Genomic DNA, 44,513 nt, shown 5'->3' with positions numbered 1-44,513 from the left:
GCGACTGCGGCTTTTCGCGCGCTGAGCGCGCAGTTCCCCGCGCCCCTTACGGGGCCACCGCGGGCACCGCGGCCGTGGAGCCGGAGTCGTCCGTGTTGATCCGCTCGATGAGTGCGTCCCGCTCAGGCGTGTCCTCGGGCTTCACGTAGCCGATGAGGACGTAGAGGACGAGCGAGACGGCGAGCGGGATCGACACCTGGTACTGGAGGGCGACGCCGCCCTCGATCGCGTCGTTGATCGGGTAGTTGACCAGGTAGAAGGCGAGCAGCCCGGCCGCCCAGCTGGTGAGCGCCGCGGTCGGCCCGGACCTGCGGAACGTACGCAGCAGGCCCAGCATCATCGGGATGGCGATCGGCCCCATCAGGCCCGCGACCCACTTGATGACGACGGTGATGATGTCCTTGAACGTCGGGGAGTTCACCTGGGTGGCGACGGCCATGGACAGGCCGAGGAAGACCACCGTCGTCAGGCGCGCGGCGATCAGGCCCTTCCGTTCGGTCCAGGCCCGGGCCCGTGCGGAGAACGCGGGCGCCACGTCCCGGGTGAAGACCGCCGCGATCGCGTTGGCGTCGGAGGAGCACATGGCCATGGTGTGCGAGAAGAACCCGACGATGACGAGCCCCAACAGGCCGTGCGGCAGGAGCTGTTCGGTCATCAGGGCGTAGGCGTCCGAGCCGTCGGGCTTCTTCGCGTCGACGAGCAGCGGCGACATCCACATGGGGAAGAACAGGACGAGGGGCCAGACCAGCCACAGGGCCGCCGAGAGCTTCGCGGAGCGCGCGGCCTCCTTGGCGTTGGCGGTCGCCATGTAGCGCTGCGCCTGGTTGAGCATGCCGCCGTTGTATTCGAAGAGCTTGATGAAGAGGAACGCGAGCAGGAACACCGTGCCGTACGGGCCGACCAGTGGCTTTCCGTGTCCGGCGAGTTCGGGCTCGTCCCATACGCCGAAGAAGCCGCCGTGCGGTCCGAGTTTGGCCACCACCGCGACGAACATCGCGATGCCCGCGAAGAGTTGGATGACGAACTGGCCGAGCTCGGTCAGCGCGTCGGCCCACAGTCCGCCGATGGTGCAGTAGACGGCCGTGATCGCGCCGGTGATGAGGATGCCCTGGTTGAGCGAGACGCCGGTGAACACCGACAACAGGGTTGCGATGGCGGCCCACTTGGCGCCGACATCCACGATCTTCAGGAGCATTCCCGACCAGGCGAGTGCCTGCTGGGTGCCGAGGTTGTAGCGGTTCTTCAGGTACTCCAGCGGCGAGGCCACGTGCAGCCGTGAGCGGAGCCGGTTGATGCGGGGGGCGAAGAGCCGGGCGCCGATGGCGATGCCGAGTGCGATGGGGAAGGACCAGGTGACGAACGAGGTCACGCCGTAGGTGTACGCGATGCCCGCGTAGCCGGTGAACATCACTGCGCTGTAGCCGGACATGTGGTGCGAGATGCCCGACAGCCACCAGGGCATCTTCCCGCCCGCCGTGAAGAAGTCGCTGACGTTGTCGACCCGCTTGTGGGACCACACGCCGATCGCGACCATCACACCGAAGTAGCCGATGAGCACGGCCCAGTCGAGACTGTTCATATGGCCCTCCAGGGGTCTGCCTGGTGAACTGCGCATAACTGGCTGGCACTTCGCCGACTCGGGCCGGTGACGCCGGGAACGGCCCGGAAGTGCCCGCTCATCGTGGGTTCGGCCACGCATCGCCGACAACCGCCCGCGAGGTCAAGAGCGAGTAAAATCGTTCGGTTAGCTGATCTGCGTTCACAGATGTGATCCGCGCATGGGGGGCCATGAACACGCAAAAGCCGTACGGGAGTTGATCCCGTACGGCTACAGGGGGGTGGGCACCCTTCAGGGGTGCGGGGAGCTGTGCGACAAGTCAGGACGGGCCCGCAGCCGACAAGTGGCCGGTCGGCTACCGCATGATCTCCCCGGCGTTGACCAGAAGCGACTGCCCGGTGATGGACCGGGCCCGATCGGAGGCCAAGAAGGCCACCGCGTCCGCCACGTCGGCATCCGTGGCCAGCTCGGGCAGCGCCATACGAGCGGCGAGCCGCTCCCGCACCTCGGCCTCCGGCACGCCCTCCGTGTGCGCGGTGAACTGGACGTATGCCTCGACCGGCGGCCCCCACATCCAGCCCGGCAGCACCGTGTTGACCCGGATCCGGTCGGGTCCGACCTCCTGTGCGAGCGAGTACATCGCGGAGGTCAGGGCCCCCTTCGACGCCGCGTACGCGGCCTGCCGCACCTGCGAGGGCGCGGCGACGGCCGACTGCGTGCCGATGAAGACGACGGAGCCGCCCCGCCGCTGCCTGAGCAGCGGCAGGCACGCCCGCGTCATCCGCAGCGTGCCGAGCAGATTGACGTCGACGACCTGGTGCCAGGTCTCGAAGTCGGCGTCCTCGACCCCGCCGAAGTAGCTGTCCCAGGCGGCGACATGGACGACCGCGTCGACCCCGCCGAACCGTTCGTCCGCGAGACGGGCGAGGGCCTCGCACTGCGCCTCGTCGGTGATGTCCGTGGCGCGGTACGCGGTGCGGGTGCCCGCCGGGTCGATCTCGGCGGCGGACTTGGCGAGGTTCGCCTCCGTGCGCGCCCCGAGCACGGCGTTGCCGCCGTCGCGCACGACGGCGGCCGCGACCTGGTGGCCGAGCCCGGCGCCGACGCCCGACACGACGACGGTCTTTCCTTCGAGGAGCGACGACGGCATGGGGCGCCTCCCGGCTCTGGCAGTTTTGCTGACGGGGCGTCAGAGTATGGGCGTCCACCGGAGGAAGGAAGGGGAGAGGCATGAGTGATGACCCCCGCGCGGGCGCCCGCGAGGACACCCGCGAGGACACCCGCAGCGAGACGTACGCCGAGCTGGCCGCCGTCGGGCCCTACGGCGTGCACCCGGGGCACGCCCTGATCACCATGGTCGAGCCGCGCCCGGGCCACGAGTTCGCGTACAACCGGTGGTACGAGGACGACCACTACTACGCGGGCGCGATGGCCATGCCCTGGATGTACGCGGGGCGCCGCTGGGTGGCGACCCGCGACCTCCAGCTCCTGCGCCGCCCCGACAAGTCCGCGATCGCCGAGCCGGTCACCGCGGGGTGCTATCTCTCCACGTACTGGATCACGGAAGGCCGCTACGACGACCACATGAAGTGGACCGTCGGCATCAACAAGCGCCTGAACCGCGACGGCCGCGTCTACCAGGACCGCACGCACGTCTTCACCTCCTTCCAGGACCACGAGGCGACCGTCTACCGGGACGGCGCCGCGGGCCCGCGCGACTTCCACGCGCTCGACCACCCGTACCAGGGCCTCGTCCTCGAAGTCGTCGACGCCGAAGGGCCCGGGGAGCGCGCCGAGTTGCTGGAGTGGCTGCGCTCCCGGCAGCTGCCGCGCGCCCTGGCCGGCTCGCCCGCCGCGATGGTCACGCTCTTCAGCCCGACGCCGCTGCCGGGGGACCGGATGTCGTACGTGAAGCAGGTCGAGGGCGTCGGCACGCGCCTGACGCTGCTGTGGTTCCTGCAGGACGATCCGCGGTCGTGCTGGGAGGCGCACTTCGCAGGGCGGGAGGACGCCGTGGCCGAATCGGGTCTGGGGCGGGTGGAACTCCTCGCGCCGTTCGTGCCGACGGTGCCGGGCACCGACACCTACGTCGACGCGCTGCGCTGACGCAAGGCCGAGCCCCCTCGGCCGGGACGGCGGGCCAGTCGAGAGGGCTCATACGGTGGTGCTATGCGGTTGTTCCGCGGTGTGCGGTTGCGCCGCGATGTGCGGCTGCCATGGATGGGGCGGTGAGATATCAACCGAGGTCGGCAGCCTCCCGGCTCACCTCGGCGACGAACGCGTTCCACGAAGCGGTGGGGAAGGCGAGGACCGGGCCCTCGACGACCTTCGAGTCGCGGACCGAGATCCCGTGCCGCAACGGGGACTTCACCTCTACGCACGCGCCGTTCCCGGTGGAATACGAAGACTTGACCCACGTATTCGAGGCGCCTTGCTGAATTGCCATGTTTGCTCCGGTTTGCCCAGTTGTCGAGTTGCTGTCGCCGCGAAGTGCGGTGTGCGCCAACGCTCTTGCTCGATGGCGTGAATGACGCTACTCGCCAACATCGGTGCGTGAAGGGATCGTTCACTCAACCGGATGGCATATTCCAGGGGGGTCTTCCGCCCCGGCGCGGCAAGGGTGTACCGTGCGGCACTTTTCCGCGCGGGGCGCTTCATACGTTGTCGGATGTCCGGGCGGCAGCACACCGGAATGCATGATTCCGCACGTCAGGGGCCCGGAGAAACGCCGCGGAGATCAGCGGGCGTACTCCTTCGCGATGTCCGCGATGAGCTGGCGGGACTGCTCCACATTCAGCGCCTGTGCTCGCAAATGCTCGTACATGACGCTGTATTGCTGGACGTCGTTCGCCTTCTCCAAGTACAGATCGCTCGTGACACCCTCGATGTAGACCACACTGGAATCAGCCGCATCAGGGAACTCAAGAATCGCGTACTGCCCATTGAGCCCGGGATGCGCACCCATGTCGAAAGGGATCACCTGGACCGTCACATGCGGCAGTTGGGACTGCTCCACGAGATGCTCCAGCTGATCGCGCATGAGATGCCGGGAACCGACGACACGGCGCAGCGCGGATTCGTCGAGAACGGTCCACAGGCGCAGCGGATTGTCCGGCGCCGCGATGCGGTCCTGACGGCGCATGCGCACCTGGACGCGTTTCTCGATGTCGGTGGGCGTGGTCTCCGGCAGCGCGCCGGTGATCAGCGCCTCCGCGTACGCACGGGTCTGCAGCAGACCCGGCACCACCTGCGGGTCGTACACGCGCAGGGACGCGGCGTCCGTCTCCAGACCGATGTACACGCTGTACGGGATGTCGCCGAAGGAGTGCCACCAGCCCTGCTGGCGCGAATCCTTGGCCATCTGCATCAGCGAATCGACGATGCGGTGGTCCTCGACCTCATAGACGCCGCACAGATCGCGTACGTCGCGCTGGCTGATCGAGCGACGGCCGTTCTCCAGGCGGCTGATCTTCGACTGCGAGACGAGCAGACGCTCGGCGACCTCCTCGGCCGTCATGCCCTTGAGCTCGCGGAGCCGACGAAGCTCCTGGCCCAACCGGCGTCGCCTGACAGTGGGATTGACATTGGACGCCACGGGACGTGCACCTCCGGCTTGCATGCCTCTACTTTGCGTATCTGCTGCTCAGCAGAGTGCCACCAAAAAGTGCGGCACCGCTGGGAAACAGCCGATGTGCGAACGAGAGGGCGGGTGCGAAAGGGGTGCGTGCCGACCCTGCGGCGCCAAAAGGGTGTGCGGCCGCGCGGAGCGGTGGTACCGGCGTCGTCGTCCGGACGGACCGGTGCCGTTGCCCCGCGCGGCCCAGCGGCTCCCGAACCGGGTCTGGGGGACTGCGGTGCGGCGCTGTGGTGCGTGGCGGTGCTGAGCGGAACGTGCTGCTGTGTGTCGAGCGGTGCGTGTCGAGCGGTGTTTCAGTGGGCCACGGCGCGTGCCATGGATCCACGGCGCGGCTGCATCGGAACCCCGGCGGGGTCCGGTGCCGACCTGGCCGGCTGCCGACCGCTCGGTCCCGCGGGACCTGCCGGTGCGGCGCTGCGGCGCGGCTGAGCGGCCACGCCGTTCTGAACGTCCATCACGGCGTGCGCCACGAGGCCGCCCATGGGGTCGTGCCTGATGAGGTCCCGGAGGCGTGAGCGCGATGAACGCCCTTCGTTCCCCGGGTACAGATGCTTGCCGAGACCGACCGCGTGGGCCAGTGCGGCGAGCGCCGCGGTCCGCGGGTCCGGTGGTACACCGGTGCGGATCGCCGAATCGAGCCGGGACCTGATTTCCCGGCTGATCGCCGTGTCCGTCGCTTGGTAGCGAGTCGTCGGCAGTACCCCGCACATCTGGCCCGCCACGGCATGGACCATGCCGCATCGCTCCAGGTGCGAGAGGTACGTCTGGCGCAGCCCCAGTCGGGGCCCGCCGATCCAGTGGACCGCCCGAACCGGGCTGCCGCGCCTGCGCAGCAGTTCCAGTGCGGAGTCCAGAGTCGGATCTCCGGTCGGCCGTGGCATCACCACGGCGATACGATCCCCGTCAGGGGCTATCCGTCCGGCCAGCGCCAGCTCCACTAGCTGTGCTCCGGCCAGACCGAGGTCGAGCGACTGCGGCTGCGCTGTGGTACCCGTGGCCGGGTCCAAAGCGAGCAGCAGAAGCTCCTCCGGAATTGTTCTGCGGCTCCTGCCCATCCATGCCTCCCCGCGTGGATGAATGACAGGGTGACCCCTCTCACATTGGTCTGTCGAGAGTGCGTGGGCGGGATGTACGGGAACCAGTAGGTATGTCGTTCTCGTCTACCACGGGGGTTAAGCCCTCACACAGGACACTGGTACACGGTTCGGACAGTGGGGTCCGGCCTGATTTGGCGCACGGCAAGCATCAGCATCGGCATACGGCATGGCGTACGAGGAGGCATCGGTGGCGGGCGAGACCCCCGACAGGTCGAAGCAGCGGAAGTCGTCGGGGAACCCGACTGCGGCGGATTCTGCGCCGGTGCCCGAGGAACGGGACCCGCGCCTCGCGATGACCCGCGAGACGCCGCAGGCGCGTGAGGACACGGCGACGGCGGTCTTCTCGACGAAGACGGTCAATGGCGCGAAGGCGCCGGAGGCGTCGGAGGAGCCGGAAGCGTCCGATGTGCCGGAGGCTCCGGAAGCGTCGGACGCGCCGGAGGCGCCCTCGGGCGAGAACGGTGACGCGCGGCTGCGGGCCGCGGTCGCGGCGTGGGTCGCGGGCGACGAGGAGTCTGCGGACGAGGCTGCGGCTCCGGCCGAACCGGAGGCGGACAAGGGCACCGACGCGGAGGCCGACGCGGAGGCCGACGCGGACGGGAGCGGCACGGACGGGAGCGGCACGGACGAGGGCAGCACGGACGACGCCGACGCCGCGGATTCCGCCAGGGGCAACGATTCCTCGGGCGAGGATGTGACCTCGACCGACGCGGAGGCCGACGCCGACGCGGACGCGGGCGCCCCGGCTGAGGACGACGCCAAGGACGACGCCAAGGACGGCTCAGACTCCGACTCCGACTCAGCGACGGACGACGCGTCCTCGGGCGAGGCCGACGACAAGTCCGCCGAGAAGGCTGACGCCAAGCCCGACGACGACTCCGCCAAGAGCGACGCCACCCCGGCCGACGCCTCGGCCGAGACCCCGAAGACCCCCGAAGCCCCCAAGGCTCCCAAGGCCCCCGAGACCGGTGTCGACCAGGCCACCGCCGTCTTCAAGGCGCTTCCGGCCGACGCCGCGGGCAAGGGCGTCGACCAGGCCACCACCATGCTCAAGCTGGGCGATCTCAAGAGCCCCGAGGAGCCCAAGGGTGAGAGTGCAAAGGGCACTGCAAAGCCTGAGGGGGACGCGGAGCGGACGAGTAAGTTCGTCGCCCTGAAGCCGCTCGACGAGCCCGCGCCGAAGCCCGCCCCGAAGCCCGCGCCCGCCGGTGCGGCCAAGGGCGAGGGCGCGGACGAGGGCCGGGCCACGGACAAGAAGGCGGCCGCCGCCCCCGCGGCGACCGGCCCCGCCGTGCCCCCGCCGGTGGAGCGGACGACGCAGCAGCCGCTGCCGCCGAAGCCGCCGATCGATCTGCTCGCCGAGCTGACGAACACCCCGCCGCCGCCGGAGACCCCGGTCCGCACCGCCGTGCGCAGGGTCAAGATCTGGACGCCGCTGGTGCTGCTCCTGGTGGTCGTGTTTGCGGTCGTACAGGCCGTGCGGCCGCTTCCGACGCCGACCCTGCAGCTGACCGCGCAGGAGTCCGTCTCCTTCGCGGGGGACAAGCCGTCCGTGCCGTGGCCGGGCCAGGGCCAGGCCGCGATGGACGTCAACGGCATCGGGACGTTCGGCACGTCCGGCGAGCAGAAGCCCGTGCCGATCGCGAGCATCGCGAAGGTCATGACGGTGTATCTGATCCTCCGCGACCACCCGCTGAAGAAGGGTGAGGACGGCCCGAAGATCCCGGTCGACGCCGCCGCGCAGAAGCACTACGAGACGGGCAAGCCGGCGAACGAGTCGGTCGTCAAGGTCACCGAGGGCCAGAAGCTCAGCGAGTACGAGGCGCTGCAGGCGGTCATGCTCCCGTCCGCGAACAACGTCGCCAAGCTGCTCGCCCGGTGGGACACCAACAGCACGTCGGAGGACGAGTTCGTCGCGAAGATGAACAAGACCGCCAAGGAGCTGGGGATGAAGAACACCCACTACACGGACCCCAGCGGCCTGGACAAGACGACGGTCTCGACCGCCGAGGACCTGGTGAAGCTGGGCCGGGCGGCCATGGAGAACCCCGTCTTCAACGAGATCTCCCGCCAGCCCAGCTACAAGGACCTCAACGGCGACAAGCAGAACAACTTCTTCGGCCTCGTGCCGACCGTCGCCATCGGCATCAAGACCGGCACCACCACCGCGGCGGGCGGCAACATCCTCTTCGCCGCGGAGAAGGTGATCGACGGCAAGCCCCAGACGATCATCGGCGCCGCCCTCGGCCAGTACGGGAACAACGGCGTCGCCAACATCGACGAGGTCACCAAGGTCACCCGCCAGCTCATCGAGGCGGGCAAGGACGCCCTGACCGCGAAGACCATCGTGAAGAAGGGCGCCGTCGTCGGGCAGGTGGACGACGGTCTGGGCGGCACCACCCCGGTCGTGGCCACCAAGGACGTCTCCGCGGTGGGCTGGTCGGGCCTGACGGTGAAGCTGGAGCTCGACGCGGAGAAGGGCAAGTCCCTGCCGCACTCGGCGAAGGCAGGCACCAAGGTCGGTGTGCTGAGCGTCGGCGACGGCAAGGGAGATGCCGTCGAGGTGCCGGTCGCGCTCCAGAAGGACCTCAGCGAACCGTCCTTCGGCGCCAAGCTGAAGCGCGTCGGCTGAGGGACGCGGCACGTGCGGACGGGGCGGCCGGAGTAGGCCGAACCCCTGCGGGGGGATGCCCGGGGCCCGGGCATCCCCCCGCGGCTGCGTGCTAGCGTCACAAGTTCGGGGGGCAGTACGTACGCCGGGGCTGAGGACGGGGTGTTCCGGGACGGACCCCTCGCCGGCTCGACCCCATGGATGGGAACGACACGGGGAGAGCCTCCAGTGGCAACAGCCGAGCCGACGCGCGCCGACGACGACGCCGAGCCGGACAGCGGCACACGCGGTACCGGTGCGCGAATAAAGCTGCCCGCGCAGCGCCGCACCCCCACGGCACCGGCGCCGACCGCGTCGCGGAGCGTGCGTTTCCTGCGGCATCCGGTGACCGTCGCGACGGTCGTCGCCGGTGTGCTGCACATCGCCTGGTTCTTCACCTTCGCCAGCAGCGGCGGCGACCTCGCCGCGCAGGACGCCTGGGCGGAGTTCGTCGGGCGGCACCCGGACTCGGCGTACAACCTGGCCTGGTACGGCGGCATGCACCCGGTGTCGTACAGCGTCGTCTCGCCGTATCTGATGTCGGTGCTCGGCGTGCGCACGACGATGATGGTCGCGGGGACCGTGTCGGCCGCGCTGCTCACGATGATCCTGATCCGCAGCCGGGCGGTGAAGACGCTGCTGTGGCCGACGGCCGCGGGCGTCTTCGCGCTGCTGTGCAACGCGGTGTCGGGGCGTGTGACGTACGGACTCGGCCAGATGTTCGCGCTGATGGCGGTCGCCGCGGTGTTCTGCTGGCCGCACCGCTGGCGCTACAAGCGATGGGCGAAGGCCCTGGTCGCCGCGCCGTTCGCGGCGCTCGCGACGATGGGAAGCCCGGTCGCGGGGCTCTTCGTGGGGATGGTCGCCGTCGCGCTGTTCCTCAGCAAGCGCTACCCCGGTGCGTACGCCCTCGGGCTCGCGCCCGCCGTGGTCGTCGGCGTCTCCGCGTGGCTCTTCCCGTTCTCCGGCACCCAGCCGATGTCGTTCGGCTCGGCGTCGCTGCCGCTGCTCTTCGCGGCCCTCATCTACTTCGTCGTGCCCAAGCAGTGGAAGACGGTGCGGATCACGACCGCCGTGTACGCGGCGTTCGTGCTCGGCGTGTGGATCGTCAACTCGCAGATCGGCTCCAACATCACCCGCCTCGCGATGTCCTTCGCGGGCGTCGCGCTGCTGGCCGCGCTGCCGTACCACGCGCGCAAGTCCCGCGTCTGGTACGTGATCGTCGTGGCGGTCGTCGGCTTCACCGGCTGGATCGGGTTCAAGTCCGTCGACGACATAGTGCACGGCACGCCCGTCGCCTCCTGGACGCGTGAGCTGGCGCCGCTGGTCAACGAGTTGCAGGAGGTCGACGCCGCGAAGGGCCGCGTCGAGGTCGTGCCCGCCCGCAGCCACCGCGAGGCGTCCGCGCTCGCCCCGTACGTGAACCTCGCCCGCGGCTGGAACCGCCAGGCGGACATGGAGCGCAACCCGCTCTTCTACGACGACACCCTGAACTCGGCGAACTACCACGAGTGGCTGCAGCGCTGGTCCGTGCATTACGTCGTGCTCCCCAAGGGCGAGCCCGACGGCGACGGCGGCAAGCGCGAGGCGGCGCTCGTCGAGAAGGGCCTGCCGTATCTGAAGCAGGTGTGGGTCGACGAGAACTGGCAGCTGTACGAGGTCACCGACCCGACGCCGCTCGCCGAGCCGAACGCCGTCGTCCAGCGGGCCGAGCAGGGCGGCATGACGCTGCGCGTGACGAAGCCGGGGCGCATCCTGATCCGCATCCCGTACTCGCCGTGGCTGAGCATCGTCGACGCCAAGGGCAAGGGCGTCGAGCGGCCCAAGGAGACCGAGGAGTCCAAGAGGCTGCGGGAGTCCGACGACTCGCTCCCCAAGAAGTACGCCAACGTCAACGGCTGTCTGATGGAGGCCGAGGAGAACGCCGACGGCGACAAGTGGACCGAGCTGATCGCCCCCGAGGCGGGCACCTACCGGCTCGGCGCCCCCTACCAGCTGCCGCGCGGCACGGCCTGCCCGGAGGAGCTGCGCTGACGCCGGGCCCTAGCCGCCCGGCGGCGCGCAGACGCCCGACACCGGCGGGCGGCCCTGCCCGGTGCCGGGCGAGGTCTCCGCGCGCACGGTGTCGAGCTGCTTGAGGAGCGTGTCCAGGCGGTCGCCCCCGGGGTTCCTGAAGTACTGCAGGACGGCGCGGTGGAACGCGTCGCGCAGCCCCGGCGGCATCACGTCCGAGGCGTCGAAGCAGAGCGTGCGCGCCCGCTCGGTGAGGATCCGCGCGAGGCGCCTGCCGGTCGGGTCGGTGGGCTGCGGGTCGCCCGCGCCGGGGAAGAACGGCTGCGGTTCCTTCTGGGCCGCCGCCCGCCACAGCGCCCGGGCCGTCCTGCCCGAGAGGCGCTCGACGAGTCCGCGGGCCCGCGGGTCGTCGCTGAACACGGCGGCCATGTCGCCCGCCACCTCGTACGCCCCGTCGTGGGCGGCGGGTCCGGGCAGGAAGCCCGCCGACGGATCGACGCGGACCCGGCGGTCGGCGTAGACGTACCGGATGAAGGCGCTCTGGTGCTCGTGGCTGCAGCGCGGCGAAAGGGAGCCGAGCAGTCCGCGCGGGAGCCCGCCGCGCTTCGCCGGGTCGGGTGTTCCCTCGTACGACGTGGTCAGGGACTGGTCGACGGACGCCTTGGAGCGCTTGCCGAGCAGGCCGGCCCAGGTCGTCCAGGCCGTGCGGACCCGCTCGTCCCGCCAGCTGAGGCCGCCGGTGGCCCACCGGGCGTAGACGTCGGGGCCCGCCGTGTGCAGCAGGATGTCCTCGATCCAGTCGGTGCCCGGCCAGCCGGACGTGGCCTGCGATGCCAGGCCCACGCACCAGTCGGGGGACGCGGCGGACCGGCCCGCGTCGCTCCACACCAGGCTCTTGAGGTCGACCTTCAGCGGCACCCAGTACGTGTGGCGTCCCGCGCCCGCCACGTCGAGGGCGGGGGCCCAGGGCGGGTAGGCGCGGGCGGCGGCGCCGTCGAGGGGCTTGATGCGGCCCGTGCGTGCGTACTCGGCGAGTTCGCCGACGCTGTTGAGGATCGCCACGTCGGGCGGGGCGTCCGCCTCCAGCTGTGCGACGAGCGTCTCGCGCAGCGAGCGGGTGCCCTCGTAGGCATAGGTCTGGCCCGTGCCGTCGTCGAGCCGGTGCAGCATCGCCTCGAACGCCTCGCCCTCGGGGCCCGTCCACGGGCCGAGCACCACGAGCGTGTCGGGCCGCCCGCCCCCGCAGGCACCCGCGGTGACGGCGGTGACGGCGAGGAGGCAGCCCGCGACGAGGGCGCGGAGCACCGCGCGGGCCCGGCTCACGCGACCGCTCCGGACCGGGCGATGAGGACGTACTCGCGCCGGTAGGCGTGCAGCGAACCGCCCATCAGGCCCGCGCCGAGCAGGCCGACGGGCACCACCCACGGCGCGGCACCGTCCAGGGCGGACAGGCGCCCGGCGGCCAGGTCGTGCTCGGCGCGGCCGCGCAGCGATTCGATGAGGAGGGGGTGGCGCCGGCCGAAGGGCCGCTCGTCGCGGGTGCTCTCGATCCGCGGCGACGTCCGGTCGGCCAGATCGCCCGCCGTGCCGGTGACGCGCTGCTGGGCCCGGTGGGCGAGCACCGCGTCGGCCGTCAGGAACGGCACGGCGAGCAGCGGCACCGCGGCCACCAGCAGCGGGACGCCGACGCGCAGCCGGAAGCGGTGGTGGAGGAAGAGCTCGGTGCGCCACAGGCCGAACACGAGCAGGACGAGGGCGATGACGGCGACGGCGGCGGCCGCGGTCACCCCCGCGCCGAGTTCCGCCCGGTCCGCGAGCCTGCCGCGCAGGCTTCCTTCGAGGGCCGAGATCCGGTCGACCACGGCGGTCGCGTCGGACCCCGTGGTGTGCGGGCAGGGCGGATAGCCGCCGGGGCCCGGGTCCTTCGCGGTGCCGGGCGCGGAGCAGAGCATGCTGCGGGCGTACGAGAGTCCGGCGTCCCGCAGCGCGGGGTCGCCGACGTTGCTCTGCGCGAAGGCGATCCAGGTGCCGTAGTCGACGACGAGGCCCGCGATGACGTCGAGGTCCTGGCGTTCGGCGGTGGTCAGGGCGCCGCTGCGGGACACCTGGTTGAGGCTCTGCGTGGCGCGGGTGGTGCGGGTCCGGTACGGCGTGCCGAGGCCGCTGAGCCGCACCGACTCGCCGGCGTCGAGGTTCCGCCCGGCCTCGCGGTCGGCGATGCGCAGGGACATCTCGGCGTCGGCCAGGTCGACGAGCGCGGGCAGGTAACTGTCGTGCAGGGCCGCGGAGTCGGCGCGGACCTCGGCGTAGGCCCAGCCGAAGGAGGCGGCCGCGACGACGGTGAGCAGCGGCAGGGCGATCAGGCGGTCGCGCAGATAGGTGCGGTTGCGCGGCGGGGCGTGCGGGTGGTGCGGCGGCGGGGGCCAGACGTAGCGGCGGATCCGGCGCAGGGCGTCGGCGGCGATCAGCCGGGCGGTGTGCGGGGAGAGCGTCATCGGGTGCCGCCGGGCGGCCGGGTGCGGGGGCGGCGGGCGCCGGGCAGGACCGTGGTGCTCGACTGGATGCGGGCGGCCTCCACGTCGAACCGGGCGATGCGGTCGAGGAGTTCGACCTCGCCCCGGTCGCTGTCGCGGACCCGGACCAGGCGGCGCAGATGGTCGCGCATCGCCGTGTCGCCGGCGTCCGCGGCGAGCCGCCAGGCCGCACCGAGGAGCTGTTCGGCCGTCGTCCTCTCGCCGCGCTTCAGTGCCCTGCACGCCTCCTCGAAGGTGCCGTGCAGCTCCTCCAGGTGCCGGTAGTGGGAGACCTGCGGGTCCAGGCGGCTGTACAGGTCGGGGTCGTCGGTCCAGCGCATCAACACCGGGAGCGGCGGCGGGAGTTCGAGCCCCTCTGGGTGGTCGGCGGTGATCTCCACCTCGGTGAGCAGGAGTTCCTTGCCGAGCCTGGCGGGGTCGTAGGGCGCGCCGACGCCGAGGAGGTAGGCGCGGGTCTCCTGGCCGCACGGGCCCAGTTCGTACTCGTGGACGGGGCCGCCCGCGCCCGCCGCGACGCCGGACAGGTCGACGCGGGCGGGGGTGAGTGCGGTGCGGGTGGGATGGACCTGTTCGAAGAGGTGCGGGCGGGCGCCCGCGCGGTGGGTCAGGCGCAGCCGCAGCCCGGTGACGTCGCGCTCCGCGGCCTGTCCGGCGAGCGCGGCCAGCTCGCCGGGCAGCCGCGTCAGATCGTCGACGGCCCGGGTGCGGCCGCTCAACGCGCCCGCGATCAGCAGGAGTTCCTCGGTCTCCCAGGCGTCCCCGATGCCGACCACGTCGCAGTCGAAGGCGCCCGCGCACCGCTCGACGCGCCTGCGCAGTTCGTCGGGCGTCTCGTAGCCGGGCTCGTTCTTGCCGTCGGTGAGCAGCAGCGCGTGGCGTACGTAGCCGGGGCCGGAGCCCGCGGGCAGTTCGCGGAAGAGCCGGTCGGCGCGCTCCAGCCAGGTGCCCATCGCGGTGCCGCCGCCGGGGGTGCAGTCGCGCAGCGAGGCCTCGGCGGCGGCCCGCGACTCGGCGTGCGCGACGGCGAGTCCCGGCCGCCTCGGGTAGATCATGGTGGCCTTGTCGGCGCCCGCGACCAGGGCGAAGAGCGCCCCGTCCGGGATCCGTGCGAGCGCGCTGACGGCGGCGGCGCGGGCGGCCGTGAGCCTGCTGGGCGGGATCACCATCGAGGACGAGTGGTCGATGAGCAGGACTTCGGCGAGCCGGGTGCGTGCGGCTGGGGCGCGCACGGTCGCGTCTGGTGCGTCTGGTGCGGCGGGAGGTGCGCCCGTGGGGGTGCCGGGCCTGTGCACCGTCACGTTGAGCACCGCGTACATCGGCTCCGTCTCCTCGGTGTGCGGGGCGCGCGGGCGCGGCAGTTCGACGACCTGGTTCACCTCCAGGCCGATCGTGGCGCGGGCGTGCTCGTCCTGATCCAGTTCCTGATCCTCTTGCCGAGCCATGGAGTGTCCCTGCCGTATCGGGAGTGCCGGAGTGCGAAGGGGCGTACCGCGTAGGCGCGGTCCAGGAGGAGTTCGGCGAGTTCCGCGTCGGAGTTGCGTCCCGCCTGATGGGCGAGGGCCAGGTAGAAGCGGGACAGGTCCTTGCGCAACTCCCGCTCGTCGCCGGGGAATTCGAGCCGCGGGTCGGCGTCCGACGCGACCTCGCGCAGCCGCGCCGGGGTGACGTCCCCGGCGAGCAGCCGGTGCGCGGTCTCCCAGGCCTCCGCCTTCATGCGGACGCGGGCCTGTTCGTCGGTCAGGCCGTGCGCGGCGAAGAGACCGGCGAGGCGGCGCAGCGCCGTGCCGAGTCCCGCGGTGTCGCGGGCGTGGCCGATGTGGATGCGCACGGCGGCGGTGCGGGCCGCCGTGCGGTGCCGGGAGTGCTGGGGCACCGCGTCGAGCGCGCCGATCGCGGCGTCGAGGGCGTCGGGCCCGCCGAGGGCGAGACGGGCGCGGGCGGCGCCGAACGCGGCGCTGCCCAGCGAGGGGTTGCGCAGCCGTACGGCCTCGTGGAACGTCAGCGCCTCGTGCCAGCGCCCCAGGTGCTCGGCGCAGTGCCCGAGCGCCAGCTTGGGCGCGTACTCGCCGGGGATCGCGGCATAGACCCGGTCGAAGTGCTCGCGGGCCTCGGCCACCCGGGAGCGGGCGAGGGCGAGCAGGCCGTGGTGCCAGTCGAGCCGCCAGTCGTGCGGGGCGTCGGCGGGACCGATGGCGCCGTCGGCGAGGGCCAGCGCGGTCTCGGCGGGCGACAGATCGCCGTCCGTGCGCAGCGCGACCCGCAACCGCAGTCTGCAGCGCAGCAGATGGACCTCGGGGGAGTCCCGCCAGTCCCCGGTGTGGTGCAGGAGCGCCTCGGGGTCGTCGTCGCTGAGCCTGCTGAGTTCGCCGTGGTGGTCGTCGTCGGGGTCGGGGCGCGGTGCGGGGAGGCGCTGGGCCACCTCGGGCGGCTCGGGCGTGGTGCGGTGGGGTGCCGACGGCGGGGACGCCGCCCAGTGCGAGACGTCGGGGGCGGCGCCGAGCCCGCCGTCCAGGGCGTACGCGGACTGCAGGAAGAGCGGCGACGGCTCGAAGGTCTCGGCTCCGGTGCGCAAGGAACGCAACTCGCGGAAGACGCCGCGCAGTTGGTCGGCCATCTCGCCCGCGGTGGCGTAGCGGTCGGCGCGCCGGGTGCGGGTGGCCCGGCGCAGCGCCCTGGCCAGGGAGACCGGGCCGAGGCCGCGCGGGTCGGCGGCGGGTCCTTCGAGCGGGCCGAGCGCGGAGAGCGCCGCGAGGTCGTGCCTGCTGGTGCCGAGCCCGCACAGGGTGCGCAGGGTCTCGCCGAGGCTGAACAGGTCGTCCTGCGGGGTGGCTTCGCCGTGGTCGCCGACGCTCGGGGCGCGGTAGAGGGCGGTGGTGAGCCCGGGCCGTCCCGCGCGGCGCACGCTGCCCACGTCGATGAGTTTGGTGGTGGAGCCGTCGTGCATGACGTTCGACGGCTTCAGGTCGCCGTACACCTTGCCGCGTCCGGGCGCGTGCAGATGGGCGAGCGGCGCCAGGATCCGCACGCCGTAGGCGAGCACGAACTCCAGGAAGCGTCCGTCGCCGAACTCCTCGGGGCACGCGCGGGCGCGGTCCCGCACCTCTTCGAGGGTGAGCCCGTCGACGTACTGCAGGACGAGGAAGTCCCCGATCCCGGTGTGGTGGCCGTAGTTGAACACCCGGATGAAGCCGTCGTGGTTGAGCTCGACCAGCTCCTTGCGTTCGCCCTCCAGGAGGCTGTACGAGTCCGCGGCGAGCTCGGCGTGCAGCATTTTGATGGCGACGGCACGGTCGTCGACCTTGGTGTCGTGGGCGAGGCAGACCTCCCCCATGCCGCCGTAGCCGAGCGGCCGCACCAGGCGGTACTGACCGGCCAGCAACGTGCCCGGCGGCAGCGGCAGTTCACCCGGGGCGACGGGTTCCCCGGCGTCGGCGTCCCTGCTGTCCGCGCGGTCGAGGAGGGTGATCGTGGGCAGGACGGTGGGGTCGGGGTTCTCCGGGGGCAGTTCGACGTGGGCGGGGCGCGGCGGGGTGGTGGCGCCGATGCCGGGGTCGACGATCCACTGCTGCGAGGACTCCTCGGGCGAGGGCGAGGGTGACGGCGAGGGCGTGGCCACCGCGGTCGGCGCGGTCGGTGCGGAGTGCAGGCCGGTGTCCGGGTCGACGCGTTCCCCGCTGGCCAGGCAGTACCCGGTGGGGGTGAGGGCGCCCGAGCAGCCGGGGTGCGGGCAGGGCGTGCCGGGCGTCACGGGGCGCCGTCCGGATCGGCGAGCCGCCGCACCACCCGGGTGAACGCCTCCACGGCCCGCTCGGCGTCGGCGAGCGGGCACGGACCGGCCATCAGGAGGCGCTGCGCCTCGCGGTACGGCTCGACCGCGTCGGGGTGCTCGGCGAGCCCGCGCCCGGCGAGCCTGGCCTGGTGGTCGCGGAGCAGCGCGCGCAGCCGCAGATGTCCCTCCAGCATGCCGCGCAGCTCGGTCTCGGCGCGCTCGGCCCGCAACAGATAGCCGTCCACGGCCTGTTCGGCGTGGCTGAGCTTTTCGAGGAGCCGCGGGGCGCCGCGTCCGCCCTGCGGCCGCAGTTCGGTGCTGAGCTGCACCGTCCACAGGGCGGCGCGCGCCGCGTGCCCGGTGGGCACCGGCGGGTCCACGACGTGCGGTTCCACGCGCTGGAAGAGCCGCCTGGCCCGCCGCTCGGTGTCGGCGAGCACGTCGACCCGGGTGCCGATCCGCTGCAGCCACCGCGGGGCGTGGTCGGCGGGCAGCAGATGCTCCGCTGCGGCGTACGGGAAGCCGTGCGCGCTGTCCCGTACCACCAGGAGCAACCGGGCGCCGGACGCGGCGAGTTCGTGCAGGATCCGCACGGCGGTGACGGGCTCGGTGGCGGACCTGTCGGCGAAGAGCACGGCGACGGCGGGGCGCCGCCGTGGTGCGGCGCGGTGCGGTGCGGCGTGGCGCAGTTCGTGCCGGAGCACGGCGAGGGCCTCGCGCAGTTCGGGCCGTTCGGGGTCGTCGATGGCGACGCCCTCCAGGTCGAGGACGAGGCCGATGCTGCCGACGCGCGGGGCGATCCCGGCGCGGGACAGCAGCGGGGTGCCGGTGTCCGCGGGGCCCGGCGGGTCTCCGGTGGGCGCCAACTCGACGGGCTGCACGGCGAGTTGGGGTGCCTGTTCCCGGTCGGCCATGTTCAGGACGACGTACAGCGCCTGCCGGGCCCGTTCGTCGTCGGCGGCGATGAAGAGGACCTCGGTGTCCCAGGCGCCCGCGTCGCCGTTCAGCCAGCGGGTGACGGTGCGCTGCAGGCCGTGCGGGCGGGCCGTGCGGGCGGCCTCCGCGGAGACGACGCGGTGGCCCGGCACGGCGTGCGGCCCGGTGACGTACCGCTCGGCGAACCGGTGGAAGTACTTGGCGACGGTCGCCGCCGGGATCATGTACCCGTGCGCGCCGCTCTCGTCGGCCTGCGCGACGATGCCGAGCAGCCGGTCGGTGTCCTCCTCGCGCACCCCCGCGCCGCTGAAACCGCCGCGCAGCCCGCCGGAACCGGTGACGTCGATCTGCACCCGCTCGTCGCCCTCGCCGCCGGGGCCCATGCAGGAGCCGGTCAGCCACTGGCCGCCGGAGCGGTACTCGGGGAAGCCGTCGATGAGGACCGGCGCGCCCCGGTAGTCGAGCGTGCGGTGCAGGGTGACGGGCGAGGGCACCGGAGCCGCCTCGTCCAGGACGAGCACCGCGAGGTCGCCCTGCGCCTTGCCGAACGGCGGCACCCAGTGCCCGGCCTCCACCGTCGCGGTGCGGCGCGGGGTGCGGGGCAGGCCCTGCAGCGTGGGGAACTCGACCTGGACGCGCTCGGGGCGCAGCCCGGTCTCCGGGTCGCGGATCACATGGGCGCAGGTGAGGACGCGGTCCGCGCCGAACAGCACCCCCGCACCGAGGACGTCACCGCTCCCCGACACCGCCCACCTGCGCAGTCGTACGCGCCAACTCGCGTGATCCATCGGAGAGTCGACGCCCCCGTCCGCCGTCCGAGAGTCCCCCGTCATGCTTCCTCAGGATAGGTGCGGGGGAGGGCGAAGGCGCCTGGGCTGCATGGGGAGGTCGTGGGGGGACTGAGAGCCTGTGCCATGTCCCCGGCTCTCAGGGGCGTTCCCCGGCTTTCAGGGGCATCCCCCGGCCGTCGCGTCATCGCGCGCGGAGCGATTCCCCGGTGTACGCGGCCCAGATCCGGGGCGGGAACACGTTGCCGCGCCGGGACTTCGCGCCGCCCACGCCCGACAGGGGGAGCAGCTGGGGCTCGCCCGCGCGGACCCGGAACAGCGTCACCGCCGTCGACATGTCCTTCGTGAAGCCCGTGAACCAGGCCGACTTCAGCCGGTCCTGGTCGCCCGTGGAGCCCGCGGCGGCCCGCAGGCCCAGGCGCTTGCCGCCCGCCCGCAGCGCGCCGGTGACCTCGCGTGCCACCTGCGGGTCGAGGGCCCGCTGCGCTGCGGGTACGTCGAGTCCCGGCAGCTCCGTGCCGTCCTTGACGACCTTGGTCACCGAGTACGGGTCGTGCCGTACGCCGTCGTTCGCGAAGGTGCCGTACGCGGTGGCCATGCGGATCGCGCTGGGCGTGGACGTGCCGATGGAGAACGTCGGCTCCAGGCGGGCCATGCTCTGCCGCAGCAGCCCTGTGGCGACGGCGGTGTCGCGTACCTTCTGCCTGCCGACGTCCTTGCCGAGGCGTACGTACGTCGCGTTGCCGCCGGAGACCAGGGCCTCGGCGAGCGTGGGATGGTCGGGGTCCCGGCCGTCCGGCAGCACGCCCAGGGTGCCGTCGGGGGTGTAGGCGCTGTCGGCGGTGACCGCGAGGCGCACGCCGCCCGATGCCTGGAAGCCCGCGTCGGCGATGCGCGGCATGCGGTACGGAATCCCGTGCTCCAGCGCGGCCGCGAGCACGAACGGCTTGAACGCGGAACCGGCGGGGACACCGGACGTGTCGGCGTTGTTGGTGAAGTGCTCGGTGGCGTCGGGCCCGCCGTACAGCGCGAGGACCGCCCCGTCGGACGGCCGCACGGACGCGGCGCCGACCTGTACGTCCTTGTCGGCGGCCCGCTTCTTCGGGTCGATGTCCCTGGCCAGGACGCGGCGCACCGCCCGTTCCAGGTCGCGCACCTTGGTCCGGTCGAAGGTGGTGTGGATCTGGTAGCCGCCGCGCGCCAGGTCCTTGTCGGTGAGGCCGGTGTGCTGTCTGACGTACCGGTTGGCGACGTCGACGAGATAGCCGGTCTGGCCGCCGAGGCTGGTGGACCGCGACTGCCTGCGCGGCTCGGGGAAGGTGCGGTGCTTGGCGCGTTCCTTCTTCGTCATCAGGCCCACCTGCACCTCCCGGTCCAGGATCCACGCCCAACGCCCGCGCGCCCGCTCCCGGTTGGCGCTGCCGCCCGAGGGGTCGTACAGCTCGGCGCCCTTCAGCATCGCGGCGAGGAACGCGCCCTGGCTGGGGTTCAGCTTCTTGGCGGGGATGCCGTAGTAGGCGTGGGCGGCGGCCTCGATGCCGTTGGCGCCGCGTCCGAACCAGCTGGTGTTGAGATACCCCTTGAGGATCTCGTCCTTGCTCTTCTTGCGGTCCACCTTCAGCGCGATGACGAACTCCTTGACCTTCCGCGTGACCGTCTGGTCCTGGGAGAGGTAGGTGTTCTTCACGTACTGCTGGGTGATGGTGGAGCCGCCCTGCGTCTCCTGGCCGCGGACCATGTTCACGGCGGCGCGGGCCAGGCCCTTGGGGGAGACGCCGGAGTCGCCGTAGAAGGAGGCGTTCTCGGCGGCGATCACCGCGTCGACGGCGGACGGCGCGATCTGGTCGAGTTCCACGTTCTGCCGGTTGACCTCGCCGGTGCTCACCATCTGGGTGCCGTCCGACCAGTAGTAGACGTTGGCCTCGCGACGGGATGCCGCGTTCTCGTCGGGGATGTCCACACTGACGTACACGCAGATGAAGAGCGTCGCGACGGTGACGACGAAGAGGGCGAAGGAGCCGAGGCACTGGCGCCACGAGGGAAGCCAGCGGCGCACCCCGCGGCGTCCCGCGCGCGGATAGTCGAGGATGCGCCGCCGGCCGCGGCGCGGCGCCTTCTTCTCCTGAGCACGAGCATGTGTCCCCATGCCGGAGGAGAGGGTTCCGCGCCGCGCCGGGTTGGCCCGTGGCCTGTTTGCTGTTCGTAACAGCGCTTGGTGCGGGGCCTGTTGTCAGCGGACCTTCGTCAGCTCGCCCCGGTCCTTGAGGGTGGCGATGCCGCGCGCCCAGATGCTGTTGACCCGCTGCCGCTCCTGGGCGTTGGGGTAGGCGTTGGTGCAGGACGGGCCGGGGCCGCCGCCGGACATCAGCTCGCTGCAGGGGCCCGAGTAGTGGTCGGGCAGGCCGAGCACGTGACCGGTCTCGTGGGCCGTCACGCGCGTGGAGTTGTACTGCTGGTTCTGCCGGTAGTCCAGGAAGATGTAGCCGTGGCCGCGCCCGTCGGTGGAGGCGTACGAGCCCCGGGAGTCATTGCCCTCGCGGTACTCGAAGTCGCCCCGTGTGCCCTCCTGGAGCTTCACGTTGCTGACCGAGGAGTTCCAGATCTGTGTGCTCTGCGCTATCTGGCTGCGGAAGCTGGGCGCACGGCTCGTGCTGTAGGTGACGGTGACGACCTGGATGCCGGGCTGCGCCGCCTGCTTCTTCAGCGCCGACTTCATGACGGCCTCGAAGAACTGCTGGTTGGCGGCCTTCTCGGCAGAGGAACCGGCGTACGTGGACGGGGTGAAGCCCGACACCGCCGTGTCCTGCGCCGGGGCGGGAGCCGCGAGCGCCGTCGGGGCGACGGCCAGCGAGGCCACGAGCGCGGCCGCGCCGAGGACGGCGGCGGCGGTGGTTCTGGACCTGGATGTACGCATGGGGGTGTTGTCCCTTCCGGGATGGAGACCCGCGGGGTAGGTCTCCGGTCGGGACGAGTATCGGGAGCACTGGCGTGGATTGCGCCGATGCCATTCGGCGATAACGTCAAGGAATCAACTGTCTTACGTAGCGGTCCTGTTGATCCGGTGGATGTCGCGCACGCAGAGGTTGAGCACGCTCGCGGCCACGACGATCCCCGCACAGACGAGCAGCACCGACCGGCCGGCGAACACGGGCGAGACGAGCGCGACCAGGAGATAGCCGAGCGGCACGGCGAGCCGCTCCCCGACCTGGTTGAAGGAGCTCATGCGCCCCAACTCCGCGTCCGGCACGTGCTGTTGGAACGCGGTGACCCAGGTGACACCGGCGATGTCCAGACAGACGCCCGCCAGCGCGGCGGCGAGCAGCAGCCAGGGCGGCGCGAGGCCCAGCGCGAGCGCGGCGAGCGGCAGGGCGAGCCCGGCGGACGCGGTGACGGCCACGGCGAGCAGCCGGTACGGCTTCCAGCGCAGGCACACCACCGTCCCCGCGAGCAGCCCGAACGAGAACGCGCCCTGCACGAACCCCCAGGTCCGCGCCCCCGCGTAGTGCTCTTCGGCGGTCACGGGCCCGAGCAGCTGGTAGCCCGCGAGGAACGCGGCGACCAGGACCGTTCCCGACGCCGTGTACGTCCACAGCCAGGTCCGTGACCAGAAGCCCGTCCAGCCCGCGCGCAGATCGGCGAGCGCGCCGCTCGCGGTGACCGGGGCGCCGAGCCGCAGCCCGAGCAGGAGCAGCGCGGCGACGGCGAAGGTGAGCGCGTCGAAGCCGAGCGCCCAGGCGGGCCCGCCGGCCGCGACGACCAGACCGCCGGTCACCGGGCCGATCACCTTGACCGCGTTGGTCGGAAGGCGCAGCAGCGCGTTGGCCCGCTGCAGCTGCTCCGGCGCGACGAGCTGCGGCAGCACGCCCTGCGCCGCCGGGGTGGTGAGGGCCACCGCGACGCCCGACACGAAGCCGCACGCCGCGATCGACGCCGTGCCCGCCTGCCCGGTGGCCACCACGACGGCGAGGGCGCCCTGTGCCGCCGCGGCGAGCAGATTGCCGGCGGACAGCAGCCTGCTGCGCGAGATCCGGTCCGCGAGGACCCCGCCGACGAGCAGGAACACCACGGTGGGCACGGTGTTGGCGGCGAGCACCACGCCGAGCGCCCCGGCCCCGCCGCCCGCGCCGATCACCGCGTACGCGAGGGCGAGCGGGGCCATCGCGGAGCCGGTGGCCGAGACGAGGTTGGCGAGGACGAACCTGCGGAAGGCCGGGACGCGCAGGGGCGGTAAGGGAGTTGGTGCCGCGGCGGTCTCGTGCGCGGCCCTGCCGGTCCTCATGGTCCCCCCGATGTCGCTCTGGCATGTGCGTCCTGCACATGCCAGAAGCACAGTCAAAACTGCAACGTTAGTCGGCGGCCACCCCCGATCTGACGTTTTCCGGCAAATCGACCCATGCGATGGCCAGGCCCTCACAGACTTCACCTGGAACCGACCATTCCGCGGCGGCGCGCCGAGCGCACACCGGCGCGCCCATGGGGAGCGATACATGACCGACGGCACGGCCGACCAGGGCCAGGGCCCCACCCTCATCGGCTCGGTCAGGCGCGCGATGCGCCTGCTCGAAGCGGTGGCCGAACGGCACGAAGGGGCGACCGCCAAGCGCCTCGCCAGAGCCGCGGGGCTCCCGCTCGCGACGACGTACCACCTGCTGCGCACCCTCGTGCACGACGGCTATCTGATCCGCGAGGGCGGCCTGTACGCGATGGGGGAGTCGGCGCGACGCCTGGCGGGCCCCGCCGACGAACAGGCCGCCAGGGCCGAACTCGCCGACTGGCTCGGCAGGATGCGCGACGACTTCGGCGCCGCCGTCTACTACGCCCTGTACGAGGACGGCGAGGTCAACGTCGTGCTGTCCGCCGCGGGCGCAGCGACCCCCGCCGTCGAGGAGTGGGCGGAGTTCCGGCGCACCGCGCACGCCCACGCCATCGGCCAGTGCCTGCTCGCGCAGCTCGACGACAAGGAACGCCGCGACCACCTCGCGCGCCACCCGGTGGAGGGGCTCACCCCGTACACCGTCCAGGACGAACGGGCCCTGCTGCGCAGGCTCGCCCGCATGGACCGCGGGCGCCCCGTGCACGAGCGGCAGGAGTACACGCCGGGCACGGTCTGCGCGGCCGTGCCCATCACGGCGGGCACCGTCCCCTCCGCCCTCGCCATCTCGCTGCCGCTCGACCGCGCGGATCAACTGCGGCCGCTGGCCAGGGCGTTGCAGCGACGCGTCGAGGGCACGCTGACATCGCTGTCGTTCAGCGTGCGTTCCTGACGGCCGTCCCGCGGATCAGCTCCGGGGCGGCGGCACCGCGTCGAGTGCCGGGGCGATGACCTCGAAGGCCCGGTCCATCAGGGCGGCCGGGTCCTCGGCGCCCTCGCTGGCGCTCCAGTGCCGCAGCACCGTGTCGAAGGCGGTCAGCGCCATCCCGGCGGCCATCCGCGGATACAGGTCGGTCCCGGCGTCGAGGCCGAGGCGCCGGGCCAGCTCCGCCGCCAGGTCCTCGCGCCACTGCGCCTGGCGTTCCAGGAGGCGGGCGAGCAGGGCGGGCGTACGCAGGATCAGCTGGACCACGGGCAGCGCCCGGTCCGACTCGTCGCCGCAGACGGCCATGGAGACCCAGACCGCGTGCTGCAGCGCCACGGACGGGCGCTCGTCGAGGGGGCGGGACGTCAGCTCCGCGTGGATGCCGGTGCCCATGTCGGCGAGGAACTGGACGACCACGTCCTCCTTGGACGCGAAGTACCGGAAGAACGTCCGCTTGGACACTCCGGCGCTGGTCACGATCTCGTCGACGGTCACCGCTTCGAACCCCTTGGACGCCAGCAACTGCAGCGCCGCCTCGGTCAGTTCGTCGGCGACGAGCTGCCGTTTGCGCTGGGCGAGGCTGGTTTCGGGTCGGGGGCTCACCGGGCCATCGTAGCGCCACCCTGCCACGCGTGGCACTCGGTAGCGTCTTGACACCGAGTGCCACAAAGGGCAGCGTGTGCCGCATGATGCAGAATCAGCGCTGGAACGCCGACCGGATCCCGGACCAGACCGGGCGCGTGACCGTGGTGACGGGGGCCAACAGCGGCCTCGGCCTCGCCACCACCCGCGCCGTCGCGGCCCGCGGCGGACACGTGATCCTCGCCGTGCGCGACGAGGACAAGGGGCGTCGGGCGGTCCGGGACCTCACCGCGCGGCACCCGAAGGACGGCCTCGACGCCCGCCTCGAAGTGCGCGGGCTCGACCTGGCCGACCTCGAATCGGTGCGCGCCTTCGCAGAGCGGCTGCACGCCGACCACCCGCGCGTCGACGTCCTCATCAACAACGCGGGCGTGCTGGCCCCGCCCCGCACCCTGAGCCCCCAGGGCCACGAGCTGCAGTTCGCGGGCAACCACCTCGGCCACTTCGCGCTCACCGGACTGCTCCTCGACCTGCTGACCGAGGGCCGGGACCCCCGCGTGGTCACCGTGACCTCGGTCAACCACCGCAAGGCGCGCATCCGCTTCGACGACCTCACCGGCGAGCGCCGCTACTCACCCATGGGCTACTACGACCAGTCCAAGCTGGCCAACGCGGTCTTCGGCAGGGAACTCCACCGCCGTCTGACCGCCGCGGGCAGCCCCGTGCGCAGCATCCTCGCCCACCCCGGCTACACGGCCACCAACCTGCAGACCGACGGCCCGACCGGCCTGGTCTCCCTGCTCTTCGGCCGCCTCCTGCGACCCCTCGCACAGTCCCCCGCCGACGGCGCCCTGCCCCAGCTGTACGCGGCGACCGCCCCGGAGGCGGCGGGCGGACAACTCATCGGGCCGGACGGCAGGGGCGAACTGCGCGGCGCCCCGAAGCCGGTGGAGATCGGCCTCCCGGCCACGGACGCCGCGACGGCCCGCCGCCTGTGGGAGATCTCGGAGGCCGCCACGGGTGTGCGCTTCCCGCACTGACTACGTCGTACGCGGCGTCACGTTCATGCGGATGTCGTCGGCCGCCCACAGCACGAACCGTTCGATCGGCGTCACCTCGTGCCCCGGCGCCGGATGGAACCGGAAGCGCTTGAGCAGGACCGCCAGGGTCAGCTCCGCCTCGATCATGGCGAGGCCGGCGCCCTCGCAGCTGCGCGGGCCGACACCGAACGGGATGTACGCCGACCTGGGCCGCGCGGCGACCTCCTGGGGTGTGAACCGCTCGGGCCGGAACTCCTCGGGCTGCGGCCAGTAATCGGGGTTCATGTGGACGGCCCAGAACGGATAGAAGACCGTCGTCCCCGCCGGGATCTCGTACCCGCCGACGACGAGGTCGTCGGTCGCCTCCCGCGCGCCGTACGGCCCCGGCGGGAAGAGCCGCATCGACTCCTTGACGACCATGTCCAGATAGGTGAGCCGTCGCAGGTCGGCATGGTCGGGCACGGCCCGGTCGCCGAGCACGCGGTCGAGTTCGGCGGCGACGCGTCCGGCGGCCTCCGGGTGGCGGCCCAGCAGATGCAGGGTCCAGGAGATGGCCACTCCGGTGGTGTGGTGGGCGGCCAGCATCGTCATCATGACGGTGTCGCGGATCCGCGCGGGCCGCTCACCGGCCTCCACGAGCGCGCCGATCAGATCGCTGCGGTCCGTACGGCCCGCGGAGCGGTGCGCCGCGATCACCCGGTCGACCGTCGCGCGCAGCCGCGCGAGGGACTCCTCCGCCCGCGCGCCCGGTTCCCCCGCCAGATACTCGGTGAGCACCACCTCGAACGCGGTGATCACCTCGTCGGGGTCCGCGAGGTCCACGTCGCCGCCCAGTGCGTACGCGCAGATCATCCGCAGCGACAGGGCGGTGAGTTCCTTCTGCAGCGCCACGGGCCCGCTGTCCGCCTGCCGCGCGAGCCGGTCCGCGAGCTCCGTCGCCAGCGCGGTGAACTCGCCGAAGTGCCGTTCGTGGGACGGGCGTCCGGCAAGCACCGAGAGCAGCAGACGCCGCCAGGGCGTGTGCTCATCGGCCGGTAACACCTGGAGGTTCCCGGCCTCGCACAGCGGCTCCAGGAACGCGAAGAGCCGCTCGGGCCGCTTGTCGATGTGCGCCGTGGCCTCCAGGAGCACGGGGTCGGCGATCGACACCGCCGTGCCCGCGCCCGGCAGTTGGAACCGTACGACGGGGCCGTACTCCCGGTGCAGCCACAACTGGTAGGTGTGCAGCCCACCCGCGGCCGTGACGGCCCCCGCCCCGCCGTCCGCCCGCGCCTCGGGTCCGGGTATGCGCATGCTGTGCCTCCTCCGTGCGATGGCCTGCTGGACGCTCCCTGCATACCCGATGGCGGCGACGGGCGTTATGACGCGGCGTTGTCCGCGTCGATCATTCCGCCGACGGTGAGCAGGACGGCGGGCAGCACGATCAGCAGAAAGGCCATCGCCCAGCCCGTTCTCGGCGTGCTGTTCCTCGCGACCTTCCTGCACAGCAGGAGCACCGGGGGCACATAGAGGAAAACGGCGAAGAAGGCGATGAACAGGAATCCCATGGGGGAATTCTCCGCGATGTGCGAAGGAGGGGAACCGGCCGGTGCGGGCCGGTCCCTCTCCTCTTCTTCCGGTCTTCTTCCGGTCCTCAGTCCTGGTGGACGACGTTCCTGCCCGGGCCGCCGGAGAGGACGTCCTGGCCGGGGCCGCCGTACAGCGTGTCGTCGCCGCTGTTCCCGTAGATCGTGTCGTTTCCGCTGTTGCCGTACAGGATGTCGTTGCCCTTGCCGCCGTAGAGGAAGTCGTCGCCGCCCGCGCCGTAGAGCTTGTCGTTGCCGTCGTCGCCGGACATGTTCTGCCGCCCCGCGCCGCCGTGGATCTCGTCGTTGCCCGCGCCGCCCGAGACGGAGCCCTCCGCGCCCTGCGAGTAGATCGTGTCGTTGTCGTCGTCGCCGTGGGCGATGCTCCCCGCGGCGGCGTGGATCGTGTCCTTGCCGCCCCCGCCGATGGCCACGCCGTCCTCGCCCACCGAGAGGTTGTCGTCGCCGGTCCCGCCGATGACGGAGTTGCCGTCGACGCCGTTGGTGTGGGTCCAGGTGTCCTTGCCCGCGCCCAGTTCGGCACGGGCGAAGTAGTAGGTCTCGCCGCCCGCGTTGTCGTAGCCGACGGTGTCGTCGCCGTCGCCGAGGTCCATCAGCAGGGTGGGGTAGGGGTCCTGGCTCTCCAGGGTCTCGACCGTGCAGGAGACCTTGGTGCGGTCGGCGGTGTCCGGGTGGGAGCAGCCCTCTCCGGCGGTGATCCGCACGGCGTCGTCGATCAGATAGCTGACGGTCCCGGTGCCCTTCGTGGCGGTGACGGTCACCTTGTTGGCCTGCCCCGCTGCGGCCGTGTAGCGGATCCCGTGATCGGTCCCGCTGAACGCGGCGGTGGCGGACGAGGCCTGGCCCGCGGCCCCCGCGGACCCGGCCAGGACGAGCGGGGCGGACATCCCGGCGCCCAGGGCCAGTGCCACGGCGGACACGGTACGGACAGTGCGACGCCCGGCGAAGTGAGAGGGCATGGCAAAACCTCCATGATGCGTATGTGGTCCTTGCAACCAGGTGTGACATCCGGGGTTTGCGGTTGGTTGCGGGGGAATGTGCGCCGCGATGACCCAATGGGTTGCTCGGGAAATCCCCAACATTCCGCTTGAGCAGGGGAGTTGGGTTTCCCCTTCGCAACCCGCCCCCCGCCCTTAAGGCGCGATTAAACGGAAATTCATTCATGAGGGGCCAAGCCGGTGATCAAGCGGGCCGAATGGATGACGGTCCGTTACTTCACCTCGGGGAAAGGAAATGCCCGCCTCGAAGTCCCCACGTCCCCCACATCAAGGAGCACACCCGATGCGTACACGCCTCATGGCCGGTGCGGCCGTCGCCGCCCTCACCCTCACCCTGTGCGGAGCCACCACCGCGGCCGCGGACAACGGCCCCCTCGTCCACTCCCGGAACCAGGCGGGTGTCAGCGTCGGCAGCATCCTCGACATCGGCGCGAAGAGCGTGACGACGACGGGCGCCAACAAGACGACGACGAAGGTGAACTCCGCGGGCGTGAACCTGGACGCGGACCTGGACGTGGACGTCGATCTCGTCGCCAGCATCCTGGCCGGCATCGGCTGACCCGGGCATTCGACGCACCGGGCCCCCCCCGTCCGAGGGGGGGGGCACCCCGGTGCGTCGGCGTACGGGCCCTATCCGGTGGCGTAGATCGCCCGCATCTTGGCGTCGTGATGGTCGCCCGCGCGTACGGGCGCGTAAGTCGTACGTCCCAGGGGTGCGGGCAGCGACGTGATGCTCGTGTCGGGTGCGCAGGAGTGGAAGTACACCAGTGAGGTCAGCTCCTCCTGCGGGGCGTCGGGCGGCGGGGGAAGCACCCGGTGGCGGCCTGAGCGCCAGCGGTCGCCGCTCCAACGCGCCATCAGGTCACCGATGTTGAGGGTGATCGCGCCGGGTTCGTACGGGGCGTCCCGCCAGCCGTCCGCCTCGTCGTGGACCTGGAGTCCGCCCCTGCCGGTCTGCCGGTCCAGGAGGGTGACGAGGCCGAAGTCGGTGTGCGGACCGATGCGGAACTGGCCGGGGGCGGCGGGGCCCGTCTCGTCCGCCGCCGGGTACCAGTTCACGATGAAGTTCCAGTTCGGACGCGTGGTGTGACGGGTGAAGAAGTCGGTGGGACGCTGCAGGGCCGCCGCCATGACCTCGAGCACGGTGTCGGCGAGGCCCTGCATCCGTTCCGTGTACTCGGTGACCAGCGCGTGCAGGGCGGGCACCTCGTCGGGCCAACGGGCGGGCAGCCGTTGCGTTGCGCCCCCGTGGCGCGGGGCGGAGTCGGCGTTGCAGGACCAGCTCTCCAGCAGGTCCGGCGGCGTGCGGGTGCCCTCGGACCGGCCGACGGTCACCCGCTCCCGGCCGATCCAGCCGCGCCGGTCCGCGTGCTGGGTGTAGCGCTTCTTGACGGCGGGCGGCAGATGGAAGAACTCGCGGGCAGCGGACCGGACTTGGCCCGGCAGCTCCGGTGCGATGCCGTGGCCGGTCACCAGGAGGAAGCCGGTGCTCTGGAGGGCCTGGTCGACGCGGGCCGCGAGCTGCTGCCGGGCGGTGCCGCTGTCCGGGGCGGGCCCCTGGTCCATGTCCTCGTACCAGGGGCTGAGGTCGATCACGGGAATGCGGGCGGATGGCATGGGGCGTCTCCCTTTCGCGGGCGTGGCGTGGCGTGGGGCGGGGCCGGGCCGGGTCCGGCCACCAGCATCCGGACCCGTCCGCACCCGCCCCAAGCCACACCCGCGAATCCGGCGGAATCAGGCGAAGAGGGGGCGGCCTGTGGTGGATTCCCGCACCTCGGGCGTCAGGTACGCATGACGCGGCTCCCTCGCGCACTCAGCGCGCGGATCGGCCCGATCAGCGCCCGGTACACGGGCCGCACCACCCGGCCCGGCAGCCGACGGTGGCGTTCCTCCTGCCAGACCCTCGCCCTGCGGTGCGCCGCGATGGGCGACCAGCGGTCGGTGGCCGGGGGCTCGGACGTGTGGAACTCGATGCGGCAGAGGTGCTTCGTACTGATGAAGCCGTACTGGCCGGGGCTGACAAGACGCACCGGAGCGCCATGGTCGCTGTCGAGCGGCCGCCCGTCGAGACGGTCGGCGATGAGCACGTCGTCGGCCAGGGCGTCGTCGAGCAGCGCGATCGACCGGTAGCCGTCGAGACCTTCGAAGACGACGTGACTGATCGGCACGTCCGGTACGAGCAGCGGTTCGACCCGCAGGCGGTGGAGCGTCCCGAACGCGACTCCCTCCCACCGCAGCCCGGTCGCCGACCATCCGGCGACACAGTGGAAGTCGGCTCCGACCTCTTGGCGCGGCAGCTCCGCGAGGTCGGCCAGGGACAGGGCGACGGCCCCGGCCAGAGCACCGTCGGCGCCGCAGATCTCGATCACCGGTTCTGCGGGGACGGGCGGCGGCGGGTGATGGATGTGGGTGCCGAAGCGGGGGAATCCGTCGACGGCGTGCTGGCCTGGGGGAAGTGTCATGGCAATCCTCCGGAGCGCGGACGCTTCGTACGCTAGGACCTCCACCGCACGGGAGATTCAAGGGGCTGAGATGGACGTCACCTGGTCGATCGGGGAGCTTGCGGCACGTGCGGGGCTTTCGGTGAAGGCGATCCGCTACTACACCGACATCGGTCTGCTGCCGACGGCACCGCGCAGCCGGGGCGGCCATCGCCGCTATCCGCCGCAGGCACTGGAACAGCTCGCACTGATACGGCAGTTACGGGCCCTCGACGTGCCGATCGCGGGCATCGCCCGGCTCGCGACCGGCGGACACCGTCTCGGCGACCTGGTGGCCGAGCAGTTGGCGGGCACGCGGACGCGGCTTGCGGAACTGCGGTGGCGTGAAGCGGCGTTGCAGGCGCTGGAGGAGTGCTCGGGTCCCGAGAGGCTGCGGCGGCTGCGCGTACTGGCCGGGGTCCTGGGCCGGCCTCCGGCGACCGCGGACCTCGCCCGGGCGTGGCAGCGCGCCCTGCCCCCGGAGCTGCCCGCGCGCCTGGCCGATGCCGTCACCGCCCAGGCCGTCCCCGAACCGCCGCGCGACCCCACACCCCGAGCCGTACTGGCCTACGCCGAACTCCACTCCCTCGTGGCGGAGCCCGCGTTCCTCGACTACTGGGCGGCATCCCATGTGCGGGACAAGGCATCGATGTACGCGGCGCTGCTCGACGCCTCGGAGGGCGCCGCACCCGCCGTCGCCGCCGGGCACGCCCCGCACCGGTGCGAGGCGCTCGACGCCTTCTGCCGCGCCTGTGCCCGCGCCTACGAAACGGATGACACAGCCGACTTCCGCGCGTTCATGGCCACGGGCATGCGGACCACCGTCCCGCTGATCCGCCGTTACTGGCAGCACCTGGACACCCTCGCCACCGCCCCCGGACCGCCCGGCCTCGGCAGGACGCACTGCTGGCTCGCGGAGGGGGTCATCGCCGAGTACGGCGCCGGGCGACTATCCGGCGGCCCGTGACCGCAATCGCGTACGGGTGGATCTCAGTCGAGGAAGTAGTCCCAGAACGGGATCGCGGCGTACGCGTCGTCGCCCGATGCCGGCGCGCGGCGCCCGAACTCGTGGTGGAAGTAGTCGGCCAGGTCGGCGCCGTAGTAAATGATGTCCGTCTGGTACATCGAAAGGACGGGTGTGCCCATGCGGTCGGGATCGGCGAGCAGGTAGCGGTGCGAGTGGACCGGCACCAACGCCGGGACCTCGGCCAGGTGGGTGCGGGCCACCTCCAGGGCGTCCCGCATGCCCGCGGGACGCGGCTCCCAGTCGGGATGCCAGAAGTCGTTGTGTTCCACGTCGAACAGCACGCCGTCGACCGGCCATGACAACAGCTTCGCGAGGTCCTGCGGGTCGCCGTCCCGCCAGTCGGGCCAATTGCTGCTGCCCGTCGGAAGTCCCGCGCCGAGCAGCGTGCGGTGCTCGGGAGCGAAACGGAAGCCCCAGCGCTCTTCGGCCCGGACGAGCTCCAGCTCGCTCATGCCCGGCTCGATCTCCACCCCCGCGGAGAGCAGGGCGAGCAGCGACAGGGCGTCTTCAGAGGTCAGCGGGTTCTCGGGGCTGATCGGAGTCATACGCGCAACGGTAGGACACGGTCAGACGGAGTACGCCGCCTCGATGCCCGACCAGACGTCGTACGGAGGCCCTCCGGCATGGCCCGGGCACAGCTGGACCAGCGCCGTACGGACGAGTGCGCGGGCCGTGGCGTGGTCGTCGGCGGACCAGTCGCGCGGAGCGGAGTCGTACACGCTGAGTGTCCCCAGGACGGTGCCGTCGAGTTCCATCGGAAGCGCGGTGACGGAGACCAGGCCGTGCGCCAGCAGGCGCTGCCCGTAACGGGACCAGCGGCCGTCGGACCCGGTCAGGTCCTTGGCCGCGACGAGCGCCCCGGTGCGCACCGCGTCGATGCCCGGCCCCACCCGGTCGCGCTCCTGGACGCACTCCAGGTCCGTGGCCGCGAGGCCGAGAGCCATGACGTAGCGCAGCTGCCCCTGGCCGTCGAGCAGGGAGACACCCGCCGCGGTGCCGCACAGGGCGGCCGCGGTCACCTGGGCCAGCACGTCGAGCACCTCTCCAGGGGTGACGAAGTCGGCCTCGATGTCGGTGAACTCCGGTACGGGGGGTGCCGCGAGAGTCTCCTGGGCCATCGCTTCCGCCCTTCTCCCGTGCCGTGGCCGGGACCTGTTCCGCGAGGGTTTCCGGGTGACCGGCCGGGCGGGCCGGTGTCCTCGTCGACGAGCGGACACCGGCCGCACACCCTTCACCGTAGAAAGCCGGGCGCGGCGCGTGAAACCCCCAAGTGAGCCGATACGACAGCCCGAATGGGCTGTCCCGGAACCACCGCCCCCGACGCACCCGCCCCTTCACCGCTCCTGGGACTCCCGGGACAACTCCCGCAACAGCCCGAACCGCGCGGCGGCGACCACCGCCTCCAGCTGACTGTGCGCACCCAACTTCGCCATGATCCGCTTCACATGGCCGCGCGCGGTGTGCGGGCTCACCACGAGCCGTTCCGCGATGGCCCGCGGACCGAGCCCCTGGCCCATCAGCTGGAGGACCTCGCGCTCCCGCGCGGTGAGTCTCGACCGGTCGCCGCCGCCCCGGGGCGGCGCCGCATCGGCGTGCAGGAAGTCCAGTGCCGACACGAGCAGTCCCAGGGTGGACCCCTCGACGTACATCGGCCCCTCGGCCGGGGCGCGGATGGCCGCGAGGACCGCGGGGAACGCGCTGTCCTTGGCGATGAACCCGGCCGCCCCCGCCGAGGTCGCGGCCACCAGCTGGCGGGGCGTCGCGTCCGCGGTGAGCAGCAGGACCCGGGTGCGCGGATGCTCGGCCCTGATCCTGCGGGTGCCCTCGATGCCGTCGGCACCCGGCAGGTGAATGTCCATCAGCACGGCGTCGGGGCGCTGTTCCGCGGCGAGCGCGACGGCCTCGTCGACCGTGCCCACCGCGCCGACGCACACGAGATCGGGCTGGGCCCCGATCGCGATCTCCAGTGCGCCCGCCATCGCCTGCTGGTCTTCGACGACAAGTATTCGGATCATGGGAAACCCTCGCGGCAAGGCCCCGCACGGCGCCTCGTCGTCCGATCGTAGCCGCGCGGGGCCCCCGCACATCCGCTGCACCGGAAAGCGCTTCGGCCTATCCGAAAGAGCTCTGGCCACCGTCGTGGGTGCTGCGTAGCGTGAAGGGGAGCAGCCATACCGCGGAGGCTTCGCGATGCGCAGCGCCGACGACCCGGAACCACGGCAGGAGCGTGCGCCTGGGGTGGTGTTCCCTAGGTCGCCCCGCTCGGACGCGGTGTTCCCGGGGCCGCCCCGTCCGGACAGGGACCGCCGATGAACCGCGCCCGGGGCCCGTACGCCTTCACGCTGTACGTGGCCGGAGCGACGGAACGCTCCGACGCCGCGCGGTCGAACCTGCTGACGCTGTGCGAATCCCGGATCGTGGACGGCTACGAGATCACCGTGATCGACGTCGTGGACCGGCCCGAACTGGCGGAGGAGAACCGCATCCTGGCGACCCCGACCGTCATCCGGCTCGCTCCGCTTCCGCACCGGCGCGTCATCGGAGACCTGTCCGACCAGCGCCGCGCCGCACTCGCGCTCGGGTTGCCGGACTCAGCCGAACTGGCCCAGAAGAGGCGGGGCGATGACTGACATCGACGGCATCCAGAGGATCCCCACCGGCATCAACGGGTTCGACCAGATCGCCCTCGGCGGACTGCCCGCGGCGCGCTCGACCCTGGTGGCCGGGACGACGGGCAGCGGAAAAACCCTGTTCGCCATCGAATTCCTCGCCCGGGGAGTGCAGAACCAGGGCGATCCGGGGGTGTTCGTCACCTTCGAGGAGGACCCCGACGACATCCGGCTCAACGTCACCTCACTGGGCTTCCCCATCGCGGAGTGGGAGGAGACCGGGAAGTGGACGTTCGTCGACGCCTCGGCGGACACCGACGTGGAGGCGGCCACGGTCGGGGCGTACGACCTGGGGGCCCTGGCGGCCCGGATCGCGCACGCGGTCAGCAGGATCGGCGCCCGGCGCGTCGCGCTCGACTCGCTCGGCGCGGTCTTCTCCAACCTGGCCACCGTGGGGAGCATCCGTCACGAACTGTTCCGCGTCATCTCGGTCCTCGACGACCTCGGGGTGACCACCGTGGTCACCGCGGAGCGGCCCGAGGAGTACAACAGCGTGTCCCGCTTCGGCGTCGAGGAGTTCGTCCTGGACAACGTCATCATCCTGCGCAACGTCCTGCGGGCCGAGCGGCGCCGCCGTACGGTCGAGATCGTCAAGTTCCGCGGCACCAGCCACCGCACCGGCGAATGGCTGTTCACCATCGGCCCGCGCGAGGGCATCGTGATCATGCCCCTCGCCTTTCTGCAGCCGCGCGAGCGCGCGTCGACCGAACGCGTCTCCAGCGGCAACCCGGGCCTCGACGCGATGTGCGGCGGCGGCTTCTTCCGCGACTCGATCGTGCTGCTCACCGGGCCCACCGGCACCGGCAAGACACTGACGAGCCTGTTCTTCGCGGCCTCCGCCGTCGAGGCCGGTGAGCGCTGTCTGCTCCAGACCTTCGACGAGACCCGCGAACAACTCGACCGCAACGCCGAGAGCTGGGGCCTGGACCTCGACGCCATGGAAGCCTCCGGCCTGCTGCGCGTCGTCTCCGAATACCCCGAAGTGGCCTCGCCGGAGGACCACTTCCTGCGGATCAGGCGCGTCATCGAGGACTTCCGCCCCTCCCGCGTCGCCATCGACACCCTCTCCGCGCTCGAACGGATCGTGAGCTCCCGGGCGTTGCTCGACTTCGTCATCGCCCTCGGCGCGGTCCTCCGCCACCACGAGATCACCACGCTGCTCACCTCGGCCCCCACCGGCCGGGTCACCCCGACCGTCACACCGGCGATCGCGATGGAGGTCGCCAGCCTCACCGACGTGACCATCCTGCTGCGGTACGTGGAGACCGAGGGCGAGATACAGCGCGGCCTCGCCGTCCTGCAGACCCGCGGCTCCGTCCACGACCACAGCATCCGCCGGTTCACCATCGACGACACCGGCATGCACATCGGCGAACCGATGCGCGGGCTCTCCCACGTCCTCAGCACGGCCTACCCCCCGACCGGCGGCCTCGCCCAGACCACCCCTCCGGCGGCGGGGAGCGAGCAGCAGGGCGAGTGGGATGCGCGCAATCCCGGTACCAGCGCTGATGGTTGACCACGAGAGGGCGGCGGGAGCGGGGGCGGCTCGGGTCGAGGGGGCTTCGGCCGGCGGGTCCGCAGGCACCGGGCCGCCGGGGCGTTCACCGGACGGGGCGGCGCACGGCCGCCCGAGCGAGGCGGTGCCCGGTCACCCGAGCGACGCGGTCGTGGCGGCCGCACCCGACGGGATCGTCGTGGTCGACGGGCAGGGCAACATCAAGCTCTGCAACCCGGCCGCCGCGGCCCTGTTCGGCCGCCCGGCGAGAGGCCTCCTCCAACTCCCCTTCGGCTTCCCCGTCACGGCCACCGGTGCCGCGGAGATCGACCTCGTCCTTCCTTCGGGCCAGGGACGCGTGGTCGAGATGAGGGTCACGGCGACGCACGCGCTGGGCGAGCGCCTGCACATCGCGACGCTCCGGGACGTCACCGAGCGGCGCAGGGCGCAGCGCACGCTGGAGGCGGCACTGGCCCGTCAGGACAGCGAGATCGCGATCACCGCGCACGAACTGCGCAACCCCCTGGCCACCATCAGCGTGCTCGCGCACACCCTGCGGGACGCGGACACACACCTGACCGACGACCAGCGGACGGACATCGCACACCGCATCATCGACAGCACCGAGCGGCTGCAGGCCCTCGTACGCAAGCACCTGACCGTGGCGAGGATCGACGCGAGGGCCACACATGCCGCCCCGCGGCCCGTCCCCGTCCTGGAGTTCATCCTCGAACAACTCGGCGCACTCGGGGAGGACGCCCCGCGCGTGGAGGTGGACTGCCCGCCCGACGTGGTGGCGTACGTCGACCGCGGCGACCTCTGGGAAATGCTCGCCAACTACCTTGAGAACGCCTTCACTTACGGGAGACCGCCCGTCGGCATACACGTGACCCCATCGTCACCGGCCCACCTCACCGTCCGCGTCCACGACCGAGGCCCCGGCATCCCGCCCGACGTCGTCCCCCGCCTCTTCCGACGCTTCAGCCGCGGCCCCGACACCCCCCACGGAACCCGGCCCACCGGCACCGGCCTCGGCCTCTGGATCGTCCGCAACCTCGCCCGCGCCGCCGGTGGTGACGCCTGGTACGACCCCGGAACCCGGGCGGACCCCGGCTTCTGCCTCCGCCTGCGCCGCGCCCCGCCCGCTCCGGACCCGCCGACGCCGGCTGCGGATGCCGAGGGGGCCGGGGCGTGAGACCGGGGATCAGCCGCCGTCCGCGCCGCCCGGCCAGGAGTGGCGCCCGGCGAAGTGCGCTCCTGCCGCCAGGACCATGAGGACCGCGATGCAGCCGCCGAGTGCCATGACCGCGGAGGGAGAGGTGCGGTCCAGGGCGAGTCCGCCCAGGAGCGCGCCGAGGGACATCGTGGCCTGGAAGGAGGCCGTGAAGACAACCGTGGCCGCCTCGGGGGCAGTTGGCGCCGCCTTGGCGAACCAGGTCTGCGACGCGACCGGCACCGCGCCGTAGCCGACGCCCCACACGATCAGCAGGGCCACGGCACCGGCCTCCCAGCGGCCCACCACGGGAAGCAGGAGGGTCGCCCCCGCGATGAGCCCGGCCGCGACCGCGAAGACGGTCCGCGGACACCGCGCCACCCGGGCGCCCCCGAGGAAGTTGCCGAGGATGCCTGCCACGCCGTACAGCAGCAGGAACGCGGTGATCAGACCGCCGTCGGCATGCGTGACCCGTTCCAGGAACGGCGTCACATACGTGTAGGTGCCGAAGTGGGCCAGCACGATCAGGAACGTCAGCACGAGCCCGAAGCGGGTGTTGACGCTGCGGAACATCCCCCTGAGGACGCCCAGCCGGGTGGCCCGGACGGGCGGCAGCGGCGGTACGGCCAGGAACAGCATGACCAGCACCCCGACCGACAGCACACCCATCACCACGAACGTCGTACGCCACCCGGCGACATCCCCGAGCAGCGTGCCCGCCGGCACCCCGAGGACGGACCCCAGGGGGACGGCGGAGAAGATCACGGCAGTCGCCCTGCCGACCGACGCCGGCGGCACAAGACGCTCGGCAAGACCGGCGCCCATCGACCAGAACCCGCCGATCGTGATCCCCACCATGACCCTGGACACCAGCATGAGCCAGAAGCTGGGTGCCACCGCGGCAAGAAAGTTCGCCAGCGCCAGCAGGAGCATGAACACGCACAGCATCACCCGCCGGTCGACGCCCGCCGTGGCCACGGTGACCAGCGGCGCAGCGAAGGCCGCGAGCAGCCCCGGCATGGTCATCATCAGCCCCGCCACACCGTCCGACACCGTGAAACTGGAGCCGATCGAGGTCAGCATCCCGATGGGCAGGATCTCCGTGGTGACGATGACAAAGATCCCCAGCATCACCGAGACGACGCCCGCCCGCCCGACCATCGGGGCACGCGGCCCCCGCAAAACCGAGCCATCAACTGGACCAACTGAACCAACTGAACCAACTGGATCAACTGGATTACTAGTGCTGGTGGACATGAGCTCCGACCTATGAGGGGCAGTGTGTCGCCCCCCACCCCAACAGGCGGCACCCCCGCGCGGCTGGCAGAACTACGACAGCACCCTCGGGGCCGATGGTTGATGTCGCATTCCTGCTCCCCACCCCCGACTTGGCGAGGCCCCGACTCCCCTCCCCTCCCCTTCGCGCCCCGTGTGAACCAAGCACAGCCACGTGACGCCTGCACACACTGCCGGTATGCCGCATTCCGCTGTGAGATGACAAAAGCCCACCGCCCCACCGCGGTGCTCACCCAGACCGCCGTCCCGTCCACCCTGCCTCCCCAGAGCGGGACGGGCGGCGGTCGCGCCCCCCCGGCGGGGGCGGACTGGATCTGCTGGATCTGTACGGGGTGGTGGGGCCGCCTGGCTCATGCCCACTGCACCGCTTCCGCGGCACTGGAGCGGCGTACCTTGACGGCGGCTGGGCACGTTGCCGTACGGATGGGGAAGACGGATCTCGCGCTCATCGGTACAGCTCACGCCGGCTGCCGGCTGCCGGTCGTCGTATCGGTGGAGGCGGTACGCGTCGTCACCCCCCAGGGCGACCGCCTCAGCCCAGGTCGAGGTCAAGTCGCGGACCGGAAGACGCCCCCCGTTTGATCTCAGGTGCAGTTGAGGTTGTTCGCTGGCGGTCATCGATATGGATACGGCAGCGACCTGCCGCGAGAAGGGAACCAGAGCCCATGCCCACCAGGACGATCCAGATCCCCACCCCCGACGGCACCGCCGACGGCCTCGCCGCCTTCCCCGACGACGGCGAGCGCCACCCGGGTGTGCTGCTCTATATGGACGCCCTCGGGCCGCGGCCCACCCTTCAGGGGATGGCCGAGACGCTGGCCGCCGAGGGCTACTACGTCCTGGTCCCCAACGTCTTCTACCGCCACGGCCCAGCCCCTGTCGTCGAGGTGCCCGACCTGCGCGTCCCCGAGAACCGTGACGAGTTCTTCGCCCGCATCGGTCCGGTCTTCAGCGCACACACCACCGAGCGCGCCCAGCGCGACGCCGCGGCCTACCTGGGCTTCCTCACCACCCGGCCCGAGGTCCGCCCCGGCCCGGTCGCCGTGATCGGCTACTGCATGGGCGGCGTCCTGGCCGTACGTACCGCGGCCGCCCACCCCGAACAGGTCGCGGCCGCAGCCTGCTTCCACCCCGGTCCCCTGGTCACCGACGCCCCCGACAGCCCCCACCTGCTCGCCGACCGCCTGCGCGCCGAACTCCACATCGGCCTCGCCGAGCATGACGAGGGCATGCCGCCCCAGGCGGTCGCCGAGCTCAACAAGGCCCTGGCCGACGCAGACGTCCGCTGCACCTCCGAGGTCTACCCCGGCACCGTGCACGGTTTCACCATGGCCGACACCGCCGCGTTCGACGCCGAAGGGCTGGAGCGCCACTGGGACCGCCTTCTCCCCCTGCTGCGCAGGACGCTGGCGAACACCTGACCGAGGTCGAGCTCCACCGGGAAGGGGCCGCTGCCTTGGCGTACTGGTCGACCTTCACGATCCGGTCGGTGGTCTCCGAGCCCGGCGACACCACCTCCGCGACCAGCAGCACGTGCTCAGGGCGGGTGGGGGTGATGTCGATCGTGTCCGCGCGGTACACGACGACGTCCGGGCGGCGATTGGCGTGCGGGACGTCCTGAAGCCGGACGTCGAAGTCCGTGGCGGCGTTCCGCTCCGGGCCCGCGGCGGCATGCCGCCCGTCCAGCACGCCGATCCCGCTCACGCCCGGTCCCGCCGACCGGCATCCGACCAGTGAGCCCCGCGACCGACCTCACGCAAACGGCCCCGGACGAGACGTCCGAGGCCGAACAGCTCCCCTCCGCAGGGGAGAAACCCTAGGGAGAGGTAATGCGTTGTGCCCCCGGCGGGGGGGCCGACTGGATCTGTACGGGGCGGAGAGGGGCGGGAGTTGGTGGTTTCGGAGACTGTTGGGATGTCATGCCGGGGCAGGCAGAGGTAGGCATGCCCCGGCGCTTCATGAGCTTGGTCAGCGCTTACCCGGCGCCCGACCTCTGGAGATGTCCGGAACTCTGCGCACAGGGCTCACAAGCGGCGCTATTCTGTCGGTATCAGCTCCCGAACGAAACCGCAATAGGTGCTAAATGCTGAAGATTTCGGAAGTAGAGAATTTTGGGGCCATTGATGCTGACGCCGATGAGTTGCTGCGCGAGTGCTTCCAGAATCACCCAGCGTACATTGCGGCAAAAGAGAATAAGAAGTTCCTCATTCTGGGGCGGAAAGGATCCGGGAAGACTGCAATATTTAAGCGATTCTTGACGGAGAGGGGTGCTCACGAGTTTGCGTATGGTCACTCGTTCGATGATTACCCCTGGCAGCATCACGACCTTCAGGCGCAGACTGGGGTTCCTGAGGAAAGAAGGTACTTTCACAGCTGGAAGTATCTATCGCTTATGGGGTTGGCGAAGATCCTCCTCAATCTAGACCAAAGTCAGCCGTGGAGCGATGATTCCTTTGAATCGGTGCAAGCGCTTGAGGATTTTGTAGTCGACTCGTATGGATCCCGCGATCCTGACGTCCGGCAGTTGTTCAGTCCAGAGAAGGAGTTGAGGTTCAAGGGCACTCTCAAGATCCCGTATCTCGAAATCTCGGGTGAACGAGTGCGGGTCAGGGAGCTTCCACCCCATATCCAAGAAGTCAATCAGGCGATTCAAGAGCACGTTCTCCGGTCCCTGAACCCAGACAACTCGTACTACATCTGCTTCGATCAGCTTGACCTCGGATTCGTTAAATCCGAAGCTGCGTACTCTCAGCGCCTCATCGGCCTGATCCTTGCGGCTCGCGATCTATTCCTGGCGGCGCGCAGCCGAGGCAAGAAGCTGAACGTGGTGGTCTTCCTGCGAGACGACATCTATCAAGATCTTCAGTTCGAGGACAAAAACAAAATCACCGAGAACTTCTCGGAATTCGTCGAGTGGCACGAATCCTCGGGCGGTTTGACTCTTAAGGGGTTGATGGAGAGTCGCTTCAGTCGTGTACTAGGTGACGATGCTGGCCCATTCGTTGGCTGGGAGAGCGTGTTTGACGAAAGTCGTGAGATGCCGAGTAGGCAAACGAAGTATCGACATATCTGCGATCGCACCTTCCTGAGGCCTCGCGACATAATTAAATTCTGTAATGAGATCCTGAAGCAGTATAAGGGCTCTGGGTCTGCCGACCAGTTCGATAATCAAGTTGTCCATGAAGCGCGTTCTGGCTACTCGGACTACTTGCTGAATGAGCTTGATGATGAGATTGCAAAGCATGTTCCTCAGTACAAAGAATACCTGGAGGTTGTCAAGGAGCTGGGATCTCTGCAATTCTCGCTGGAGAACTTCGCAACGGCGTGGTCGAGGAGGCCCTCTTTGTTGGGGATCGAGCCAGTTTCTGCCCTGGGTCAGCTATTTGAATTCTCGGTTGTCGGCTACCTGAAGCCCGGCGGGCGCGGGGGCGGCTCGGAGTATGTCTGGCGGTACCGGGATCCGCGTGCGCGATTCAATTCATCGTCGGAGGTTTTCCGAGTGCACCCCGGGTTCAAGGAAGCGTTGGACCTGCTGACAGGCCGGAGTTGATGGTGGTGGAGCGACTTTGAGGTGGGGTGCCTACGGGGGTGCCGATGGGGGCGCCCGCTAGAGAGGTACCCCTTCGGCGATGCTTAGCGCAGGTCAGGTGTGTCTGGGCCCCACCTATGCGCCTTGCAACTCAACTGCGTTGAAGCGTCCACACAGACGTTGGGAGGTCTCTGTCGCGCGGGATGAGGAGTTGCGAGAGGCAACGCCGCCCTTCTTCGCTGAAGTTCAATGCCTCGGCGACTCGGCGGACGGTCGTGTGTGTGGCACCTCGGGCGAGGGCGGCTTTCTCGAACCTCTGGACCTGGATCAATAGCTCCTCACTGGTGGTCTCGCTGGGCTGCCGTTGGCCAAGACGGTGCGCCTTGGCTCGTTCGTAGTCGATTTCGGAGATGCCGCAGATGTTGCGGCAGCGTTCCTCCGCTTCGGTGAGCGTGGTCGTGTCGGCGACGGCTTGGGCGAGGCGGTTGTTGGAGAACGCCGTTGCTAGGTCGACCCGGTGGACGGCGGGGCCTTCGTCGGTGAGGGGCACGGGGAGTCCGGCGTCGCGGACCTCGCACACGCCACGGGCTCCCAATGCTGTAGCGACGAGGAGAGCAGTCGCCTCGGAGGGGTGCCAGCGAAGTACTGATGTGATGGCCTGTGAATGCTCTCGGGTGAGCTTAGTGACTAGTGGGCCAAGGCGGTCGTGGAGGATGTCGGGGGGGAGCTCGCCGTCTAGACCTGGGCCCGCGACCAGGAGGCGCATCTGGGTGCTAGCCATGGCTCGTGTGCAGGCAGCCAGGGTGAGGGCATCGGCCAGCGGGCTGCGCAGGGTCGGCTCGTCGCCGTGGGCCAGGATGTCGCCGCCGACGTCGAGGAGGTCAATCGTCTCTGGGGCGAAGTGAGCCGTGAGTTCGTTGAGTTGGCGGGTGATGCCTCTCGTCCCGGCGTATGGGTCGATCAACGCGAAGGTGTGGGGGAGTTCGGCTGCGAGGCGGGGGAGCGTTGCCGCGCACGGTGGCTTCAACGTCGCGCTTCCCGGAACTGCCCAGACATGTTCCGTGAGTTGGCGCAGGCCGATGAAGTCTGCGGGGGAGCGAGGGCCCGGCACCGGGTCGACGAGCAGGCGGTCCCAGGAGTACGTCAGGATCAGCGCCGGCTCGCCGTCGTCCCCGTACAGGGCGGTGTGCAGCATTGCCGCCGCTACCGCGTCGCCGCCGCCTCCGGCCGCCACAATGAGCCGTTTCACGAGAACAGGGTAGGGGGCTGCCTCGCCCGCGCACACCTATAGTGGCCACTGGTATTAGCCAGTCGGTGAAGGGATCGTCGCGTGCCCGAGATCGCTGAAGCCTTGCCCAAGTACCTGCAGATCGCCCAGTTCATTCGCGATCAGATCCTGCGTGGGGATCTCCAGCCAGGTGAAGAGGTGCCGTCCGAACGGCAGTTGGCTACCGATTGGAACGTCTCTCGGCCGACCAGTGCCCGGGCTCTGGAGGCGCTTCGGCACCAGGGGCTTGTCGAGAAGCGGCAGGGGTCAGGGACGTACGTACGTGATCAGCAAGTGCACCGGCGGGCCCGCGAGCGGTATGGGCGGGCCCGGCAGACCGGGCGGATCTATGGGCCCGGTGAGTACGCGGTCATTGCGTCTGCGGGGTACGCCGAGGCGCCTGATCATGTGGCCGAAGCGCTCGAACTCGGTAAGAATCGCAGGGCAGTTCAGCGGCGGAGGGTGACCAATGCCGGGGATCAGCCGATGGAGGTGTCCACCTCCTGGTTCCCGGCCGAGTTGGGGCGTAGGGCGCCCAAGCTCGTTGAGCCTGAGCGGATCCGTGAGGGCACGGTCATGTATGTCGAGGAAGCCACCGGCCGCCGAGGCAGTTACGGCGAGGATCGTGTCTGCGCTCGGCTGGCTACCGAGGAGGAGGCCGCTGAGCTGGGGCTCGAACTACCCGCTGCGGTCTTGGTAGTTCATCACGTGGTGTACGACCTGCAGGATCGTCCGCTGGAGTTCGCAGAAGCCGTGTATCCGCCAGGACGTTGGGCGTTCGAGCAGGGCTACCCGTTGGGGTGAGGGATGGGCGCCGTCCTACGGAAGGCCTTGCCGTGCGAAGTGGCCAATGCCACTATCCGGTAAGTGGCCTTAGCCACTTACCGGAAGGGGAGCGCAATGACGCGCACCGATGACAATCCCGGAGACCCTGGTCGCGACCACGCCTCACTCGAACCGCTCGGCGGGATGCTCCTCTACCCCGTACCGGAGTCCGTGGCGCGGGCACGCCGCTGGTTCCGTAAGTTCACCGAGCCTCACCAACTCGCCTG

At 71.0% G+C, this 44,513-nt stretch carries 38 protein-coding genes and 1 pseudogene (1 of these 39 running past the window's edge); 14 read left to right on the top strand and 25 right to left on the bottom strand.

Annotation, left to right across the window (positions count from 1 at the left end; genetic code table 11):
* Positions 1-46: 46 nt before the first annotated feature.
* Positions 47-1,579, bottom strand: coding sequence for a sodium:solute symporter family protein (locus ACFWZ2_RS16120; protein ID WP_384545979.1), 1,533 nt, complete (start codon positions 1,577-1,579; stop codon positions 47-49).
* 334 nt (positions 1,580-1,913) lie between these two features.
* Positions 1,914-2,708 carry an SDR family oxidoreductase gene (locus tag ACFWZ2_RS16115; RefSeq protein WP_384545977.1) on the bottom strand — a complete coding sequence of 265 codons (795 nt, stop codon included), beginning with the start codon at positions 2,706-2,708 and terminating at the stop codon, positions 1,914-1,916.
* An 80-nt stretch (positions 2,709-2,788) separates the two neighbouring features.
* Between ACFWZ2_RS16115 and ACFWZ2_RS16110 the strand changes: the two genes are divergently transcribed.
* The gene (locus tag ACFWZ2_RS16110; protein ID WP_384545975.1) at positions 2,789-3,664 is read left to right on the top strand and encodes a hypothetical protein; all 876 of its coding nucleotides are present in this window, start codon (positions 2,789-2,791) and stop codon (positions 3,662-3,664) included.
* A gap of 130 nt (positions 3,665-3,794) precedes the next feature.
* Here ACFWZ2_RS16110 and ACFWZ2_RS16105 read toward each other — a convergent pair whose 3' ends face one another.
* The 3 genes from ACFWZ2_RS16105 to ACFWZ2_RS16095 all read right to left on the bottom strand — a co-directional run bounded on the left by ACFWZ2_RS16105 (position 3,795) and on the right by ACFWZ2_RS16095 (position 6,250).
* The gene (locus tag ACFWZ2_RS16105) at positions 3,795-4,004 is read right to left on the bottom strand and encodes a DUF397 domain-containing protein (RefSeq protein WP_384545973.1); all 210 of its coding nucleotides are present in this window, start codon (positions 4,002-4,004) and stop codon (positions 3,795-3,797) included.
* Positions 4,005-4,295: 291 nt separating this feature from the next.
* The gene (locus tag ACFWZ2_RS16100) at positions 4,296-5,153 is read right to left on the bottom strand and encodes a helix-turn-helix domain-containing protein (RefSeq protein ID WP_384545971.1); all 858 of its coding nucleotides are present in this window, start codon (positions 5,151-5,153) and stop codon (positions 4,296-4,298) included.
* 335 nt (positions 5,154-5,488) lie between these two features.
* Positions 5,489-6,250: a GPP34 family phosphoprotein gene (locus tag ACFWZ2_RS16095; RefSeq protein ID WP_055543734.1), complete on the bottom strand. Its 762-nt coding sequence runs from the start codon at positions 6,248-6,250 to the stop codon at positions 5,489-5,491.
* A gap of 208 nt (positions 6,251-6,458) precedes the next feature.
* Between ACFWZ2_RS16095 and ACFWZ2_RS16090 the strand changes: the two genes are divergently transcribed.
* The gene (locus ACFWZ2_RS16090) at positions 6,459-8,924 is read left to right on the top strand and encodes a D-alanyl-D-alanine carboxypeptidase (protein ID WP_384545969.1); all 2,466 of its coding nucleotides are present in this window, start codon (positions 6,459-6,461) and stop codon (positions 8,922-8,924) included.
* Positions 8,925-9,131: 207 nt separating this feature from the next.
* Positions 9,132-10,976, top strand: coding sequence for a glycosyltransferase family 87 protein (locus tag ACFWZ2_RS16085; protein ID WP_384545967.1), 1,845 nt, complete (start codon positions 9,132-9,134; stop codon positions 10,974-10,976).
* Between the two features lie 9 nt (positions 10,977-10,985).
* Here ACFWZ2_RS16085 and ACFWZ2_RS16080 read toward each other — a convergent pair whose 3' ends face one another.
* The 8 genes from ACFWZ2_RS16080 to ACFWZ2_RS16045 form a co-directional block, all read right to left on the bottom strand.
* On the bottom strand, positions 10,986-12,278 hold the full coding sequence (locus ACFWZ2_RS16080; RefSeq protein WP_384545966.1) for an alpha-glucoside ABC transporter substrate-binding protein: 1,293 nt from the start codon (positions 12,276-12,278) through the stop codon (positions 10,986-10,988).
* On the bottom strand, positions 12,275-13,450 hold the full coding sequence (locus ACFWZ2_RS16075; protein ID WP_384545964.1) for a hypothetical protein: 1,176 nt from the start codon (positions 13,448-13,450) through the stop codon (positions 12,275-12,277). Before ACFWZ2_RS16075 ends, ACFWZ2_RS16080 begins: the two co-directional genes overlap by 4 nt.
* Positions 13,447-14,931 carry a VWA domain-containing protein gene (locus ACFWZ2_RS16070; RefSeq protein ID WP_384545962.1) on the bottom strand — a complete coding sequence of 495 codons (1,485 nt, stop codon included), beginning with the start codon at positions 14,929-14,931 and terminating at the stop codon, positions 13,447-13,449. Before ACFWZ2_RS16070 ends, ACFWZ2_RS16075 begins: the two co-directional genes overlap by 4 nt.
* Positions 14,862-17,237 (bottom strand): tetratricopeptide repeat protein, encoded by a 2,376-nt coding sequence (locus tag ACFWZ2_RS16065; protein WP_384545960.1) that lies wholly within the window; start codon positions 17,235-17,237, stop codon positions 14,862-14,864. The genes ACFWZ2_RS16070 and ACFWZ2_RS16065 overlap by 70 nt, the downstream gene beginning before the upstream one ends.
* Entirely contained in the window at positions 17,234-19,027 is a 1,794-nt protein-coding gene (locus ACFWZ2_RS16060) for a trypsin-like peptidase domain-containing protein (RefSeq protein WP_384545958.1), read from the bottom strand. The genes ACFWZ2_RS16065 and ACFWZ2_RS16060 overlap by 4 nt, the downstream gene beginning before the upstream one ends.
* A 139-nt stretch (positions 19,028-19,166) precedes the next feature.
* Positions 19,167-21,128 carry a transglycosylase domain-containing protein gene (locus ACFWZ2_RS16055; protein WP_384545956.1) on the bottom strand — a complete coding sequence of 654 codons (1,962 nt, stop codon included), beginning with the start codon at positions 21,126-21,128 and terminating at the stop codon, positions 19,167-19,169.
* An 84-nt stretch (positions 21,129-21,212) separates the two neighbouring features.
* Entirely contained in the window at positions 21,213-21,896 is a 684-nt protein-coding gene (gene snpA, locus ACFWZ2_RS16050) for a snapalysin (RefSeq protein WP_384545954.1), read from the bottom strand.
* 123 nt (positions 21,897-22,019) lie between these two features.
* The gene (locus tag ACFWZ2_RS16045; protein WP_384545952.1) at positions 22,020-23,261 is read right to left on the bottom strand and encodes an MFS transporter; all 1,242 of its coding nucleotides are present in this window, start codon (positions 23,259-23,261) and stop codon (positions 22,020-22,022) included.
* Between the two features lie 208 nt (positions 23,262-23,469).
* Here ACFWZ2_RS16045 and ACFWZ2_RS16040 point away from each other — a divergent pair, with 208 nt between their 5' ends.
* Complete coding sequence (locus tag ACFWZ2_RS16040) at positions 23,470-24,246, top strand: IclR family transcriptional regulator (RefSeq protein ID WP_384545950.1); 777 nt, start codon at positions 23,470-23,472, stop codon at positions 24,244-24,246.
* 15 nt (positions 24,247-24,261) lie between these two features.
* Here the strand turns inward: ACFWZ2_RS16040 and ACFWZ2_RS16035 are convergent, their stop codons facing one another.
* The gene (locus ACFWZ2_RS16035; RefSeq protein WP_384545949.1) at positions 24,262-24,882 is read right to left on the bottom strand and encodes a TetR family transcriptional regulator; all 621 of its coding nucleotides are present in this window, start codon (positions 24,880-24,882) and stop codon (positions 24,262-24,264) included.
* 83 nt (positions 24,883-24,965) lie between these two features.
* Here ACFWZ2_RS16035 and ACFWZ2_RS16030 point away from each other — a divergent pair, with 83 nt between their 5' ends.
* On the top strand, positions 24,966-25,901 hold the full coding sequence (locus tag ACFWZ2_RS16030) for an oxidoreductase (protein ID WP_384545947.1): 936 nt from the start codon (positions 24,966-24,968) through the stop codon (positions 25,899-25,901).
* Here ACFWZ2_RS16030 and ACFWZ2_RS16025 read toward each other — a convergent pair whose 3' ends face one another.
* The 3 genes from ACFWZ2_RS16025 to ACFWZ2_RS16015 form a co-directional block, all read right to left on the bottom strand.
* Positions 25,902-27,194, bottom strand: coding sequence for a cytochrome P450 (locus ACFWZ2_RS16025; RefSeq protein ID WP_384545946.1), 1,293 nt, complete (start codon positions 27,192-27,194; stop codon positions 25,902-25,904).
* A 65-nt stretch (positions 27,195-27,259) separates the two neighbouring features.
* Positions 27,260-27,448 (bottom strand): hypothetical protein, encoded by a 189-nt coding sequence (locus tag ACFWZ2_RS16020; RefSeq protein WP_384545943.1) that lies wholly within the window; start codon positions 27,446-27,448, stop codon positions 27,260-27,262.
* Positions 27,449-27,534: 86 nt separating this feature from the next.
* Positions 27,535-28,398, bottom strand: a complete 864-nt coding sequence (locus ACFWZ2_RS16015; RefSeq protein ID WP_384545941.1) for a calcium-binding protein — start codon at positions 28,396-28,398, stop codon at positions 27,535-27,537.
* A gap of 370 nt (positions 28,399-28,768) precedes the next feature.
* On the opposite strand from ACFWZ2_RS16015, the gene ACFWZ2_RS16010 reads away from it, so the two are divergent.
* Positions 28,769-29,044: a hypothetical protein gene (locus ACFWZ2_RS16010; RefSeq protein WP_384545939.1), complete on the top strand. Its 276-nt coding sequence runs from the start codon at positions 28,769-28,771 to the stop codon at positions 29,042-29,044.
* A gap of 71 nt (positions 29,045-29,115) precedes the next feature.
* Here ACFWZ2_RS16010 and ACFWZ2_RS16005 read toward each other — a convergent pair whose 3' ends face one another.
* A complete protein-coding gene (locus ACFWZ2_RS16005; RefSeq protein WP_384545937.1) occupies positions 29,116-30,102 on the bottom strand; it encodes an isopenicillin N synthase family dioxygenase in 987 nt (328 codons plus the stop codon).
* 164 nt (positions 30,103-30,266) lie between these two features.
* A complete protein-coding gene (locus tag ACFWZ2_RS16000; protein WP_384545936.1) occupies positions 30,267-30,947 on the bottom strand; it encodes a molybdopterin-dependent oxidoreductase in 681 nt (226 codons plus the stop codon).
* A 70-nt stretch (positions 30,948-31,017) separates the two neighbouring features.
* Between ACFWZ2_RS16000 and ACFWZ2_RS15995 the strand changes: the two genes are divergently transcribed.
* The gene (locus tag ACFWZ2_RS15995) at positions 31,018-31,932 is read left to right on the top strand and encodes a MerR family transcriptional regulator (RefSeq protein ID WP_384545934.1); all 915 of its coding nucleotides are present in this window, start codon (positions 31,018-31,020) and stop codon (positions 31,930-31,932) included.
* 23 nt (positions 31,933-31,955) lie between these two features.
* On the opposite strand, the gene ACFWZ2_RS15990 is transcribed toward ACFWZ2_RS15995, so the two are convergent.
* The 3 genes from ACFWZ2_RS15990 to ACFWZ2_RS15980 form a co-directional block, all read right to left on the bottom strand.
* Positions 31,956-32,537, bottom strand: coding sequence for a hypothetical protein (locus ACFWZ2_RS15990; protein WP_384545932.1), 582 nt, complete (start codon positions 32,535-32,537; stop codon positions 31,956-31,958).
* 21 nt (positions 32,538-32,558) lie between these two features.
* Positions 32,559-33,110: a GAF domain-containing protein gene (locus ACFWZ2_RS15985; protein ID WP_384545930.1), complete on the bottom strand. Its 552-nt coding sequence runs from the start codon at positions 33,108-33,110 to the stop codon at positions 32,559-32,561.
* A gap of 216 nt (positions 33,111-33,326) precedes the next feature.
* Positions 33,327-34,007, bottom strand: coding sequence for a response regulator (locus ACFWZ2_RS15980; RefSeq protein WP_384545928.1), 681 nt, complete (start codon positions 34,005-34,007; stop codon positions 33,327-33,329).
* 294 nt (positions 34,008-34,301) lie between these two features.
* Between ACFWZ2_RS15980 and ACFWZ2_RS15975 the strand changes: the two genes are divergently transcribed.
* From ACFWZ2_RS15975 to ACFWZ2_RS15965, 3 genes are all read left to right on the top strand, one after another.
* Positions 34,302-34,622 (top strand): circadian clock KaiB family protein, encoded by a 321-nt coding sequence (locus tag ACFWZ2_RS15975; protein ID WP_384545926.1) that lies wholly within the window; start codon positions 34,302-34,304, stop codon positions 34,620-34,622.
* Positions 34,615-36,177 carry a circadian clock protein KaiC gene (gene kaiC, locus ACFWZ2_RS15970; RefSeq protein WP_384545924.1) on the top strand — a complete coding sequence of 521 codons (1,563 nt, stop codon included), beginning with the start codon at positions 34,615-34,617 and terminating at the stop codon, positions 36,175-36,177. Before ACFWZ2_RS15975 ends, kaiC begins: the two co-directional genes overlap by 8 nt.
* Positions 36,178-36,328: 151 nt before the next feature.
* Positions 36,329-37,351, top strand: a complete 1,023-nt coding sequence (locus ACFWZ2_RS15965; RefSeq protein WP_384545922.1) for an ATP-binding protein — start codon at positions 36,329-36,331, stop codon at positions 37,349-37,351.
* A gap of 9 nt (positions 37,352-37,360) precedes the next feature.
* Here ACFWZ2_RS15965 and ACFWZ2_RS15960 read toward each other — a convergent pair whose 3' ends face one another.
* The gene (locus tag ACFWZ2_RS15960; RefSeq protein ID WP_384545920.1) at positions 37,361-38,626 is read right to left on the bottom strand and encodes an MFS transporter; all 1,266 of its coding nucleotides are present in this window, start codon (positions 38,624-38,626) and stop codon (positions 37,361-37,363) included.
* 704 nt (positions 38,627-39,330) lie between these two features.
* On the opposite strand from ACFWZ2_RS15960, the gene ACFWZ2_RS15955 reads away from it, so the two are divergent.
* The gene (locus ACFWZ2_RS15955) at positions 39,331-40,086 is read left to right on the top strand and encodes a dienelactone hydrolase family protein (protein ID WP_384545918.1); all 756 of its coding nucleotides are present in this window, start codon (positions 39,331-39,333) and stop codon (positions 40,084-40,086) included.
* 13 nt (positions 40,087-40,099) lie between these two features.
* On the opposite strand, the pseudogene ACFWZ2_RS15950 reads toward ACFWZ2_RS15955, so the two are convergent.
* Positions 40,100-40,336: pseudogene (locus tag ACFWZ2_RS15950) on the bottom strand (Uma2 family endonuclease); the annotation flags it as partial.
* Positions 40,337-40,748: 412 nt separating this feature from the next.
* Between ACFWZ2_RS15950 and ACFWZ2_RS15945 the strand changes: the two are divergent.
* Positions 40,749-42,215 (top strand): P-loop ATPase, Sll1717 family, encoded by a 1,467-nt coding sequence (locus tag ACFWZ2_RS15945; RefSeq protein WP_384545916.1) that lies wholly within the window; start codon positions 40,749-40,751, stop codon positions 42,213-42,215.
* A 130-nt stretch (positions 42,216-42,345) separates the two neighbouring features.
* On the opposite strand, the gene ACFWZ2_RS15940 is transcribed toward ACFWZ2_RS15945, so the two are convergent.
* The gene (locus tag ACFWZ2_RS15940) at positions 42,346-43,443 is read right to left on the bottom strand and encodes a DUF1152 domain-containing protein (protein ID WP_384545914.1); all 1,098 of its coding nucleotides are present in this window, start codon (positions 43,441-43,443) and stop codon (positions 42,346-42,348) included.
* Between the two features lie 81 nt (positions 43,444-43,524).
* Here ACFWZ2_RS15940 and ACFWZ2_RS15935 point away from each other — a divergent pair, with 81 nt between their 5' ends.
* A complete protein-coding gene (locus tag ACFWZ2_RS15935) occupies positions 43,525-44,265 on the top strand; it encodes a GntR family transcriptional regulator (protein ID WP_384545912.1) in 741 nt (246 codons plus the stop codon).
* Between the two features lie 96 nt (positions 44,266-44,361).
* On the top strand, positions 44,362-44,513 hold the 5' portion of the coding sequence (locus ACFWZ2_RS15930) for an ATP-binding protein (RefSeq protein ID WP_384545911.1). It continues 304 nt past the right edge of the window; only the first 152 of its 456 coding nucleotides appear in the window; it begins with the start codon at positions 44,362-44,364; the stop codon falls past the right edge of the window.

The organism is Streptomyces sp. NPDC059002 (genome assembly GCF_042740435.1).
Classification (GTDB): domain Bacteria; phylum Actinomycetota; class Actinomycetes; order Streptomycetales; family Streptomycetaceae; genus Streptomyces.
Note: the sequence above shows the minus strand (reverse complement) of the source record. Positions and strands in the feature narration are given on the sequence as shown.

Bases quoted from the DNA above. Each gene is read 5' to 3' on its own strand.
- ACFWZ2_RS16030 (WP_384545947.1), top strand. From the start codon at position 24,966: ATGATGCAGAATCAGCGCTGGAACGCCGACCGGATCCCGGACCAGACC.
- ACFWZ2_RS16000 (WP_384545936.1), bottom strand. From the start codon at position 30,947: ATGACACTTCCCCCAGGCCAGCACGCCGTCGACGGATTCCCCCGCTTC.
- ACFWZ2_RS15960 (WP_384545920.1), bottom strand. From the start codon at position 38,626: ATGTCCACCAGCACTAGTAATCCAGTTGATCCAGTTGGTTCAGTTGGT.
- snpA (WP_384545954.1), bottom strand. From the start codon at position 21,896: ATGCGTACATCCAGGTCCAGAACCACCGCCGCCGCCGTCCTCGGCGCG.
- ACFWZ2_RS16060 (WP_384545958.1), bottom strand. From the start codon at position 19,027: ATGACGGGGGACTCTCGGACGGCGGACGGGGGCGTCGACTCTCCGATG.
- ACFWZ2_RS16020 (WP_384545943.1), bottom strand. From the start codon at position 27,448: ATGGGATTCCTGTTCATCGCCTTCTTCGCCGTTTTCCTCTATGTGCCC.
- ACFWZ2_RS15985 (WP_384545930.1), bottom strand. From the start codon at position 33,110: ATGGCCCAGGAGACTCTCGCGGCACCCCCCGTACCGGAGTTCACCGAC.
- ACFWZ2_RS15980 (WP_384545928.1), bottom strand. From the start codon at position 34,007: ATGATCCGAATACTTGTCGTCGAAGACCAGCAGGCGATGGCGGGCGCA.
- ACFWZ2_RS16070 (WP_384545962.1), bottom strand. From the start codon at position 14,931: ATGGCTCGGCAAGAGGATCAGGAACTGGATCAGGACGAGCACGCCCGC.
- ACFWZ2_RS16075 (WP_384545964.1), bottom strand. From the start codon at position 13,450: ATGACGCTCTCCCCGCACACCGCCCGGCTGATCGCCGCCGACGCCCTG.
- ACFWZ2_RS16055 (WP_384545956.1), bottom strand. From the start codon at position 21,128: ATGGGGACACATGCTCGTGCTCAGGAGAAGAAGGCGCCGCGCCGCGGC.
- ACFWZ2_RS16110 (WP_384545975.1), top strand. From the start codon at position 2,789: ATGAGTGATGACCCCCGCGCGGGCGCCCGCGAGGACACCCGCGAGGAC.
- ACFWZ2_RS16115 (WP_384545977.1), bottom strand. From the start codon at position 2,708: ATGCCGTCGTCGCTCCTCGAAGGAAAGACCGTCGTCGTGTCGGGCGTC.
- ACFWZ2_RS16005 (WP_384545937.1), bottom strand. From the start codon at position 30,102: ATGCCATCCGCCCGCATTCCCGTGATCGACCTCAGCCCCTGGTACGAG.
- ACFWZ2_RS16025 (WP_384545946.1), bottom strand. From the start codon at position 27,194: ATGCGCATACCCGGACCCGAGGCGCGGGCGGACGGCGGGGCGGGGGCC.
- ACFWZ2_RS16040 (WP_384545950.1), top strand. From the start codon at position 23,470: ATGACCGACGGCACGGCCGACCAGGGCCAGGGCCCCACCCTCATCGGC.
- ACFWZ2_RS15995 (WP_384545934.1), top strand. From the start codon at position 31,018: ATGGACGTCACCTGGTCGATCGGGGAGCTTGCGGCACGTGCGGGGCTT.
- ACFWZ2_RS16090 (WP_384545969.1), top strand. From the start codon at position 6,459: ATGGCGTACGAGGAGGCATCGGTGGCGGGCGAGACCCCCGACAGGTCG.
- ACFWZ2_RS15990 (WP_384545932.1), bottom strand. From the start codon at position 32,537: ATGACTCCGATCAGCCCCGAGAACCCGCTGACCTCTGAAGACGCCCTG.
- kaiC (WP_384545924.1), top strand. From the start codon at position 34,615: ATGACTGACATCGACGGCATCCAGAGGATCCCCACCGGCATCAACGGG.
- ACFWZ2_RS16045 (WP_384545952.1), bottom strand. From the start codon at position 23,261: ATGAGGACCGGCAGGGCCGCGCACGAGACCGCCGCGGCACCAACTCCC.
- ACFWZ2_RS15945 (WP_384545916.1), top strand. From the start codon at position 40,749: ATGCTGAAGATTTCGGAAGTAGAGAATTTTGGGGCCATTGATGCTGAC.
- ACFWZ2_RS16105 (WP_384545973.1), bottom strand. From the start codon at position 4,004: ATGGCAATTCAGCAAGGCGCCTCGAATACGTGGGTCAAGTCTTCGTAT.
- ACFWZ2_RS16120 (WP_384545979.1), bottom strand. From the start codon at position 1,579: ATGAACAGTCTCGACTGGGCCGTGCTCATCGGCTACTTCGGTGTGATG.
- ACFWZ2_RS15975 (WP_384545926.1), top strand. From the start codon at position 34,302: ATGAACCGCGCCCGGGGCCCGTACGCCTTCACGCTGTACGTGGCCGGA.
- ACFWZ2_RS15955 (WP_384545918.1), top strand. From the start codon at position 39,331: ATGCCCACCAGGACGATCCAGATCCCCACCCCCGACGGCACCGCCGAC.
- ACFWZ2_RS16010 (WP_384545939.1), top strand. From the start codon at position 28,769: ATGCGTACACGCCTCATGGCCGGTGCGGCCGTCGCCGCCCTCACCCTC.
- ACFWZ2_RS16095 (WP_055543734.1), bottom strand. From the start codon at position 6,250: ATGGGCAGGAGCCGCAGAACAATTCCGGAGGAGCTTCTGCTGCTCGCT.